Annotated in this window: 45 protein-coding genes, 3 tRNA genes, 1 other RNA gene and 1 pseudogene; 23 read left to right on the top strand and 27 right to left on the bottom strand. The window is 72.7% G+C overall.

The genetic code is table 11. The features are described from left to right. Positions 1-65 precede the first annotated feature (65 nt). A pseudogene (locus tag NR072_RS06430) lies at positions 66-497 on the top strand (OsmC family protein); the annotation flags it as partial. Positions 498-665: 168 nt separating this feature from the next. After that, the gene (locus NR072_RS06425; RefSeq protein ID WP_167754995.1) at positions 666-1,139 is read left to right on the top strand and encodes a globin; all 474 of its coding nucleotides are present in this window, start codon (positions 666-668) and stop codon (positions 1,137-1,139) included. Positions 1,140-1,179: 40 nt separating this feature from the next. Here NR072_RS06425 and NR072_RS06420 read toward each other — a convergent pair whose 3' ends face one another. After that, complete coding sequence (locus NR072_RS06420; RefSeq protein ID WP_036341633.1) at positions 1,180-1,890, bottom strand: hypothetical protein; 711 nt, start codon at positions 1,888-1,890, stop codon at positions 1,180-1,182. A gap of 78 nt (positions 1,891-1,968) precedes the next feature. On the opposite strand from NR072_RS06420, the gene NR072_RS06415 reads away from it, so the two are divergent. Next, on the top strand, positions 1,969-2,988 hold the full coding sequence (locus tag NR072_RS06415; protein ID WP_036341631.1) for an acyl-CoA thioesterase II: 1,020 nt from the start codon (positions 1,969-1,971) through the stop codon (positions 2,986-2,988). A 186-nt stretch (positions 2,989-3,174) separates the two neighbouring features. Here the strand turns inward: NR072_RS06415 and ettA are convergent, their stop codons facing one another. Both ettA and NR072_RS06405 read right to left on the bottom strand, forming a co-directional pair. Further along, positions 3,175-4,857 carry an energy-dependent translational throttle protein EttA gene (gene ettA / locus NR072_RS06410; RefSeq protein WP_036341629.1) on the bottom strand — a complete coding sequence of 561 codons (1,683 nt, stop codon included), beginning with the start codon at positions 4,855-4,857 and terminating at the stop codon, positions 3,175-3,177. Between the two features lie 98 nt (positions 4,858-4,955). Beyond that, the gene (locus NR072_RS06405) at positions 4,956-5,507 is read right to left on the bottom strand and encodes a single-stranded DNA-binding protein (protein WP_036381125.1); all 552 of its coding nucleotides are present in this window, start codon (positions 5,505-5,507) and stop codon (positions 4,956-4,958) included. A gap of 198 nt (positions 5,508-5,705) precedes the next feature. Here NR072_RS06405 and NR072_RS06400 point away from each other — a divergent pair. Both NR072_RS06400 and NR072_RS06395 read left to right on the top strand, forming a co-directional pair. Further along, positions 5,706-5,779: transfer RNA gene (locus tag NR072_RS06400), tRNA-Arg, on the top strand. Between the two features lie 115 nt (positions 5,780-5,894). Then, positions 5,895-7,340 carry a DUF2079 domain-containing protein gene (locus NR072_RS06395; protein WP_061867776.1) on the top strand — a complete coding sequence of 482 codons (1,446 nt, stop codon included), beginning with the start codon at positions 5,895-5,897 and terminating at the stop codon, positions 7,338-7,340. Positions 7,341-7,376: 36 nt separating this feature from the next. Here the strand turns inward: NR072_RS06395 and NR072_RS06390 are convergent, their stop codons facing one another. The 3 genes from NR072_RS06390 to mptB (NR072_RS06380) are packed head-to-tail and all read right to left on the bottom strand — an operon-like array spanning position 7,377 to position 12,138. Further along, a complete protein-coding gene (locus NR072_RS06390) occupies positions 7,377-8,762 on the bottom strand; it encodes a glycosyltransferase family 87 protein (protein WP_036316843.1) in 1,386 nt (461 codons plus the stop codon). After that, on the bottom strand, positions 8,759-10,432 hold the full coding sequence (mptB, locus tag NR072_RS06385; RefSeq protein WP_230297487.1) for a polyprenol phosphomannose-dependent alpha 1,6 mannosyltransferase MptB: 1,674 nt from the start codon (positions 10,430-10,432) through the stop codon (positions 8,759-8,761). Before mptB (NR072_RS06385) ends, NR072_RS06390 begins: the two co-directional genes overlap by 4 nt. A 50-nt stretch (positions 10,433-10,482) precedes the next feature. After that, complete coding sequence (gene mptB / locus NR072_RS06380) at positions 10,483-12,138, bottom strand: polyprenol phosphomannose-dependent alpha 1,6 mannosyltransferase MptB (protein WP_250161888.1); 1,656 nt, start codon at positions 12,136-12,138, stop codon at positions 10,483-10,485. Between the two features lie 90 nt (positions 12,139-12,228). On the opposite strand from mptB (NR072_RS06380), the gene orn reads away from it, so the two are divergent. From orn to NR072_RS06365, 3 genes are all read left to right on the top strand, one after another. Next, positions 12,229-12,855 carry an oligoribonuclease gene (gene orn / locus NR072_RS06375; RefSeq protein WP_002857127.1) on the top strand — a complete coding sequence of 209 codons (627 nt, stop codon included), beginning with the start codon at positions 12,229-12,231 and terminating at the stop codon, positions 12,853-12,855. A 102-nt stretch (positions 12,856-12,957) separates the two neighbouring features. Then, a tRNA-His gene (locus tag NR072_RS06370) sits at positions 12,958-13,033 on the top strand. 119 nt (positions 13,034-13,152) lie between these two features. Next, positions 13,153-14,343 carry a site-specific integrase gene (locus NR072_RS06365; RefSeq protein ID WP_010078872.1) on the top strand — a complete coding sequence of 397 codons (1,191 nt, stop codon included), beginning with the start codon at positions 13,153-13,155 and terminating at the stop codon, positions 14,341-14,343. Between the two features lie 99 nt (positions 14,344-14,442). Here NR072_RS06365 and NR072_RS06360 read toward each other — a convergent pair whose 3' ends face one another. The 3 genes from NR072_RS06360 to NR072_RS06350 form a co-directional block, all read right to left on the bottom strand. Beyond that, on the bottom strand, positions 14,443-14,715 hold the full coding sequence (locus NR072_RS06360; protein WP_010078873.1) for a DUF3263 domain-containing protein: 273 nt from the start codon (positions 14,713-14,715) through the stop codon (positions 14,443-14,445). A gap of 40 nt (positions 14,716-14,755) precedes the next feature. Further along, positions 14,756-15,331, bottom strand: a complete 576-nt coding sequence (locus tag NR072_RS06355) for a hypothetical protein (protein WP_095346850.1) — start codon at positions 15,329-15,331, stop codon at positions 14,756-14,758. Between the two features lie 80 nt (positions 15,332-15,411). Next, positions 15,412-15,819, bottom strand: a complete 408-nt coding sequence (locus tag NR072_RS06350; protein WP_134417058.1) for an ImmA/IrrE family metallo-endopeptidase — start codon at positions 15,817-15,819, stop codon at positions 15,412-15,414. Positions 15,820-15,956: 137 nt separating this feature from the next. Here NR072_RS06350 and NR072_RS06345 point away from each other — a divergent pair, with 137 nt between their 5' ends. Then, entirely contained in the window at positions 15,957-16,712 is a 756-nt protein-coding gene (locus tag NR072_RS06345) for a DUF5131 family protein (protein WP_010078876.1), read from the top strand. On the opposite strand, the gene tcmP is transcribed toward NR072_RS06345, so the two are convergent. Then, positions 16,684-17,892 carry a three-Cys-motif partner protein TcmP gene (gene tcmP / locus NR072_RS06340; protein WP_095346851.1) on the bottom strand — a complete coding sequence of 403 codons (1,209 nt, stop codon included), beginning with the start codon at positions 17,890-17,892 and terminating at the stop codon, positions 16,684-16,686. The two genes, NR072_RS06345 and tcmP, sit on opposite strands and share 29 nt — an antisense overlap. After that, positions 17,889-18,734 (bottom strand): hypothetical protein, encoded by an 846-nt coding sequence (locus NR072_RS11565; protein ID WP_371263963.1) that lies wholly within the window; start codon positions 18,732-18,734, stop codon positions 17,889-17,891. Before NR072_RS11565 ends, tcmP begins: the two co-directional genes overlap by 4 nt. Positions 18,735-18,950: 216 nt before the next feature. Between NR072_RS11565 and NR072_RS06330 the strand changes: the two genes are divergently transcribed. Beyond that, positions 18,951-19,256 (top strand): antibiotic biosynthesis monooxygenase, encoded by a 306-nt coding sequence (locus tag NR072_RS06330; protein ID WP_010078879.1) that lies wholly within the window; start codon positions 18,951-18,953, stop codon positions 19,254-19,256. Here NR072_RS06330 and NR072_RS06325 read toward each other — a convergent pair. Together NR072_RS06325 and NR072_RS06320 are read right to left on the bottom strand one after the other, a co-directional pair. Beyond that, positions 19,172-21,166 (bottom strand): cation-translocating P-type ATPase, encoded by a 1,995-nt coding sequence (locus NR072_RS06325; protein WP_243733614.1) that lies wholly within the window; start codon positions 21,164-21,166, stop codon positions 19,172-19,174. The genes NR072_RS06330 and NR072_RS06325 overlap by 85 nt on opposite strands. Before the next feature lie 32 nt (positions 21,167-21,198). Further along, on the bottom strand, positions 21,199-21,426 hold the full coding sequence (locus tag NR072_RS06320; RefSeq protein WP_010078881.1) for a heavy-metal-associated domain-containing protein: 228 nt from the start codon (positions 21,424-21,426) through the stop codon (positions 21,199-21,201). 168 nt (positions 21,427-21,594) lie between these two features. On the opposite strand from NR072_RS06320, the gene NR072_RS06315 reads away from it, so the two are divergent. Together NR072_RS06315 and def are read left to right on the top strand one after the other, a co-directional pair. Then, the gene (locus NR072_RS06315) at positions 21,595-22,290 is read left to right on the top strand and encodes a Crp/Fnr family transcriptional regulator (RefSeq protein WP_061867780.1); all 696 of its coding nucleotides are present in this window, start codon (positions 21,595-21,597) and stop codon (positions 22,288-22,290) included. A 94-nt stretch (positions 22,291-22,384) separates the two neighbouring features. Continuing rightward, positions 22,385-23,026, top strand: coding sequence for a peptide deformylase (gene def, locus NR072_RS06310; protein WP_044659107.1), 642 nt, complete (start codon positions 22,385-22,387; stop codon positions 23,024-23,026). Positions 23,027-23,108: 82 nt separating this feature from the next. Here def and NR072_RS06305 read toward each other — a convergent pair whose 3' ends face one another. Beyond that, on the bottom strand, positions 23,109-24,554 hold the full coding sequence (locus tag NR072_RS06305; protein ID WP_061873100.1) for a glyceraldehyde-3-phosphate dehydrogenase: 1,446 nt from the start codon (positions 24,552-24,554) through the stop codon (positions 23,109-23,111). Between the two features lie 144 nt (positions 24,555-24,698). Between NR072_RS06305 and rnpB the strand changes: the two genes are divergently transcribed. Next, positions 24,699-25,077, top strand: an RNA gene (rnpB, locus tag NR072_RS06300) — RNase P RNA component class A. 21 nt (positions 25,078-25,098) lie between these two features. Here rnpB and NR072_RS06295 read toward each other — a convergent pair. Next, positions 25,099-25,413, bottom strand: a complete 315-nt coding sequence (locus NR072_RS06295; protein WP_061867832.1) for a hypothetical protein — start codon at positions 25,411-25,413, stop codon at positions 25,099-25,101. Between the two features lie 120 nt (positions 25,414-25,533). On the opposite strand from NR072_RS06295, the gene NR072_RS06290 reads away from it, so the two are divergent. Continuing rightward, positions 25,534-26,331 carry a YaaA family protein gene (locus NR072_RS06290; protein WP_061873166.1) on the top strand — a complete coding sequence of 266 codons (798 nt, stop codon included), beginning with the start codon at positions 25,534-25,536 and terminating at the stop codon, positions 26,329-26,331. Between the two features lie 34 nt (positions 26,332-26,365). Here NR072_RS06290 and NR072_RS06285 read toward each other — a convergent pair whose 3' ends face one another. From NR072_RS06285 to NR072_RS06270, 4 genes are all read right to left on the bottom strand, one after another. Further along, positions 26,366-27,355 carry a reverse transcriptase-like protein gene (locus tag NR072_RS06285; RefSeq protein ID WP_063190227.1) on the bottom strand — a complete coding sequence of 330 codons (990 nt, stop codon included), beginning with the start codon at positions 27,353-27,355 and terminating at the stop codon, positions 26,366-26,368. Positions 27,356-27,437: 82 nt separating this feature from the next. Continuing rightward, on the bottom strand, positions 27,438-27,869 hold the full coding sequence (locus tag NR072_RS06280) for a hypothetical protein (RefSeq protein WP_225348430.1): 432 nt from the start codon (positions 27,867-27,869) through the stop codon (positions 27,438-27,440). A 33-nt stretch (positions 27,870-27,902) separates the two neighbouring features. Further along, positions 27,903-28,172 carry a hypothetical protein gene (locus tag NR072_RS06275; protein WP_225348429.1) on the bottom strand — a complete coding sequence of 90 codons (270 nt, stop codon included), beginning with the start codon at positions 28,170-28,172 and terminating at the stop codon, positions 27,903-27,905. Continuing rightward, a complete protein-coding gene (locus tag NR072_RS06270) occupies positions 28,169-29,098 on the bottom strand; it encodes a Nif3-like dinuclear metal center hexameric protein (protein WP_144868787.1) in 930 nt (309 codons plus the stop codon). Before NR072_RS06270 ends, NR072_RS06275 begins: the two co-directional genes overlap by 4 nt. Before the next feature lie 113 nt (positions 29,099-29,211). Between NR072_RS06270 and msrA the strand changes: the two genes are divergently transcribed. The 3 genes from msrA (at position 29,212) to epsC (ending at position 31,449) form a co-directional block, all read left to right on the top strand. Continuing rightward, complete coding sequence (msrA, locus tag NR072_RS06265; protein ID WP_012750832.1) at positions 29,212-29,793, top strand: peptide-methionine (S)-S-oxide reductase MsrA; 582 nt, start codon at positions 29,212-29,214, stop codon at positions 29,791-29,793. A gap of 89 nt (positions 29,794-29,882) precedes the next feature. After that, positions 29,883-30,818, top strand: coding sequence for a cysteine synthase A (cysK, locus tag NR072_RS06260; RefSeq protein ID WP_010078892.1), 936 nt, complete (start codon positions 29,883-29,885; stop codon positions 30,816-30,818). 43 nt (positions 30,819-30,861) lie between these two features. Continuing rightward, positions 30,862-31,449 (top strand): serine O-acetyltransferase EpsC, encoded by a 588-nt coding sequence (gene epsC / locus NR072_RS06255; RefSeq protein WP_036340179.1) that lies wholly within the window; start codon positions 30,862-30,864, stop codon positions 31,447-31,449. A gap of 19 nt (positions 31,450-31,468) precedes the next feature. Here the strand turns inward: epsC and gndA are convergent, their stop codons facing one another. From gndA to NR072_RS06240, 3 genes are all read right to left on the bottom strand, one after another. Then, on the bottom strand, positions 31,469-33,031 hold the full coding sequence (gndA, locus tag NR072_RS06250; RefSeq protein ID WP_144868784.1) for an NADP-dependent phosphogluconate dehydrogenase: 1,563 nt from the start codon (positions 33,029-33,031) through the stop codon (positions 31,469-31,471). 79 nt (positions 33,032-33,110) lie between these two features. Then, positions 33,111-34,025 carry a polyphosphate kinase 2 gene (ppk2, locus tag NR072_RS06245; RefSeq protein ID WP_036340172.1) on the bottom strand — a complete coding sequence of 305 codons (915 nt, stop codon included), beginning with the start codon at positions 34,023-34,025 and terminating at the stop codon, positions 33,111-33,113. A gap of 204 nt (positions 34,026-34,229) precedes the next feature. Continuing rightward, positions 34,230-34,730, bottom strand: coding sequence for a hypothetical protein (locus NR072_RS06240; protein ID WP_036312781.1), 501 nt, complete (start codon positions 34,728-34,730; stop codon positions 34,230-34,232). A 138-nt stretch (positions 34,731-34,868) separates the two neighbouring features. On the opposite strand from NR072_RS06240, the gene NR072_RS06235 reads away from it, so the two are divergent. Next, positions 34,869-35,453 carry a hypothetical protein gene (locus NR072_RS06235; RefSeq protein ID WP_036381286.1) on the top strand — a complete coding sequence of 195 codons (585 nt, stop codon included), beginning with the start codon at positions 34,869-34,871 and terminating at the stop codon, positions 35,451-35,453. Here NR072_RS06235 and NR072_RS06230 read toward each other — a convergent pair. The 5 genes from NR072_RS06230 to NR072_RS06210 all read right to left on the bottom strand — a co-directional run bounded on the left by NR072_RS06230 (position 35,440) and on the right by NR072_RS06210 (position 37,715). Next, the gene (locus tag NR072_RS06230; protein WP_010078898.1) at positions 35,440-35,784 is read right to left on the bottom strand and encodes an AzlD domain-containing protein; all 345 of its coding nucleotides are present in this window, start codon (positions 35,782-35,784) and stop codon (positions 35,440-35,442) included. The genes NR072_RS06235 and NR072_RS06230 overlap by 14 nt on opposite strands. Continuing rightward, positions 35,781-36,620, bottom strand: coding sequence for an AzlC family ABC transporter permease (locus NR072_RS06225; protein ID WP_225348428.1), 840 nt, complete (start codon positions 36,618-36,620; stop codon positions 35,781-35,783). Before NR072_RS06225 ends, NR072_RS06230 begins: the two co-directional genes overlap by 4 nt. A 75-nt stretch (positions 36,621-36,695) precedes the next feature. After that, positions 36,696-36,769 (bottom strand) — tRNA-Val (locus NR072_RS06220). 15 nt (positions 36,770-36,784) lie between these two features. Next, positions 36,785-37,291, bottom strand: a complete 507-nt coding sequence (locus NR072_RS06215) for a redoxin domain-containing protein (RefSeq protein ID WP_145950772.1) — start codon at positions 37,289-37,291, stop codon at positions 36,785-36,787. Continuing rightward, complete coding sequence (locus NR072_RS06210) at positions 37,284-37,715, bottom strand: DUF3052 domain-containing protein (protein ID WP_036340159.1); 432 nt, start codon at positions 37,713-37,715, stop codon at positions 37,284-37,286. The genes NR072_RS06215 and NR072_RS06210 overlap by 8 nt, the downstream gene beginning before the upstream one ends. Before the next feature lie 254 nt (positions 37,716-37,969). Here NR072_RS06210 and aceE point away from each other — a divergent pair, with 254 nt between their 5' ends. From aceE to NR072_RS06185, 5 genes are all read left to right on the top strand, one after another. Continuing rightward, the gene (gene aceE / locus NR072_RS06205) at positions 37,970-40,720 is read left to right on the top strand and encodes a pyruvate dehydrogenase (acetyl-transferring), homodimeric type (protein ID WP_256836539.1); all 2,751 of its coding nucleotides are present in this window, start codon (positions 37,970-37,972) and stop codon (positions 40,718-40,720) included. A gap of 124 nt (positions 40,721-40,844) precedes the next feature. Then, a complete protein-coding gene (locus NR072_RS06200) occupies positions 40,845-42,047 on the top strand; it encodes a CdaR family transcriptional regulator (protein WP_060974030.1) in 1,203 nt (400 codons plus the stop codon). A gap of 104 nt (positions 42,048-42,151) precedes the next feature. Beyond that, positions 42,152-43,075, top strand: a complete 924-nt coding sequence (locus NR072_RS06195) for an ACP S-malonyltransferase (protein WP_036340154.1) — start codon at positions 42,152-42,154, stop codon at positions 43,073-43,075. A 32-nt stretch (positions 43,076-43,107) separates the two neighbouring features. Continuing rightward, positions 43,108-44,160, top strand: a complete 1,053-nt coding sequence (locus tag NR072_RS06190; RefSeq protein WP_060974029.1) for a beta-ketoacyl-ACP synthase III — start codon at positions 43,108-43,110, stop codon at positions 44,158-44,160. Positions 44,161-44,221: 61 nt separating this feature from the next. Next, positions 44,222-44,467 (top strand): acyl carrier protein, encoded by a 246-nt coding sequence (locus NR072_RS06185; RefSeq protein WP_010078906.1) that lies wholly within the window; start codon positions 44,222-44,224, stop codon positions 44,465-44,467. The last annotated feature ends 147 nt before the right edge of the window (positions 44,468-44,614 follow it).

The following is a 44,614-nucleotide window of genomic DNA, read 5'->3' as shown; positions in this document are numbered from 1 at the left end:
ACCGGCCTCGTTGGCCCCGGCCCGAGTCAACAACGTCATGACCTCTTACAGCTAGGCTGGAACCCATGAAGCACACCTTCTCCCTGCGCACCGAGTGGACGGGCGACCGCGGCTCGGGCACCTCCGGCGTCCGCGACTACGACCGCTCCGTGGTGATCCAGGACGCCGCTGTCGGCGAGATCCAGGCCTCGGCCGCCCGCCCCTTCCGCGGCGATGACTCGAAGTGGAACCCGGAGACCCTCCTGCTCGGCGCGCTCGCCGAGTGTCACGTGCTCTCGTACCTCCATGTCGCGGCGACCTCCGGGGTCGTGGTCACGGGGATGACGTGCGGGGTCGAGGGCGAGCTCGAGGTGGACGGCGACGGCGCCGGTCGGTTCACCGCGATCACGCTGCGGCCCGAGGTCACGCTGCAGGACGAGGCCGACCGGGAGCGGGCCGAGGCCCTCCACGCCGAGGCGCACCGGCTGTGCTTCATCGCGAACTCGCTCTCGGCCCCGGTCGCCGTCGAGCCGGCCCGCCCCGAGGCCCCGCCCACCGGCACGCCGACGCTGCCGGACCACTCCGCGCGCCTGGGCGCCCCCCTGGCGGTGCTGCGGCCGCGCGTCGCCAAGGGCCCGTCCCGTGTGACGGGCCTGGCGGAGCGGCCCACCGAGGTCGAGCCGGTGATGCACGAGGGCACCCCCGCCCCGGTGGACCAGGTGCGCGCCCGCGACGCCACGGCGGGCCCCGCCGGCGCGACCCCGGCAGCCCCGGCCGCGCCCGGTCAGGCCACCAGCTTCTACGACGCCGTCGGCGGCCGCCCGACGTTCGACCGGTTGACCGCCGAGTTCTACGCCCGCGTGCGTGAGGACGAGATCCTCGCCCCGATGTATCCGCAGGACGACTTCGAGGGCGCCCAGCGTCGGCTGCTCATGTTCCTGGAGCAGTACTGGGGCGGACCGCGGACGTACTCCGAGGAGCGCGGCCACCCCCGCCTGCGCATGCGCCACGCCCCGTACCGGATCGACCCGGCCGCGCGCGACGCATGGCTGCGGCACATGCGCGCCGCCGTCGACACGCTGGGCCTGTCCCCGCTGCACGAGGCCGAACTCTGGGACTATCTGGAGCGGGCCGCCCACTCCCTGCAGAACTCGGCCTGACCGGCCGCCCGGCTGCGATTTCGACGCGCCGGGCGCGGGCTCACACCGCCATGGCGGGGCGGCCCAGCACGAAGCCGCCGGGGGTGTCCAGGCGCGTCCACGGCCCCGCCGTGCTGAGCCGGGCGCGGCCGCCGGGCCGCAGGAAGCCCAGCGCGTGCGCGCCGAAGGCCATGCCGGCCGGGAACTGCAGCGCCTCGCCCCCGAGCAGGGGTCCCCACATCTGCGCCCGGACCCTGCGGACCAGCGCCTCCCCCGGGTTCTCGGGCAGGGCGTCCCGCACGGCGTCGGCGCCGCGCGTGGCCACCTCGGCCAGCTCCTCATCGGCGACCTCGGCCACGGGCGTCCAGCCGCCGCGGGGCGGGGTCAGCGCGGTCCAGGTGACGTGCTCGCGGCCCGGCGGCACGGCGAATGCCAGGTCGACGGGGTCCTGGCCGCGCATCCGCGCGGTGCGCTCGGTGACGGAGCCCAGGGCGACGACGGCGTCCAGGTCCGCCACGCCGTGGGCGGTCGCCAGGGGCACGGTGCGCAGCCCCAGGACGACGGGCACCCCGTCTCCGAGCCCGGCCGGCTGCAGCACGGAGACCCACTGGGCGAGCATCGGGGTGCGGGAGCGCCCCGCCTCAGGCACGACGTGCAAACGCATGCCCGTGTCGGCGACGCGCCGGGCGCGGCTGGCCAGCTGCTCGAGGTCCCGCACAGCGCGGTCGTCGACGAAGCGGAGGACGGGGGCGGCGGCGGGGTGCTCGGTCATGCAAGCATTGTCCCAGGTCCGTCGCGTCCCGGGCCGCCCCGCCGTCGCGGGTCCATCCATGTCGAAGGAGAGCCGTTCGTGCCGCAGCGCCATCCCCGTCCCCGCCCCGGTCACGCACCGGTCCGCCCGGCCTCGGCCCCGAAGGACCCCACCGAAACGCTGCGGGGGATCCTGGAGCTGACGCCGGCCGCGCCGGACCCGGTGACGGGTCAGGTCCGCTTCACGGGCACGACCCCCCGGCAGACGCACGGCCGGGTGTTCGGCGGCCAGGTGCTCGCCCAGGCGCTGGCGGCCGCCTCCCGCACGGTGCCGGCCGCCCGTTCCGCCCACTCGCTCCACGGCTACTTCATCCGCCCCGGGGACGCGCTGCAGCCCATCACGTTCACCGTCGAGACGCTGCGGGACGGCCGCTCCTTCTCCGTCCGCCGGGTGCTGGCCTCCCAGAACGAGAAGGCCATCCTCGCCCTGACCTGCTCCTTCCAGGAGCCCGCCGGCAGCGCGCTGGACCACCAGGTGGCCATGCCGGAGGGAGTGCCCCGGCCCGAGGACCTGCCCACGACGGCGGACGTGCTGGGCGCCATCAACCACCCCGTGGCCCAGGAGTGGGCCTGGTCCCGGCCGTTCGACATCCGCCATGTCACCCCGGCCATCTATGTGGAGCCGGCCGCGGAGACCGAGAACTGCAACATGGTGTGGATGAAGACCTTCACGCCCCTGGCGGACGACCCCGCGCTGCACCTGGCGGCGCTCACCTACGCCTCGGACTACACGCTCCTCGAGCCGATCCTGCGGCAGCACGGCGTCGCCTGGATCCAGCCCGGCATGTCCGTGGCCTCCCTCGACCACGCGATGTGGTTCCACCGGCCCGCCCGCGTCGACCAGTGGCTGCTCTACGTCCAGGACTCCCCCAGCGCCCAGGGCGCGCGCGGCCTCGGCACGGGCGCCGTGTTCACCGAGGACGGGACGCTCGTGGCCACGGTCGCCCAGGAGGGCATGATCCGCCTGCCCGAGGGGGCCGCCGCCCGGCGGGCACGGGCCCGGGGCGCGGCCCAGCGCATGGCCCTGCGGACGGTGCTGCGCCGCAGCTGGCGGCGCTGACCCGGCGGGTTCGCAGGGGGTGAGACTGCCGATCGGGCCCTGCCATGGGTGAGGCGGCTCGCCGTCCGCGCCGCGCGCACCGTTCGTCGTGGTCGACGTGGACCCCGCCCCGACACGACGACGGCCCGTCGCGATCACGTGATCGCGGCGGGCCGTCGTCGGCGCGGCGCCCGGGGGCGCGTCGGCTCAGTCGCGCGTGAGCTTGCGGTGCGTCATCCGGTGCGGGCGGGCGGCCTCGGGGCCGAGCCGATCGACCTTGTTGGCCTCGTAGGACTCGAAGTTGCCCTCGTACCAGTACCAGTTGGCCGGGTCCTCCGCGGTGCCCTCGTAGGCCAGCATGTGGGTGGCCACGCGGTCCAGGAACCAGCGGTCGTGCGAGACGACGACGGCGCAGCCCGGGAACTCGAGCAGCGCGTTCTCGAGGGAGGTCAGGGTCTCCACGTCGAGGTCGTTGGTGGGCTCGTCGAGGAGCAGCAGGTTGCCGCCCTCCTTGAGGGTCAGGGCCAGGTTCAGGCGGTTGCGCTCACCGCCGGAGAGCACGCCGGCCTTCTTCTGCTGGTCCGGGCCCTTGAAGCCGAACGCGGACACGTAGGCGCGCGAGGGCATCTCGACGTTGCCGACCTTGATGTAGTCCAGGCCGTCCGAGACGACCTCCCACAGCGACTTCTCGGGGTCGATGTTGGAGCGAGACTGGTCCACGTACGAGATCTTCACGGTCTCGCCGATCTTCAGCTCACCGCCGTCCAGGGGCTCGAGGCCGACGATGGTCTTGAACAGGGTGGTCTTGCCGACGCCGTTCGGGCCGATCACGCCGACGATGCCGTTGCGGGGCAGGGAGAAGGACAGGCCGTCGATGAGGACGCGGTCCCCGAAGCCCTTCTTCAGGTCCTTGGCCTCGATCACGACGGTGCCCAGCCGCGGGCCCGGCGGGATCTGGATCTCCTCGAAGTCCAGCTTGCGGGTCTTCTCGGCCTCGGCCGCCATCTCCTCGTAGCGGGCCAGGCGGGCCTTGGACTTCGCCTGACGGCCCTTCGTGTTGGAGCGGACCCAGTCGAGCTCCTCGGCCAGGCGCTTGGCGAGCTTGGCGTCCTTCTTGCCCTGCACCTCGAGGCGGGCACGCTTGGTCTCCAGGTAGGTGGAGTAGTTGCCCTCGTACGGGTAGAGGCGGCCGCGGTCGACCTCCGCGATCCACTCCGCGACGTGGTCGAGGAAGTACCGGTCGTGGGTGACGGCGATGACGGCGCCCGGGTAGGAGGCCAGGTGCTGCTCGAGCCACAGCACGGACTCGGCGTCCAGGTGGTTGGTGGGCTCGTCGAGCAGGAGCAGGTCGGGCTTCTCCAGCAGCAGCTTGCACAGTGCGACGCGCCGCTTCTCGCCGCCGGAGAGGTTCGTGACCGGCTCGTCCCCCGGGGGCGTGCGCAGGGCGTCCATCGCCTGCTCGAGCTGGGAGTCGATGTCCCACGCGTCCGCGGCGTCGATGGCGGACTGCAGCTCGCCCATCTCCTCCATGAGGGCGTCGAAGTCCGCGTCCGGGTTCGCCATCTCCTCGGAGATCTGGTTGTAGCGCTGGATCTTGCCGTAGATCTCGCCGACGCCCTCCTGGACGTTCTCGAGCACCGTCTTGGACTCGTCCAGCTTGGGCTCCTGCATCAGGATGCCCACCGAGTAGCCGGGAGAGAGCCGCGCCTCGCCGTTCGAGGGCTCGTCCAGCCCGGCCATGATCTTCAGGATCGTCGACTTGCCGGCGCCGTTGGGGCCGACCATGCCGATCTTCGCCCCGGGGTAGAACGACATGGTGACGTCGTCCAGGATCAGTTTGTCGCCCACCTTCTTGCGGGCCTTGACCATCGTGTAGATGAATTCCGCCATGCGGCCCAGGCTAGTCGGTGGCCGCGGGATTCCACTCATCGTGCCGATCCCGCGACCACCGAGCCCGCTCCCCCTCCGTGCTCCGTGCCGCCCCGTGGTCAGGCGACGCCGGCCGCCGCCGGCTCGCGCCCGGGGGCGCCCGCGTCCGACTCGTCCGGGCCGGGCGAGGCCGGGGCGTCGCCACCCTGGAACCCGTCCGGCAGGCCCGCGCTGAACCCGTCGCCGACCGCGCCGGCCCGCCCGCCCGACGCGTCGTCGTCGCGCGGGGCCGACTCGGGGCGCGGCACGGCCGCGCGCTGGCTGCGCTGGAACGCCGCCGAGCCGAAGCCCAGGTCCAGCCCGACGGCGTCCGCCACCACGTCCACGGACGTGCCGGAGCGCTCGCCCGAGGACCAGTCGCGGACCCGGAGTCGACCGGTGACGATCACGGGGTTGCCCTTCTTCACGGACTGGGCGGTGTTCGAGCCGAGCTGGCCGAACGCCGAGATGCTGTACCAGTTGGTGTGGGCGTCCACCCACTCAGCGGTCTCGCGGTCGAAGCGCCGCTCGGTGGTGGCCAGGCGGAAGCCGGTCACGGCGGCCCCCGATGCGGTGTGGCGGGTGGCGGGGTCCGTGGCCACGAAGCCGCGCACGGTGATGAGGTCCTGCATGGTGTGCCTCCTGGGCTGGGCCCCGGTGGGCGCCGGGGCGGGTCGTCGGCGCATCGGCTGATCCGCCATGGCCAGACAACCCCACCGCGGGGCACCCCGGCAGGATCGGGGCCGGTCTGGGGACGCGCGGAGGTCCCCGGGCGACTGTGCAGGAGCCGACGGCGCCGCGGCCGGCGGCCGTTAGACTGACACGGCCCAGCCCCAGTAGCTCAGCTGGACAGAGCAGCGGCCTTCTAATCCGCCGGTCGGGGGTTCGAATCCCTCCTGGGGCACCCAGACCAGGGGCGGAGCCGTCCGAGCACGCCCGACGACCGCCCGAAGGAGACCGTCCTGGACCGTCTGCGCTCCTGGCTCCGCGCCCCGCGACCCGCCGTCCCCGAGGTCCGTGTGACCCGTCGCGAGGGCGTCCAGCTGGCCGCCCTGCTCGTCGCGGCCGCGGCCCTGTACGTGACGCACTCCTTCCTCCGGTACGCCACCTACGAGGCCAAGGGCTACGACCTGGGCATCTTCGACCAGGTGGTGCGGCAGTACGCGCTGTTCAACGCCCCCCTCAGCTCCGTCAAGGGCGTGGACTTCCACATCCTCGGCGACCACTTCCACCCGATCCTCGCGCTGCTGGCGCCCTTCTACTGGGTATGGCCGGACCCCCGCATGCTCGGCGTGGTCATGGCGCTGGCCCTCGCCGCGTCCGCCGTGCCGGTGTACCTGTTCGCCCGTCGTCGCGCGGGACACGGGGTGGCCCTGGCCGCCGTCGCCGCCCTGCTGCTCTCCTGGCCCTTCCAGGCGATGGTGAACTGGGACTTCCACGAGGTCACCCTCGGCGTGCCGATCCTCGCCTGGCTCGTGTGGGCCCTGGACGGGCAGCGGGCGTGGCTCGCCACCGGCCTGGCGGCGCTGCTGCTCACGGTCCGAGAGGACATGGGCGTGACCCTGCTGGCCGTGGCCCTGGTGATGGCGATCCGTCGCTTCTGGCCGCAGGCCGCGGTCACCGCCGTGCTGGGCGTGCTCGGCTACTGGTTCGCCACGTCCGTGGTGATCCCCCACTACTCCCCCACCGGCGCGTTCGGCTACTGGCAGTTCACCGCCCTGGGCCCGGACATGCGCAGTTCGGTCCTGTTCCTGCTGACCCAGCCGTGGAACGCCGTCGCGGTGCTGTTCGACCACCCGCTGAAGGTGGCCCTCTGGCTCCTGCACTTCGTCCCGCTGCTGTTCCTGCCGGTCCTGAGCCCGCTCACGCTGATGGCCCTGCCGATCCTGCTCTCGCGGCTGTTCAACGACCGCCTCAACGTGTGGGCCCCCGTGTACCAGTACGACGCGATCCTCGCCCCGCTGCTGCTCATGGCCGCGCTCGAGGCGGCCCACCGGCTGGCCGGACGCCGGGACACGCTGCGCCGGCTGCCCGCCGTCCTCGTCTCCGCGGCACTGGCCGCCGGTCTGATCGGCACCGCGTTCTTCCCGCAGGTGTACCCGCTGCACCGCACGATCGCCGGCGACATGACGATGACGCAGCACGCCCGCGACCTCGACCACGCGGTCGGGCTGATCCCGGACGGGGTGTGCGTCGAGGCCGCCGACAACGCCGTGCCGCACCTGACGGCCCGCACCCACGTCGGGCTGCACGGGGACATCGGCGACGAGCTGGCCACGTGGATGATCGTGGACACCTCGGTGCCCGAGCTCGGCGGCTGGGACCCCCTCACCCCGGAGCAGGCGCTGGCCCGCGCCGAGCGGCTCGGCTTCGAGCGGGTCTGGTCCGCGGGCGACGTCGTCGTCCTGCACCACCCGGACCGCGCGGTCTCGCCCACCTGCACGACGTACCTCGAGCACCGCTGAGCGGAACCCCACGGCGCCGGCGGACCCGCTCCGCCGTCAGCGGCCCGCGGACTCGCCGAGTGGCTGCAGGCCGAGTCCGGCCGGGGGCAGGAGCAGTCGGTCACGGGCACCGGTGAAGACGCCGGCGTGCGGGTCCTCGGCCACCCCCGGGGCGATCTCGGGGGCCCCCTGGTCGAGTGCGGTGCGGCGCACCGGGTCGCGGACGGGGTCCAGGATGTCCTTGACCACCGTGGTCATGAGCCACACGAGGGCGACGATGTGCGCCACGATCCCCGAGGCATACCAGGCGGTGATCCACCAGGCGCCGCCGGCGAACGCCCCGTCGGAGGTGATGCGCGCCGACTCCATCCACACCCCGCCCCAGTGGTAGACCTCCACGGCCTGCCAGATCCAGAACGCGCGCCACCGCGGCGTCGCGAGGACCACGAGCGGGATCAGCCACATCACGAACTGCGGCGAGTACACCTTCCCCCACAGGATGAAGGACGCCACGATCAGGAAGCACAGCTGGGCCATGCGCGGACGGTGCCGCGCCGCGAGGGCGAGGTAGGCGATCCCCACGCAGCACACCAGGAACAGGCCGTTCTGAAGCGTCGTGAACGTCTCCCCGGACCATCCTGTCCAGGCCAGCGCCAGCCAGGTCGAGGAGAAGGAGACCGCGCGGTCCCCCGAGAACGTGTAGAAGCGCGACCACTGGTCGAACGCCGTCAGCATGAACGGGAGGTTCACCGCGAGCCAGGCCGCGGCCCCGGCCAGGGCCGCCTTCACGAACCCGGCCCAGCGGCCCGTGCGCAGCGCCAGCACGAAGATCGCGCCGAAGAAGAACAGCGGGTAGAGCTTCGTGGCGGTGCCGAGCCCGATGAGCAGGCCGGCGAGGGTCGGACGGCCCGCCGTCCACGCCCACAGGGCCAGGGCGGCCAGCATCACGGCCCACAGGTCCCAGTTGAGCATCGAGGTCAGGATGATCCCCGGGGCCAGGGCCACGAGCAGGGCGTCCCGGGAGCGACCGCGCGCGGTGTACGCGGTCGCGACGACCAGCACGATCCAGCACAGCACCACGCCGATCGCGTTCACGTCGAAGTAGGTCACGGTGCGCTCGTGCAGGTCGCCGGAGGCGGGCACGAGCCACATGGTCACACCCGCGACCACGGCCAGCAACGCCGGGTACTCCATCCACTGCTCGGGCGGCAGCGGCGTGTAGAAGGGGAAGTGGCCGTCCGAGAGGCCCCGCGTGGGGAACAGCTGGGCGAAGTCCGAATAGCACATGTGCGCGTGCACGCCGGGGGCCGCCCAGCCGTTCACGCGGCACCACTGCTTGGTCAGCACGCCGACGGCGGCGGCCACCACGGTCAGGCCGACGAGCAGGCCGACCCAGCGGCCGCTCGGACGGGACGGGGCGGGACTGCGGGGGTGGGAGGTCACGGTCTCTCCTGGGGGATGCGGGTGGACGAGGAGGCGGGGTGCGCGGCGGTCGACGGCGGCCCGTCGGGCGGCGCGTCCGGCGGCACGCCCGCCTCCGGAGGCGTCGGCGACGCCGCCGCGGCCCGCGGCTCGACCACCTCCAGGGGAGGACGCCGCCGCCCGGGGAACAGGGGCGCGGTGACGGGATCGCGGTGGATGATCCATCCGATCCCCGCGAGCATCAGGACCAGGGTGAACACGCGGACGGCCAGGACCGGCAGCCACTGCGCCACGGAGAGCTGGTCCACCACGCCGACGCCGGTGAGCAACAGGACCGCGAGCGCGGTGACCCACCCGAGCCAGCGGGGATGGTCGGCGCCCCACGGCAGCGGGCGGAGGGCGCACGCCAGCAGCGGCAGGACCCAGAGCAGGTACCACGGCTGGACGATCGGGGCGGTGGCGACGGCCACCACGAGCACGGCCGCCGCGCTGAACACCGGGTCCAGGGGCCGGCGGCGCAGGGCCAGCCAGGCCGTGAAGCCGAGGGCCGACACCGTCATCGCGGTGTAGAAGGCCGCGGCCACGTCGCGCGCCCCCAGGGGCGTCACGGCTTCGACGACCGCGCCGAGCAGCAGGCCGAGCAGGCCCACGGGGGCATACGGGAACGCCGCGTCCCCGCTCGTGAGCATGGCCGGGACCCAGCCGAACCAGAGGCCGGAGCCGGCGCCGAGGATCGTGAGGACGGCCAGGGAGATCACCGCCGTCGTGAACCACGGGCCGAGCCGGTCCCGCCGGCGCAGGCGCGGATCGGCCGCGCGGAACCGGGCCCAGCCGGTGGGCAGGAGCAGGGCCACGAAGGGCAGCACCAAAGCTGTCAGGGGCTTGATCGCAACGGACAGGGCGATCAGCACGATCCCCCACAGCGCATGCACGCGGCGGCGGGGCGGGCGGACCATGAGCAGGATGCCCGCGAGCATCAGCCCCGACATCAGCGCGTCGTTGTGGGCGCCGGCGATCATGTAGAGCAGGAACAGTGGGTTCGCCACGGCCACCCACGTGGCCCACACCCCGCATCGGCCCGCGACGGCGGCCAGCCGCGGCACCGCCCACAGGCACAGCGCCAGGCCCGCGAGCGCCAGGAGCCGGAACGCCGTGACGGAGAGCTCGATGTTGCCGCCCGTGGCCCGCCACGTCGTCTCGGCGAACAGCAGGAACAGCGGCCCGTAGGGGGACGGGGACTCGGCCCAGATGGAGTCCGCTCCCTGCATGAACCAGCCGGGCAGGGCGGACACGCCCTGGGAATACGGGTCGAGACCCGACGCGAGGAGCCGGCCCTGCTGGAGGTAGGAGAACACATCGCGGGAGAAGATCGGCAGCGCGAGCATCAGCGGGGCGGACCACCACCAGGCGGCCCGGGCCACCAGGCGGCCGTGCTCCTCCCAGCGGCCCCGCAGCGCGCGCCCCAGCTCGAGCCAGGATCGGACGAGGAGCAGCGAGCCGGCGGCCAGCAGCACGGTGCTGAGCAGCACGCCGGGAAGGTAGACCCGCAGCGGGTTGAGCAGGGTGGTGCCGGAGAACACCGAGTCGGGCGTCATCGGCAGCCACCCCACGCCCCAGGAGCCCACCGTGATGAGCACGGACGCCCACGTGCCCCGGCGGACGGCCGCCTCCGGCTCGGGCTGCGCCGTCACGCGGCTCGGACGGGGCCCTCGGGCGCCGGTCGTCGCGGAGGCGGCGGGCCTCACTCCGCCGGCTCCGCGGGTCGAGGGGCGCCACGGAGCCGGGCCAGGCCGGCGCGTACGGCGGGGCGCACGTGCCAGTGGTCCTTCACGAACCGGCTGGTGCGGCGGTCCACGACGAGGATCCACAGCAGACACACGGCGGAGACGATCAGGGACACGGCCTTGACCTGGTCCGCGATGTCCAGGAACTGCCAGGTGAAGAGCTGGTCCGCGGCGCCGAACGCCAGGAAGTAGCCGACCGTGAACACGACCCACTTGATCTGCCAGTTGTCCCGGATGCCGAGCACGGCGAAGAACGGCAGCAGCCACAGCAGGTACCAGGGCTGGATGATGGGCGAGAGGATCACCAGCGCGGTGAACGCCCAGGTCATGCGCGTCATCACGCGGTCCTGGCGGCCGAGGAATATCAGGGCCAGCACGATGAGCACCGAGAGCGCGCGTCCGGCGGTCTTGTACACGCCCTCGACGGCCTGCACGTCCGCCCCCTGTCCGAAGAGCTCGCTCGCCCCCACCGTGATGAGGGACAGCATGCCGATCGGCCCCCACGGCACGGTGCCCGTGCCCGTGCCGACCATGACGGCCACCCAGCCGAAGCCGAAGCCGTTGAGCACCCCCACCAGGGCCATGAGGCCGAAGGAGATCCCGGCGGTGAGGGCCCAGAAGGCGAACCGGCGCGGCCATCGGGCCGTCGGGCCGGCCCACAGCAGGCCGATGAACGGGAGCAGCACGAGCGTGATGGGCTTGATGCCCAGGGACAGGGTGACCAGCACGACGCCGGCCACCCCCCACGCGACGGACTGCCCGGGCCGCTGGGGGCGGAGCGGATGCCCGGCGCGCAGCGCGCACCACGTGCCGGCCAGGGCGAGGCCGACCATGAGGGCGTCGTTGTGCCCGGACGCGACGAAGCTGATGGTGAAGAGCGGGTTGGCGACGCTGATCCACTGCGCCCACGCACCGTTGACGCCCAGCCGGCGGGCCAGCAACGGCACGAAGACCATGATCAGCGCGACGCCGGCCACCGCCACCAGGCGGAACAGGAAGATCGCCAGGTCCGGGTTCATGTCCCCCGAGATCGCGACGACGGCCTGCTCGATCCAGAGGAAGATCGGACCGTACGGGGTCTCGGAGTCCGCCCAGGTGGCGTCCGCTCCGAGCTGGAACCAGTTGGACAGCGAGGAGATCGTGTCCACGTAGGGGTCCTGCCCCGCCTCCATGAGACGGCCCTGTCCCACGTAGGCGAAGATGTCCCGGCTGAAGATCGGCAGGGCCACGACCTGGGGCAGGCACCACAGGACGGTGGCGAGGTTGACCGTGCGCAGGGCGCCGCGACCGAAGGGGCGGATCGTCTGGCCCAGGCGCAGCCAGGCCCAGAACATCACCCAGCAGCCGAGGGTGAGGAGCGCTGTGCCGGCGAGCACGCCGGTCTCCTGGGTGCGCCACGGGATCAGCCACTGCCAGCGGTTGATCGGGGAGGCCGAGGCCAGCCAGCCGACGGAGTACGAGCCCACCACCAGGAGGAGGGAGCCGAGGGTCCCCACCAGGATGGGCCACCAGTCCGCGCCGGCGACCTGGGGGTCCGCGCGGAGGCCGCCGACGCCGACGTACTCCGGCCGGTGGGCCGTGGACCCGGACGGACGCGGGGTCGACACGCTCATGCGACGGGTCCTTCCGTGCGGTCCTGCGAGGGCGCGCGAGGGCGCGGCTCGCTCGAATCTACCATCGTGACACGCGAGTAGCCTGGGGGCATGAGCGAGACGAGCACCCCCGCGCCGGAGAGCGCCCCCCTGGTCTGGATCGACTGCGAGATGACCGGCCTGCACCCCCAGGTCGACGAGCTCGTCGAGGTGGCGGTGCTCATCACGGACGCCGAGCTGAACATCCTGGACGAGGGCATCGACCTGGTGATCCGTCCCTCCGCGGCGGCCCTCGAGCAGATGGACCCGTTCGTCCGGGACATGCACACCACCTCCGGCCTGCTGCCGGAGCTGGCGGAGGGCCTCGAGCTCGACGACGCCGCAGCGCGCGTCCTCGAGTACATCGCGGCCCGCGTGCCGGCCGGCAAGGGCCTGCTGGCCGGCAACACGGTGGGCCAGGACAAGCTGTTCCTCGCCCGCTACATGCCCGCCGTCGTCGACCATCTGCACTACCGGATCGTGGACGTGTCCACCGTGAAGGAGCTGGCCCGGCGCTGGTACCCGCGCGCCTACTACCAGGCCCCCGCCAAGACCGGGGGCCACCGCGCTCTCGGGGACATCAAGGACTCCATCACCGAGCTGCGCTACTACCGGGCCGCCGTCATGGCCCCCGCCCCCGGCCCCACCACGGAGGAGGCCCGCGCCATTGCGGAGGTGGTGTCCGGGGCGCAGGCCTGAGCCGGCACCCCGGCCTCGCCGCCCCGATTCGGCGCTGCGCGGGATCTCGTGTACTGTGGACCCCGCTGCGCCGCGCGGATCCGTCCGTGTGGAGCAGGCATGGTGGGCGTAGCTCAGTCGGCAGAGCGTCTGGTTGTGGTCCAGAAGGTCGCGGGTTCAATCCCCGTCGCTCACCCCACCGTAAGGCCCGGAATCATGCGGATGATTCCGGGCCTTATCTCGTCTTGGTAGTGCTGTTGGGTAGTGCTCGGTCCCCACGGGGTACGCACATCATCGGAGAGCACCAGGAGAGATGCGTTGGCTACCATCCAGACGCGCACGAACAAGGCCGGCCGGACCACGTACCGGGTCGGCTTCTACGAGGCCGGCCGGTTCCAGTGGCTGCCGGCCCTCGCCCGCGAGGCCGGCGCCCAGCGCGTCAAGGCGATCGTGGAGGACCCGCGGCAGGGGCCCACGGTGGCCCGCCGGATCCTCGAGGCCCAGGTGGACAGTGCCCCGGGCATGCCCACGCTCGCCGAGTTCTTCCCGCGGTACATCGAGCACCGCGGGCTCCGCTGCACCCCGGGCACCCTGGCCGGGTACGAGGCAGAGGCCGCGCGCACGTTCCTGCCCCGCCTCGGCGAGCTGCCCGTGGACATGATCGACCGCCGCACGGTGGCCGAGTGGATCCGGTGGCAGCTGCAGCAGCCCACGGCCCGCTGGCGCGCGGCCGCCGCCCGCGCCGCGGCCGCCACTCCCCCGCGGCCCGAGCCGCCGCTGGCCACGGTGTCTCCGAAGACGGTCCGCAACGCGCACGCCCTGCTCTCCGCGGTCCTCGGCCTCGCCGTCCAGGAGGGCATCCTGCCAGCCAACCCCGCGCGCGGCGCCGACCTGCCCGACGACGACGTCGAGGAGGAGCGCGGCATCTTCAGCCGAGCCGAGTGGGCGCGCTTCTACGCAGCCATATCCGAGTCGTACCAGCCGCTGCTGATCGTCCTGCTCGTCACCGGCGCCCGCTGGGGCGAGGCCACCGCCCTGCAGGTCCGCGACCTCGACGTCGCAGCCAGCGTCATCCACGTGCGCCGCGCCTGGAAGAAGGGCAAGGAGGGCGCCGTCCTCGGCGTCCCCAAGACCGCCCGCGGCCGCCGCACGATCATGCTCCCCGACTGGGCCGTCGAAACACTCGAGCCATTGGCCGCCGGCCGTGCCGCCGACGAGTTCCTCCTGACCGCCCCCGGCGGCGGCGTCATCCACCGCACGAACTTCGTCGAGCGCCACTGGAAGCCGGCGCTCGCGGCCGCCGGGATCGCCAAGCACCTGACCCCGCACAGCCTGCGGCACACGTTCGCCTCGTGGGCCCTCATGGATGGGGTCCCCGCACAGGTCGTCCAGCACCGCCTCGGTCACGAGTCGCTGCAGACCACCTCCCGCGTGTACGCGCACCTGCTGCTGGACGCCCAGCGTGCCGCGGTCGACGCGATCGGCTGGGAGCCTCCCCCCGGCGCCTGACCCCTGGCGCAGCGAGAGGCCCCGTCCAGCTGGCTGCTGGACGGGGCCTCTCTTGCGCTTCCCTTCGCGGCCTCCACGCTCCCCGAGGGGGCGGACACGTTAAGCAGCTGGCACCCGTACCGCGCGCTCGCGGGTCTGCCGAGCCTCCCGGGCCCGCCGCGTGATCACCGGGTAGGCGGCGATCGCCACCGGGTCCTCGGCGAGCGTGGCCACGCGCATCGCCAGCGCCGTGCCCTGCAACCCGACCAGATGCTCAGCGGCCCGGTCACGCGCGGCCCCGTGCCGCCACCGCCGCCCCCACAGCTGCAGCGCCATGTGGTCACGAACGGACAGGTGGCCGGCGCACGCGGGCGCCTGGGTGGTGGTGGTCATGTCGGGACGGTACGCCCGGGGGTGGACGTAGTACGTGGGATCAGCGGTCCGTGATGGTGGCCGTTCCGCGGTACTCGTCGTCGCCGGTAAAGGTCACCGAGCAGGAGTACCGGTGCCCAACCGTGCCGCCCAACGCGTTCTCCGCTTCGACCGCTCCGGTCACTGTCCATGCCTTCGGCCCCCCGGATGCCGTCTCGCGGGAGAACTTGGCGGTGCTGGGGGCGCGCAGCTTCTCCTTGACGAGGGTCTGGCAGGCAATCTTCGCGTCCCACTCCTCCGGCTCGTCAGGGCTGGCGTTGCTGAAGGCAGAGAAGATTGCCCACGCGAGCAGTGCCATCACGGCCACGAGGGGCCAGAGGCAGCCCGCGACGAGCGGGTTGCGCCCACGCTCCAGGGTGGCGGGCGTAGTGCCGCCGGCCCAGTCCTTGAGGGTGTAGCCCGCGGCGCGCAGCTTCGCGCGCACGTCCTCGTCGTTGTCCGCGGCCTTGAGCTCCCGTACGGTCTCGCCGCGCTGGTTCTTCACTGCGATGGTGCGTAGGCGTGCGATCGTCTTGCCGTCGAGCAGCTCGTCTCGCCCCTCTGACACTTCCGCCGTGTACTTGGTCGTCTTCGCCATGTCGCCCTCCTTGGTGGTGCGCCCTGCGCGGCGCGTTGCCTTGATTCTGACCTAGCCGATGGCCCCCGCCTAGCAGGCGCTCAGGCAGAGTGCTCGGTGGCCAACGCGGCGAGATGCTCCCGCTCGGTCCGGGTGAGGCCGGCCAGTCGGTCGGTAAGCACGAGCGGGGTCACCCACAGTTCGTCGGCGAGCTCGTCCAGGCTCATGGACCAAGGCAGGGCGTCGGCGAGCTGCTCGAGCGTAATCAGCTGCCGGGCCGCGGCCGCGCGTACGGCGTGCTCGACGGCCGGCGGCTGGCAGCCGCGGTGGCCGTGCTCGAGGTGCACGAGCTCGTGGGTGAGCGCGCACCGCCGCTCGGCCTGCGTCATGCGGGGGTCGAGCCAGATCACCGTCGCGCCATCGGTCGCGGCTGGCGCCGTCGGGTGTGGGCGGGCCCAGACCACGACGACGTACGTCAGCGTGCGCAGCGCCCGCCAGGGGTGGAACATGCGACCATCGTCGTTGTGGGGACGGACACGGTATGGGTGAGCACGAGCTGGACTGTGGTGGACTGAGCGCGCCTGCGTGACAAAGGGTCGAACATCTGTTCGACTGGAGCAGGTCTTCCAGGGAAGGAGCGATCGCGATGGCGAACACCTCAGCGATTGAGTGGACCGAGGTGACGTGGAACCCCGTGACCGGTTGCGACCGCGTGGCGGCCGGCTGCGACAACTGCTACGCGCTGACCTTAGCCAAGCGGCTCAAGGCGATGGGTGCTGAGAAGTACCAGAACGATGGGAACCCGGTGACGTCCGGCCCCGGGTTTGGCGTCACCCTCCATCCGAAGGCCCTGGGCCAGCCCCGCTCGTGGAAGGCCCCGCGCGTGGTGTTCGTGAACTCCATGAGCGATCTCTTCCACGCCAAAGTTCCGTTGGGGTTCATCCGGGACATCTTCGACGTCATGCGCGAGACGCCGCAGCACACATATCAGGCGCTGACGAAGCGCTCACTGCGGATGGCCCGTCTAGCCGATCGCCTCGACTGGCCGGCCAACTTGTGGATGGGCGTCTCCGTGGAGGACGAGACTGTGACGGGCCGCATCGACCATCTCCGCGAGGTGCCGGCAGCGGTCCGGTTCCTCTCCTGCGAGCCCCTCATCGGACCCCTGCGGGATCTGGATTTGGCCGGCATCGACTGGGTCATCGCGGGCGGCGAGTCTGGTGCGAACCATCGCCCCATGGACCAGGCCTGGGTGGAGGACATCCGCGACCAATGCGTGTCTGCCGACGTGGCGTTCTTCTTCAAGCAGTGGGGTGGGCGGACGCCTAAGGCCAACGGGCGGCTCTTGGAGGGGCGCACCTGGGACGAGATGCCTACCTCCCGCGCCGCGCTGGCAGGATGACCGCGCGCCCATCCACCATGTCTTTGGTGTAGCCCTGGGTGATCCCGGCCTTCTGGAGATTCTTGATGGCCTGCCGTACCTCTGAGGCGCCTGCCGTGCCGAGGTGTTCGCCTAGCCAGTGGGGCACGTCGTCGCAGATCCGCACCGCCTGGCCTTGACCGAGGTGAGACGAGAGCCTCGTCTGGATAGCGGCGATGGCCCGGTTTCTGACGTCGGTCTGCTCTGCGACCACCTGCTGGTCGAACGTCTCCTGCAGGTCGAAGAGCGACCCCTGGGTGTCGTCGAGCAGTCCCTGGTAGTAGTTCTCGGAGTTGACCTGCCGCCACTTCCTGTGAGCCCGAGCCGCGGCGTCAGCGAAGAGCATGGGCGCAGCGAAGTGCTGGTAGAAGAGCATCAGCGTGAAGATCGGCCCCTCAGACGGGGTCCGGCGGATTGGGACGGAGATGACGTTGTGGGCGGTCTCTCCGGTCATGCGCTGCATGTACTCGCGCGCCACGTAGGAGGCGGCTGTAGCGGCGGAGGAGCTGTCGCCACTCACGTCAGCCTGCCGCCGAGCCTCAGCGAAGACCTCCCGCCACCACGGCCCACCAAGAAAACGGTCACCGCGGAGGAGGGTGACGGTCTCGCCACTTGAGGCGGAGGCTCCCTTCCGGACGATCCCTCCGATGCGCCACACGGTGGAGAGACTGAAGTTCAAGAGGACCTCGGTCGACCGCGCTGGCCGCAGGAGCAGCTTCGAGGCGACGACGTCGTACGGCAGGGCCGTGCCGAACGGGTCGAGAAAGAACAGAGCTGGGCGGGTGCCGATGTCGTTGAGGATCGCGTCGATCTGCTCCTCCACGGCGCCGTGGTGCAGATAGACGGGACCGGCCCCCTGCCCCTGCGCGGCGACCGCGTGCCGGAGGGTCTCCGCATGAGCCCTATCTCGCTCCACGAGGTGGATGTGCATGATGCGGTTCTGCGCTGCAAGCTTGCGTGCGATGTCCACCGCGTAGAGCGGCGACCCCTTGTGCGCGTCGTCGTACTGCCCCGCGCCGGCGTAGCCATCGACATAGGCCACCTCCCGAGGGGCCTTGCTAGCAACCTTCATGGCCCACGGTGTGAGGTAGTCCTCCAGCACCTTGAGCTTGAAGACCGCGGCGGGCTGCTGCGACGTGAAGAAGTTCGTGTTGGCGCTCATGCGCCGGCCTCGTCGCCGGGGTCCTGGTTCTCCTCGCCGACGTCGCCCCACTCCCGGGCCTGCCGGTCGCGGGTCAGCTCGAAGTCGGGGTGTGCTGCCAGATCGAAGTCGGCCGGCGCGTCGGCCGCCGCGGTCTTTTGTTCAGCGCCAGCGTCACCGCCGCGCGCTCCCCCGCGCTCGGCCGTGCCGCGCTCGCGGTCCTGATCCTGGTCTGCGTGGTCGCGCTCGTCATGGTGGTCCGTCCTACGTCGGTCGAGCATGACCCGCAGGACTGCAGCGAGCAGCTCCTGGTCATACGTCGATAGGTCAGGGGATTCCTGAACGACGTCGAGGACCGACGGGTGAAGAGCCGAGTCGAGCTCCACTCCTATGGACTCCAGCGCTGCGGTGACCACGTGGGCCACGGGCACCCTCAGCACGAGCGCGAGCATCGTGATGTTCTCGCCCTTGATCGAGGTGACCGGGGTGGACTTGAGCCGCGCGAAGCTGGCGTGGCTCATGTCGTACCCCGCGCGGTCGGCGCGGGCGGCGAGGTCGCTGAGGGACCAGCCGTTCCGCTCCTGGGCTGGGGCGATCAGTCGGCCCAGCGAGTGCATGTCGTTCATGGCGACCAATCTGCGGTGCGATGCCAAGGGGAGCAACCGACCTCGGACACCCGCTGTTGCGTGGAAGTGGACACCGAAACGGTAGCAACAAAGGGGGTGTTGTGCCGCAGGGCGGCGCGGATACGGGGCGATCAGCGCGGACCCGGTGAGGAAGAGCCGCTTGCGACCCCATCGGTCCGCGAGGTTGCCGGTGGAGAGCAACAGGGCGGCCAGCAGCACGGCATAGAGGCTGTTCACTCACTGCGCGTCAGTGAGGTCCAAGTGCAGGTCGCCGATGATGGCGAGCGGGACCGCCCGAGGTCCCACGGCGGCCGGTTCCACGGCTCAGCGTCGCAGGGGCGACGCCGCCGGGCATCAACCGTTCGACGGACTCCTCATCCGCTGCCGGGCGTAGAGTCGGCCGGTGAGGGCGTCGACCCGACGCCGCACCCGCACCGGCGAGGAGGCCTGCCCATGTCCGTCGTGAAGATCAACGCCATCAGCGTCCCCGAGGGCGCCGGCCCGGAGCTCGAGAAGCGGTTCGCCGCCCGCAAGCACGCGGTGGACCAGGAGCCGGGCTTCGAGGGCTTCCAGCTGCTCCGGCCCACCGCGGGCGAGGACCGCTACTTCGTGGTCACGACGTGGGCGTCGGAGGAGGACTTCCAGCGCTGGCGGGACGGGCGCATGCCCGCCGCTCACGCCGCCGAGCAGGGCGGCCGCCCGGCGCCGGTCGCCACGGGCGCCGACCTGCTCGAGTTCGAGGTCGTGGACCTGGGCTGACCCGGGCGCCGCAGCAGGCGCATCGCGTTCACGATGACCAGCAGCACAGACGCCTCGTGCACGAGCATGCCGACGGCCATCGTGACGCCGCCGGCGAAGACGCCGGCCAGCAGGGCCGCGACGGTGACGAGGGAGATCGCGATGTTCTGCCGCATCACCCGCACCGTGCGCCGGGCCAGATCGAGCGCCTGCGGCAGCCGCTCGAGCCGGTCGCCCATCAGGGCGATGTCCGCGGTCTCGATGGCCACGCCGGAGCCGGCCGCGCCCATGGCCACGCCGATGTCCGCCGTCGCCAAGGCCGGGGCGTCGTTGATGCCGTCACCGACCATCGCGACGACGCGGCCCTCGGCCTGCAGGGCCTCGATCGCCTCGAGCTTGTCCTGGGGCAGCAGGCCCGCCCGCACGTCGTCGACGCCCACCTGCCGGGCCACGGCCTGCGCGACGCCGGGCTGGTCGCCGGTCAGCATCACGACCTCGCGGACGCCGATCCCGTGCAGCGCCCGGATCATGCCCGCGGCCTCGGGCCGGAGGGTGTCTGCGATGGCGAGGACGCCGAGCGGGATGCCGTCGACGACGACCGCCGCCGGGGTCCGGCCCGCCTCCGCGAGCTCGGCCGCGACGGTCTCGACCCGGTCGGTCGCGGCCGGATCCACGCCGCGCTCGCGCAGCATCGCCACGTTGCCCACGGCGACGACACGGCCGTCCACCTCTCCGGTGAGCCCACGGCCGAGGACGACGTCCACATCGGTGGCCAGCGGGCCGTCCAGCAGGCCGCGGTCCCGGCCCGCCGCGACGACCGGCGCGGCCAACGGGTGGTCCGAGGCCGCCTCGAGCCGTGCGGCCCAGCGCAGCACCTCGTCCTCGGCCCCGGGCTCAAACGCGACGACGTCTGTCAGCTCGGGGGTGCCCGAGGTGAGTGTGCCGGTCTTGTCGACGGCGACGGCGTCGACCTTCGCGGAGCGCTCGAGGAACTCCCCTCCCTTGATGAGCACGCCGTCCTTGGCGCCGCGGCCGATCCCCGCCACGATCGCGACCGGGATGGAGATCACGAGGGCGCCCGGGCAGCCGATGACCAGCAGGGTCAGGGCCAGGGGGACGTCCCGCGTGATCAGACCGGTCGCGAAGGCCAGCACCATGATCGCCGGGGTGTACCAGCGGGAGAAGCGGTCCATGAACCGCTGGGTCCGCGCACGGGCCTCCTGCGCCGCCTCGACGCGGTGGATGATGCGCGCCAGCGTGGTGTCGGCGCCCACGCCCCGGGCCTGCACCTGCAGCAGGCCGGCCGTGGCCACGGTGCCCGCGTACACGGCGTCACCGTCGGTCTTCTCCGCCGGGATGGACTCGCCCGTGATGGATGCCTCGTCCACGGCGCCGACCCCGGTGAGCACCACGCCGTCCACCGGCACCCGAGCGCCGGCCTTGACGAGGACGGTCGCGCCGGGGGCCACCTCGTGGGCAGGCACGGTGCGCTGGGTCCCGTCTGCGTCCACGACGACGGCGGTCTCGGGCGCCGTGGACACGAGGTCCGCGAGCGCCGAGCGAGTCTGAGACAGGGTCGCGTCCTCGAGGGCGTGGCCGAGGGCGAAGAGGAAGGTCACGGCGGCGGCCTCCCAGAAATTGCCGAGCAGGGACGCGCCGATCGCGGCGGTGGCGACGAGCAGGTCGATGCCGACGGTCTTCACCCGCAGGGCGGCGATCGCGTCGCGCGCGATCGGCAGGCCGGCCACGACGGCGGCGGCGAGCATCAGGCCCGCCGCCACGAGGTGTCCGGTCCCGTGGGCCAGCTGCTCGGGCGCCAGCACGAGCGAGACGGCGATCAGCAGGCCGGCCACCACGGGGCGCCGCCAGCGGCGGGACAACGCGAACCGGGCACGAGGGCGGCCCGGACGTGTGACGGCGGGGGTGGACATGGCGGACTCCGTTCGTCGGGGGCGGGGCGGTGTCAGAAGGCCGACGGCCGGGCGGTGTAGCCGACCTTGGCGACGGCCTCGACGAGGTCCTGGGCAGTGGTGGTCTGCGGGTCGTGGTCGACCTCGATGCGCTGGGTCTCGAAGTGGACCTGCGCGCCGGTCACGCCGGGCAGGGCGTCGAGGGCCTTCTCGATCTTCCGGACGCACGAGGGGCAGCTGAAGCCCTCGGCGCGGAGCAGGGTGTGCGTGGTGGCGGTCATGGTCACTCCTGTGGGTCGTCACCGGCGCGGCCGCCGATGAGGCTGAGCGGACGGGCGGGTGCCCGGTCCGATCCCCGGCCTCCGGGGATGTCACTGACGCTACGAAGGGGACGGCGGGCCCGCCTTGACCGCGGTCAAGCCGCCGTGTGGGAGGCTGATGGCGTGCGTATGGACCTGCCCCTCGCCCCCATGGACGAACCAGAGCCGTGCGCGGCCCGGGTCCCGCTGTTCACCGGGCTGGATCTGGAGCAGCTGCGCCGGGTCTCCGCCCTGGCGCGGCCGCTCGTGCTCGAGGCCGGCGATGCCCTGCACCTGGCCGGTGACCGCACGGACCGCCTGTGCGTCGTGCACAGCGGCCGCCTGGCGCTGACGCTCGGCTCAGCGACCGGCCGGGAACGCGTGGTGCGGATGGTCGAGCCCGGGGACTCCGTGGGCGAGCACGAGTTCCTCACGGGCGAGCCGGCCCGGCACGGGGCGCGCGCCGTGGCCGCGACCCGCCTGTGCACCTTCTCCCACGCCGAGGTCGCCCGACTCCTGGCCCAGCATCCGGGCATCGGGGGACGCGTGATGCGGACGCTGGCCGTCCGCCTGGCCGAGGCGGAACAACGGCTGGCCCGGGAGCATCAGCCTGTCACCGCACGGATCGCCGGACATCTGCTCGGCCTGCCGGCCCTCCGGGACGAGGCCGACCTCGTCGTGGTGCTGGCCGCGCCGAAGAAGGACGTCGCCTCGCTGCTGGGCACCACCCCCGAGGCGTTCAGCCGCGGGCTGCGCCGCCTCGCCGACGACGGCCTGATCGCCATGGCGGGCCCGCGGGTGACGCTGCTGGACCCGGATGCGCTGGAGGCCCTCGCCGCGGAATGACGGCCGTCGTCGTGGTGTCCCCGGCGGTAGGCTGGGGACTCCCCCGTCCCCCCACCCACGCAGGCCCGCAGCCCGGGCCGGGAAGCGCAGTGCCATGGCCTCCATCCGTCCCATCACCGTCTACGGCGAGCCCGTGCTGCACCGGCGCGCGGCCGAGGTGGAGGTGATCGACGACGAGATCCGCGAGCTGATCGAGGACATGTACGTCACGCAGGACGCCGCGCACGGCGTGGGCCTGGCCGCCCCGCAGGTCGGGGTCGGGCTGCGGATCTTCACGTGGACGTTCCCGGACTCCGGCGACGCGCCGAACGTGGGCCACGTGATCAACCCGGTGCTGACGCACCTGGACAAGGCGCCGCGGGAGGAGCCTCACCCGGACGAGCACACCGAGGGCTGCCTCTCGGTGCCCGGGCTCGGCTTCCCCCTGCAGCGCCCGACCCGCGTGCGCCTGTCCGGCCAGCGCGTGGACGGCGAGATGTTCGAGTTCGAGGCCGAGGGCTGGTTCGCGCGCATCATGCAGCACGAGTACGACCACCTCAACGGCACCCTCTACGTGAACCGGCTCGAGGGCAAATGGCAGCGGCGCTGGAAGCGCGCGCAGCGGGCCGAGCGTCTGAACGTGCCCGGTGTGACGTGGCTGCCCGGCACGGACGAGGACCCCTTCGGCCACGACGCCGACGACCACGAAGACCACGAGCACGGCCCCGACGGCGACCACGGGGACGACGAGGCCTGAGCCTCGGCTCCACGTCCGACCCGGTCGGCACACGACGACGGCCCGTCCCCTCCGCGGGGACGGGCCATCGGTCATCGGCGGGTCAGGCCTGCGGGAAGGCGGGGACCTGCTGGCCCGCCATCTTCTCCACCACGCGGATCACCTGGTGCGAGTAGCCGTACTCGTTGTCGTACCAGACGTAGAGGATCGCGTTCTTGCCGTCGTTGTTCACGAGGGTCGCCAGGCCGTCCACGACGCCGGCGCGGTCCGAGCCGACGAAGTCGGTGGACACGACCTCCGGGGAGTCCACGTAGCCGACCTGGCCGCGCAGGGGGCCGGTGAGGGACTCCTGCTTCAGGCGGGCGTTCAGCTCCTCCACCGAGGTGGGCTTGGTCAGCTCGAGATTCAGGATGGCCATGGACACGTCCGGGGTGGGGACGCGGATGGCGTTGCCGGAGAGCTTGCCCTTGAGCTCGGGCAGGGCCTTGGCCACGGCCTTGGCGGCACCGGTCTCGGTGAGCACCATGTTCATGCCGGCGGCACGGCCACGACGGGCGCCCTTGTGGAAGTTGTCCACGAGGTTCTGGTCATTGGTGTAGGCGTGCACGGTCTCCACGTGGCCGTGGTCGATGCCGTAGTCGTCCTGGATGACCTTGAGCACCGGGGTGATCCCGTTGGTGGTGCAGGAGGCCGCCGAGATGATGGTGTCCTGGGGCGTGATGTCGTCCGAGTTCACGCCGTACACGATGTTCTTCATCTCGCCCTTGCCCGGGGCGGTCAGCAGGACCTTCGCGGCGCCCTTGGCCTGCAGGTGCTGGGACAGACCCTCGTCGTCGCGCCAGCGTCCGGTGTTGTCGACGACCAGCGCGTCCTTGATGCCGTAGGAGGTGTAGTCCACCGTGGTCGGGTCGTTCGAGTAGATGACCTGGATCTCAGTGCCGTTGGCGGTGATCACGTCGCGGTCCTCGTCCACCACGATCGTCCCGTCGAACGGGCCGTGGATCGAGTCGCGGCGCAGCAGGGAGGCGCGCTTGATCAGGTCGTCCTCCGAGTTCTTGCGCACGACGACGGCACGCAGGCGCAGCTTGGAGCCACCGCCGGCGTGGTCGAGGAGGATGCGGGCCAGCAGGCGGCCGATGCGACCGAAGCCGTAGAGCACGACGTCCTGGGTCTCGCCCAGGCCCTCACCGGCCTTGCCCTTGACCTCGGCGAGCTCGGCGTCCAGGAAGGCCTGGACGTCCTGGCCCGAGGCCTTCTGCTTGGCGGCCAGCTCGGCCAGGTCGATGGTGGCGGCGCCCAGGTCCATCGCAGCCATGGCCTCGACCAGCGGGTAGGTGGACTCGACGCTCAGCGGAGCCTGCTGCACGCGGCGGGCGTAGCGGTGGGCCTTGATGATGTCGATCACGCCGCGGTTCACGAGGGAGCGCCCGTAGATCGAGGTGACCACGTTGTGCTCGCGGTACAGGGTGCCCAGCAGGGGGACCATCTTCTCCGCGAGCTTCTGCTGCGTGTTCCACTCGGGGGTCTGGGTCGAGGCGGTGTCTGCCACGGGAGTCCTTCCTTGAAACCTGGCGGGGCCGTCCTGGGCAGGCCCCATCCCCCGACCTCGTTGTCGGCGGGCGCCTCCATTCTAGGCGAGGACGCGTCCGCAGCGGCCCCGCGGCCTCGGCGGGGCGTAGACTGGTCGGTCGGGACGGATCGGCGGACGGCCGCGTGCCCCTGCGGGGGTGCGAGGAAAGTCCGGGCACCGCAGAGCAGGATGGTGGACAACATCCACCCGGGGCGACCCGCGGGCCAGTGCCACAGAGAGAAGACCGCCTCCGCGCCGTGTGCGCGGCGGTAAGGGTGAAAGGGTGGTGTAAGAGACCACCAGCGGCCCCGGTGACGGGGCCGGCTCGGTAAACCCCATCCGGTGCAAGGCCGAACAGGACGCGTCACGAGGGCTGCTCGCCCCAGCGTCCGGGTTGGCCGCTCGAGCCCGTCAGCGATGGCGGGCCCAGATGGATGGCCGTCACCTCGCGCGGGGCAACGCGCGCGAGGCACAGAACCCGGCTTACAGCCGGTCCGTCCCGCCTCACGGCCCCCGGCTGGGGTCAGAACCCCTCGTCGTCGAGGATCCGCTCGAACTCGAGCTCCACCACGTGCTCGCGCTCCCGCTTGTCCAGCAGCCGGTACCCGTACGACTCGCCGATCGAGACGACCTTCGCCAGGCTCGGGTGTCGCCGGTCCCGGGGCCATTCGAGCGTCACGCGGTCCTGCCCCGTGAAGGTGCGCTCCCGCAGGCGGTGCTCCAGAGCGGAGGCGTGCGTGCGCTCCCGCCCGCTGGAGCGGACCCCGAGCCACACGGCGGCCGCGATCACGAGCAGGACGAACGGGTACACCACGCCGAACACGTTCATGGCGGTCATCGGGCGACTCCTGGGATGCGGGGCGGCTGTGCGGACCCCACCACTGTGCCAGGTCCGGACGACGACGTCGGCCCGGCCCGTCCGCGCGTCGGTCCGGGGGCGCCTGGCTAGGCTGGCCCGGTGCTGATCCTGCTGCCGCCCTCCGAGGGCAAGACCGCACCCCGCTCCGGGGCCCCGCTCGACCTCGACTCCCTCGCCCTGGCCGACGACGCCGCGGTGACGGGCGCCCGCGCGGACCTGCTCACGCGGCTCGCCGCGGTCTCGGCCGCCCCGGATGCCCTGACGACCCTCGGCGTCGGAGCGTCGCTCGCCGGCGAGGTCGAGGCGAACACGCGCCTGGCCGTCGCCCCCGCCGCGCCCGGTCACCGGGTGTTCACGGGCGTGCTCTTCGACGCGCTCGACCACGCCTCGCTGTCGGCGGCGGCGAAGCGCCGCGCCCGCTTGTCCGTGCTGGTCTTCTCCGCGCTGTTCGGCGCCACCGCGCTGGCGGACCGGATCCCCGCCTTCCGGCTGCCCGTCAGCGCGAAGCTGCCCGGGCTGCCCGGGCTGGCCGCGCACTGGCGCCCCGTCCTGACCCCCGCCCTCGACGCGCTCGCCGCACGGGACGGCGGGCCCGTCGTCGACTGCCGCTCCGGAGGCTACGCGGCCCAGTGGCGGGCACCGGCGGAGCGGACCCTCGCGGTCGACGTGTTCCAGCTGCGCGACGGCGAGCGGACCGTCGTCTCGCACTTCGCCAAGCACACCCGCGGCCTCGTGGCCCGCGCGCTCCTGGAGGCGGGGGCGCGGGAGACCTCGACGCTGGACCGCGTGGCGGACGTGGTCGCGCGGGCCGGGGACGGCCCCGGCTGGGAGGTCGAGCTGGCCCGGCCGTCCGGCGGCAAGCCCGGCGCGCTGCGGGTGATCCTGCCCGAGGGATGATCCCGGACGAGGCGCGGTCCGCCCGGACGCGGCCTCAGTCCTCGACGGCCACCAGCTCCACCTCGAAGCCGTCCGCGGTCTCGAGGTAGGCGGCGTAGTGGTCCGCTCCCCCGGCGTGCGGGTGGCGGTCCTCGAAGAGCAGGCGGAACCCCCGGCCGCGCGCGGCGGCGGTGAGCTCGTCCACGCGGGAGCGTGATCCGGCCCGGAAGGCCAGGTGGTTCAGTCCCGGGCGGGTGCGCTCGTGGGCGCCCGCGGCGACGTCGGGCCCGGCCTCGAGCACGAGGTACTCCCCCGCCCCCTGGTACGTCCGGCCCTCAGCCCACCCCTCGCCCGGCACGTAGCCGAGCTCGCCGAACAGCCAGCCGAGGCTCGCCTCGGCCGCCGCGAGGTCGGCGACCCAGATCTCCACGTGGTGCAGCCGGCCCGTGGGCGCGGGCGCCGGGGTCGCATCCTCCGGCGAGGCGACGGCGTCGGGCCCGTCCGCCTCCACGGCCCGGACGTCCGCGTCGGCCTCGAGGCCGGACTCGGCCACCGCCGACGCGGAGGTCGTGGACGCCTTCGCGGGAGCCGCAACGGGCACCTCTGAGGCGCCGGCGTCCCACTGCCCGCCCCGCGCGCCGGCGTCCATGGCCTCGTTGGAGAGGCGGTCGGCGTCCTTGTTCCGGTTGCGCGGGATCCACTCGTAGCTGACGCGCTCGGGGGGCAGCACGGACCGGGCCTCGGCCGCGAGGCGCCGCATGTCGTCGTGCTTGATCTTCCACCGCCCGGACATCTGCTCCACCACGAGCTTGGAGTCCATCAGCACGTGCACCCGGGCCTCCGGGTCGAGGTCCCGGGCCATCCGCAGCCCGGCCACGAGCCCGGAGTACTCGGCCACGTTGTTGGACGCCTTCCCCAGCGGGGCGGCGTCGGTCCGGAGGATCTCGCCTGTGGCCGGGTCGCGCACCAGGGCGCCGTAGCCGGCGACGCCGGGGTTGCCCCGCGACCCGCCGTCGGCCTCCACCTGCAGGACTCGTCCGCTCACCGTGCGCCTCCTCGTGTCCGTGGTCGCGCCGTCCGACGCGGCCCCCCCACTCTACTGATCGCGCCGGGGGCGGGGCCCGGGGTCAGTCCCGGATGAGGATGGCGCCGGACTCGGGGCAGCGGGCGACGGCGGCCGGCGGGAGGGCCCGGATGCGCGCGACCTCCGCGGGCGACAGCTCCGTGCCCGCGGCCGCGGACCGGTTCCCGACGAGCCGGGCCGCGCCGATGCCGCCGTTGCGCTCCCGCGCCTGCTCGTACAGGGCCAGCAACGACGCGGGGAACTCCGCGGCCAACGCCGCCCGGCGCTGGGTGAGGTCCCGGCCACGCTGGGTCACGGCCTGCCCCTCGCGGCGCACCTCCGCCGCGCGGGCCTCGACCTCGGCCCGCGCCCGCTCCAGGGCGGCGTGGCCCTTCGCGAGCCGGGACTCGGCGGCGTCGGCGGCCTCCATGGCCTCGAGGGCCGCGGCCTCGTGGTCGTCGAGCAGTGCGGTGAGCGTGTCGTCCTCGTGCTGCATGGCCTGCAGCTCCTTGGGCCCGCCCTGGGCCGTTTAAAGCCGCTCCCGGGTCCGGTCCCGACGGGCGCGGGTGGCGGCGGCCTTCTCGGTGGCCTCGGCTCCCGCCCGGTCGGCGGTGCGGGCGGCGTCCTGCAGACCGGGCAGCGCCTCCTCGAACTCCTGCGCGCGGGCGCGCAGCCGGGCGTGCTCCGGGTCCGCCTTGAGCCGACGGACGGCGGCGCGGGCCTGGTCCAGGGCCGTGTCGAGCTCCTGGAGCTCCAGCAGCCGGGCCTGGACGGCCGGCGGTGCGGTGACCTCACTCATGCGTGACTCCCCTCGTCGGCCCGCTCTCCCCCGACCAGGAAGTCCCAGGGGTCGCTGCGGTGATCTGAGAACAGGGTGGTGACGCCCAGTCCCCGCTCCGCCAGGGCGGCCTCCAGGGCGCGGGCGCCGTGCTCGAGCCATAGGGACTCGCTCGCCCAGTGCGAGACGTCCACGAGCGCGGGACGTCCATCCCCCGGCGCGGCCGTCTCCCGGGCCTCCGAGGCCGGGTGGTGGCGCAGATCGGCGGTCACGTAGACGTCCGCGCCGGACGCGCGGACCGCGTCGAAGAGGCTGTCTCCGGCGCCGCCGCACACGGCGACGCGGCGGATGCGCTGGGCGGGGTCGCCCGCCACGCGCACGCCGCCGGCCGTGGCGGGCAGCGCCGCATGCACGGCCCGGGCGAAGGCGGCCAGGTCGGTCTCCTCGGGCAGGTCGCCCACCCGGCCGATGCCTTCGGCCCCGGTGCCGGCGGCGGAGGTCGTCAGGGGCGAGAGCGCTCCGGTGACGCCGACGGCACGGGCCAACACGTCCGAGACGCCGCCCACGACGGCGTCGGCGTTGGTGTGCGCGGCGAGCAGGGCGATGCGGTGCTCGATCAGGGTGTGCAGCAGGCGTCCCTTGGCGGCGGCGGCATGCCCGACGGCGGCGACGGACGAGGTCCCGCGCAGCAGGAGCGGGTGGTGGGTGACCACGAGGTCGGCCCCACGGGCGACGGCCTCGTCGGCCACGGCCTGCACGGGGTCCAGCGCCCACAGGACGGTCCGCACCGGCGCCTCCGGGCGCCCGGCCACCGGCCCGACGGCGTCCCACGGCTCCGCCAGCTCCCGCGGCCACAGCCCCTGGACGACCTCGAGGACGTGCCCGAGCGTCGGTGGGGCCAGGGCGTGCTCCGGCGAGGCGGGGACGGCGGGACGGGACACGGTCATACCGGCCATGATGGCCCACCTGGCCCGGGCACGCACGACCCGGCGGCCCTGGGTGACGGCACGGGGCGGCCTCGTCGGGAATGAAAAGCGCGGGCAGCGTTGCTGTGCCTGCCATGACCGACTCCCCCCGTACCGAGCCCCTCGGCGCCTCCGGCGCGCCCGCCGACGTCCGCGAGCTGACGCTCGCCGGCGGCTGCTTCTGGTGCCTCGACGCCGTCTACCGTCGCGTGCGGGGCGTGCTCGCCGTCGAGTCCGGCTACACCGGAGGCGACGACCCCGCCCCGAGCTACGAGTCCGTGTGCACCGGGACCACCGGCCACGCCGAAGCGGTCCGTGTGCGCTTCGACGCCGCCGTCGTGCCGCCCGAGGTGATCATGGACCTGTTCTTCACCGGCCACGACCCCACGTCGTTGAACCGCCAGGGGGCCGACGTCGGCACCCAGTACCGCTCGGCCGTCTTCGCCCACGACGAGGCCGAGGCCCGGTTCTTCGCGGACGAGATCGCCCGGGCGCAGGCGAACTATGACAGCCCCATCGTCACACGCGTCGAGCCGGCGTCCGCGTGGCACCCGGCCGAGGACATCCACCAGGACTTCTATGCGCGGCGCCGTTCCAATGGATACTGCCGTGTGGTCATCGATCCGAAGCTCGCGAAGGTGCGCCGGAACTACTCCGCGTGGCTCGTGGACGCCTGAGCGGCGCCGCGGCTCGATAGCCTGACGCAGGAACACCCACTAGATCGCCCGCGCCCCGAGGCGCACCACCACCCCCCGGAGGTACCACCATGGCCCGCATCCTTGACGACATCACCCAGGCGGTCGGCGGCACGCCCCTGGTCCGGCTGAACCGCCTCGCGAAGGACCTGCCCGGCGACGTCGCCGTGAAGGTCGAGTTCTACAACCCGGCCAACTCGGTGAAGGACCGCATCGGCACCGCCATCGTCGACGCCGCGGAGGCGGCCGGCGAGCTGACCCCCGGCGGCACCATCGTGGAGGGCACCTCGGGCAACACCGGCATCGCCCTGGCCATGGTCGGCGCGGCGCGCGGCTACCGCGTGATCCTGACCATGCCCGAGACCATGTCCACCGAACGCCGCGTGATGCTCAAGGCGTTCGGCGCCGAGATCGTGCTGACCCCCGGTGCAGACGGCATGCGCGGGGCCCTCGAGCGCGCCCAGGAGATCGTCCGCAGCACCCCGAACTCCATCTGGGCCCAGCAGTTCGCGAACCAGGCCAACATCCAGGCCCACTACACGGGCACCGGCCCGGAGATCTGGGACGCGTCCGAGGGTGCCGTGGACGTGTTCATCGCCGGCGTCGGCACCGGCGGCACCATCACGGGCGCGGGCCGGTACCTGCGCGAGCAGAAGCCGGACGTGAAGCTCATCGCCGTCGAGCCGGCCGACTCCCCCATCCTCTCCGGCGGCCAGGCCGGCCCGCACAAGATCCAGGGCATCGGCGCGAACTTCGTGCCGGAGATCCTGGACACCGACCTCTACGACGAGGTCTACCCGGCCACCTTCGAGGAGTCCATCGAGACCGCCCGTCGGCTCGGGACCGAGGAGGGCATCCTGGGCGGCATCTCCACCGGCGCGATCATCTCGGCCGCCCTCAAGGAGGCCGCCAAGCCCGAGTCCGAGGGCAAGCTGATCGTCGCCATCGTGTGTGACTTCGGCGAGCGCTACATCTCCACCGCCCTCTTCGAGGACATCCGCGGCTGACCGCCGCCCGCTCACCGACCGCACCGACCCGAAGGGGCCGCCCGTGGGACTGTTCTCCCGCATCAAGGAAGACATCGCGACCGTCCGCAGCCATGACCCAGCGGCGCGCGGTGACCTCGAGGTGGCCCTCGTCTACTCGGGTCTGCACGCCGTGTGGGCGCACCGCGTCGCGCACCGGATGTGGCGGCATGACCGGCTGAAGATGCCCGCCCGCGTGCTCTCGCAGGTCACGCGGGCGGCCACGGGCATCGAGATCCACCCCGGCGCGTCGATCGGTCGTCGGTTCTTCATCGACCACGGCATGGGTGTCGTGATCGGCGAGACCGCGGAGATCGGCGACGACGTGATGCTGTACCACGGGGTCACCCTCGGCGGCCGCTCCCTGGCCAAGGTGAAGCGGCACCCCACGCTGCGCGACGGCGTCGTGGTGGGGGCCGGCGCCAAGATCCTCGGACCCGTCGAGATCGGGGAGGGAACGGCGGTGGGCGCCAACGCCGTCGTCGTGAAGGACACCCCCGCCGACGCGATCGCCACCGGCGTGCCGGCCACCGTCCGACCGCGCAAGGGCCCGTCCGAGGGCAAGCCGCTCGTGGACCCCGCGGAGTACGTGGACCCGGCCCTCTGGATCTGAGGGCCGGGTCCACGCCGGGTCAGTCCTGCGTGGGGTCGCCCTCGGTCGGCTGCGGCATGACCACGAGCACGCCCTCGCCGTCGACCTCGGTGCGGTCGCCGGACCACAGCGTGTGGAACGAGCCCTCGCGGTCCACGCGCAGGTAGGTGTGGGCGCCGAAGTAGTCGCGCTGGCCCTGCACGAGGGCGGCCGGCAAGCGGTCGGCCCGCAGGCCGTCGTAGTACGCCAGGGCCGAGGAGAACACCGGGACCGGCACGCCCGCGGCGACGGCGGTGCCGACGACGCGGCGCCAGGCCGGCAGGGCCTCGGCGATCGCCTGGGCGAACTCGGGGGCGAAGAGCAGGTTGAGCGGCTGGCCGGGGGCGCGGGTGCCCGGCGCCGGATGGCGGGAGGTGTCGCGGCCGCCGAAGGCCTGCATGATCACGTCGAGCAGGTCGGCGCGGATGATGCAGCCGTCCCGCCACAGCGAGGCGATGGTGCCCAGGTCCAGCGACCAGCCGTACTCCTCGGCGGCGGCCGCGAGCATGTCCATGCCCTGCGCGTAGGCCACGAGCTTGGAGGCGAACAGCGCCTGGCGCACGTCCTCCACGAACGCGTCCGTGTCCTGCGGGGCGCGCTGCGCCTCCTCGTCGACGCCGGCCGCGAGGGTCTCACGGGCGACCTCGCGCACCGCGCGCTGAGAGGACAGCGAGCGGGCGAAGACGGACTCGGCGATCGCGGCCACCGGGGAGCCGACGTCGAGACCCGAGATCGCGGTCCAGCGGCCGGTGCCCTTCTGCCCGGCCTCGTCCACGATCACGTCCACGAGCGGGCGGCCCGTGGCCGCGTCCACCTGCGCGAGCACCTCGGCCGTGATCTCGATGAGGTAGGAGGCCAGGTCGGTCTGGTTCCACGCCGTGAACACCTCGGCCTGCTCGGCGGGCTCGAGGCCGCCCACACGGCGCAGCAGGTCGTAGGCCTCGCCGATGACCTGCATGTCCGCGTACTCGATGCCGTTGTGGACCATCTTCACGTAGTGGCCGGCGCCGTCCGTGCCGACCCAGGCGCAGCACGGCTCCCCCTCAAACTGCGCGGCGATCTTCTCGAGCATCGGGCCGAGGGCCTCGTAGGACTTCTCCGGACCGCCGGGCATGATCGCCGGACCGTGCAGGGCACCCTCCTCGCCGCCGGAGACACCGACGCCCACGAAGTGCAGGCCCTTCTCGGCGAGGGCCGCCTCGCGGCGGCGGGTGTCCTCGAAATGGGAGTTGCCGGCGTCGATGACGATGTCGCCCTCGTCCAGCAGGGGGACGAGTTGGTCGATGACGGCGTCCACGGGGGCGCCCGCCTTGACCATGATGAGCACCCGGCGCGGCACGGCGAGGGACTGCACGAGCTCGGCGAGCGTCTCCGTCGCCACGAACGCGCCCTCGTCACCGTGCTCGGCCACGAGCTGGTCCGTGCGGGCCCGGCTGCGGTTGTGCAGGGCCACCGTGTAGCCGTGGCGGGCGAAGTTGCGCGCGAGGTTCGCGCCCATCACCGCCAGGCCCGTGACGCCGATGTCGGCGGCGCCGACGGGGACGGTGGTGGTCTGCTCGGTCATCGCGGGGGCCTCCTGTGGCTCGGACGGTGGGACGGGCCGTGCCGGACACGGACCCGCCCCCAGCCTACGTCGACCGCGGTCAGTCCCCCACGGCGTCGCGGCCGCGGCGCACGATCAGCGGGTCCGGGGTGCCGACGACCTCGTGGTCCTTGCCCTCGTACTCGAACTGGGACAGGAAGTAGCGCATCGCGTTGAGGCGGGCCCGCTTCTTGTCGTTGGAGCGGATGGAGATCCACGGGGCGTGGTCCGTGTCCGTGTGGAGGAACATGGCCTCCTTGGCCTCCGTGTACGCCTCCCAGCGGTCCAGGGACTCGAGGTCCATGGGCGAGAGCTTCCACTGGCGGACCGGGTCGATCTGGCGGATCGCGAAGCGCGTGCGCTGCTCGGTCTGTGTCACGGAGAACCAGAACTTGGTGAGGTGGATGCCGTCGTCCACGAGCATCTTCTCGAACAGCGGCACCTGGTTCATGAAGCGGCGGTACTGCTCGTCCGTGGCGAAGCCCATCACGCGCTCGACGCCGGCGCGGTTGTACCACGAGCGGTCGAACAGCACGATCTCGCCCGCCGTGGGGAAGTGCTGGATGTAGCGCTGGAAGTACCACTGGCCGAGCTCGCGGTCCGAGGGCTTGTTGAGGGCCACGACGCGGGCGGTGCGGGGGTTCATGTGCTCGGTGAAGCGCTTGATGGTGCCGCCCTTGCCGGCGGCGTCGCGGCCCTCGAAGACGATGATGTGGCGCTGGCCGGTGTCCTCGCCCCAGTACTGCAGCTTGAGCAGTTCGATCTGCAGGCGGTACTTCTCCAGCTCGTACTCCTCGCGCGTCATGCGCGTCTCGTACGGGTAGTCCTCTTTCCACGTCTCCACGGCACGGCCCTGCGGATCGATCAGGTCGGGATCGTTGGTGTGGCCGTCCGAGACGGTGTAGCCGCCGTCGCGCAGCTTGTCGATGAACTCGCGCAGGTTCTCGCGGGGGGCGTCGGGCTGCAGCAGCTCCATGGACCGTCTCCTTCACTGGGTGCGTCACCGTGCCCGCCCGTCCCCTCCTCGGTACGACGGAGGCGGGCCGCGGCCTGTGCTCTTCACACCATTATGGGTGGGCGGCGGACGAGGAAGCCGGGCCCGGCAGCGCAGCCGGGTGAACAGCAGGTGAACCCTGGGAGGCGAACGGTCACGACCCCGGGCCGACGAACGCCGGCCGGCTCAGCCGCGCGGGCCGACGCCCAGGAGCTCGTCGATCGCCGCGACGGCGGCACGCGCCGCGTCGACGTCGGCGAACTGGGCGACGGCGTCGTCGTACCGGCGGTGCCCGGGAAGCTTGAGGCCGACGGAGGCGCCGTCCGTGGCGGGGAGGATCCAGATCCGGCCGCGCGGCTCGACGTCGCGCTGCTCGGCCACGTCGGCCTCCTCGAACTCGCGGTCGTAGCCGGCCCACTCGATACCGGGCCGCGGGGTGTCGGCACCGTCGAGGACGTCACGGCCGCCCATGCGCAGACAGGTGACGGACTGCAGGAGCGCGTCCAGGGTGCGGGCGGCGGCCTTGCCGGCCAGCTCGTCCTGGAAGAGGGCGAGGATGGACCATTGCCCGTCCTGGAGGAAGAGCATGGTCTGCTGCGCCTCGCCCCCGGTGATGACGGCGAGGTGACGGGCGGCGCCGTCGGGACGTGCGGGCAGCTTCCAGAAGCCGAGGGGGGTCGCGGACATGCGCTCCACCCTAGTGCGCCCCGGACGCCGACGACGCGCCGCCGCCCGGCCCCTGCCCCGCATCCCGGGTTGAGTTGTCGCGGGTGCGCGGGCCCGTCACCCGCGACAACTCAACCCGGGATGCGGGAGGGTGGGCCGATGGGCCTGCTCCGCGACCTCCTCACCCGCCGCTCCGCCCGCGACCGCTCCTCCGACCCGACGGCGACGCTCGGCCGACACCTCGACAACGCCGCGGCGATCGTGGCCGCCGCACGCCGGGCGGACGTTCCGCTCGCGGTGGCGGCGGCCCTGGCCGAGCTCGAGTCCGGCGGCCGGAACGTCTTCGGGCACGACGCCGGCGGCGTGCACAGCGCCCCGCGCGGGACGGACGTCCCCGTAACCCGGGAGCGCTACGAGGAGCTCGTGGCCCGGGTGGCGCAGGGTGAGAAGTCCAACGGCGTGGGGCCCGCGCAGATCACGTGGCCGCCGTACTTCGCGCAGGCGGCGGAGCACGGCCTCCACCTGTGGGAGCCGGAGGACAACCTGGCCTTGGGGCTGGAGATCCTGCGCGGTCACCTGCGCGGCGACCTCTCCGCGGAGGGGATCGCCCGGGCGGGGACGCTCTACAACGCCGGGACGCTGTCAGACGGGGTCACCGCCTACGGCCGGCGCCTCGCCGCGGCGACCCGCGCATGGGCCGAACGCCTGGGCGAGCCCGCCCCGCCGCCGGTCAGGCCAGGTTGACCAACAGCACGTACGCCAGCGTGCCGGCGGCGATCGAGACCAGGGTCCGCCGCCCGGCCAGCAGATGCACGACGACTGTCACCGCCGCCGCGATCAGCGCGTGGGCCACCCGCGTCCCGTCCACGGGCTCTCCAGGGGCCAGCGCCGCGGCGTCGAGCAGCATCACGAGGGCCAGGATGGTCAGCACGCCGGCAGGCATCCACACCGCCAGCCGCGCGGCGAGCACGGACTCCCGCAGCGGCTGCAGCAGTGCGAACGGCAACGCGCGCAGGCAGAAGGTCACGAGGCCCGCGACGACGGCCGCGGCCACCAGGTACGCGGCGCCGGTCATCGGGGGTCCTCCTCGACGCCGGGCTCGGCATCCGTGACGGCCCGCTCCCCCGCCGCGGCGACGACGGGCACCGGCCCGGTGACGGGCACGGGCTCAGGCAGCGGCAGGGCGGTCCCGCGCGCGGCGAGCACGTGGAACGCGATCAGCACCGCGGCGTAGAGGGCGAAGGCGACGACGAGCACCTGTGCCGGTGCCATCAGCAGGGCCACCCCGACGGCGACCGCGGCCGCCAGCACGAGGGGCAGCTGGGCGCGTGTGCGGGCGGCGTCCATGGCGAGCACGATGAAGAGGGCGACGAGCGCGAACTCCAGGCCCTCCACCGGCCCGGGCAGCAGCCAGGCCACGGCCACCCCGGCGAGGCCCCCGAGCACCCAGTACGCCTGCAAAGCGACCTGCATGGCCACCAGTCGGGGGCCGGTCCAGCCGCGGGGCCGGGCGGCGGCGATGGCGTAGGCCTCGTCGATCAGGGCACCCATCGAGTAGATCCGCGCGAGGCGCCCCCGGACCACGCGCAGCGGGAAGCTGAACGCATAGAACACGTGGCGGAAGTTCACGAGGAACACCGTCACGGCGATCGTGAGCAGCGGCGTGCCCGCCACCACCAGCGGGACGAGCAGCAGCTCGACGGACCCGGCGAACACGACCACGGAGAACAGGGGTGCGACCCACGCGGGCAGCCCGGCCTGGACCACGAGCATCCCGAAGGCCACGCCCAGGGGGAACAGGCCGAGGCCGGCGCCCAGCGTCACGGCGACGCCGGAGCGCACCTCGGCCCACCGCGAGGGCGGAGCGGAGGCGCGCGAGGACGCTGACGAGGAGCCCATGATGGTGAGCATGCTCTCATAGGCGCCTGACGGGCGGTCGGCATGACGGAGCCGCGGCGTCACGCCGTGTCATGGCCCCGCGATCGGTGCACCCGGAGGGACTCGAACCCCCGACCCTCTCGGTGTAAACGAGATGCTCTGACCGACTGAGCTACAGGTGCCGGTGTCCGTCCAGGCTACCGGTGAGCGAGCAGGTCGCGCGTCGCCGCCTCGTGCTCGCTCCGGGTGCGTGCCTGTCCCGGGGCGGCGACCACGCGCGCGGCCTCGACCCCGTCCGCGTCGAGCAGCACGGAGACGCGGCGGGGCCGCCCGGTCTCCACGTCGAAGACGTCGAGGGCACGGCAGGCCGCGCCGTGGGGCCAGAAATCGGAGAGCAGGGTGAGCGGCTCCGGCAGTGCCAGCTCCTCGCGGACGCGGCGCAGCACGGGGGCGGCATCACACGAGACCACGCGGACAGCCACATCGTCGACCGCCACGTCCTCGGCGAGCGCCCCGATCCAGCCGAGCTCGTCCGTGCACACCGGCGTGAACGCCCCGGGCAGGAAGACGAGCCACGTGCCCCGCGGCCCGGCGGCGTCCTGGGGCCCGCGCGTCGGCGGCCACGGCCACGTCTGGCCGTGGTCGTCGCGCAGCGCGGGGACGACGTCGGCGCCCCGCGTCCCGCCGGACGGGGGCTCAGCCACCGCGCTTCTGGACGAGCTTCTGAGCGGCCCAGTCCTCGGAGGCACCGGCCCCGGTGGTGGCGTGCAGGCCCGCGGTGGAGGCGGCCTCGGCGACGTCCGCCGGGCTGACGTGGCCGGGGCGCCCCTTGCGGGGGGTCATGATCCAGACGGGGCCGGCATCGAGGGAGCGCTGGGCGTCCACGAGGGCGTCCGCGAGATCCATGACGTCGCCGTCGTCCGCGCGCCACCAGAAGAGGACCGCGTCCGCCGGCTCCTGGTCGTCCTCGGTCAGCAGCTCCTCGCCGAGCGCGTCCTCGAGCGCGTCGCGGAAGGTGACGTCGACGTCGTCGTCGTACCCCCACTCCTGCACCAGGTCGCCCCTCGAGAGGGCGAGCTCCGCCAGCAGGGCGCTGTCCGTCGAGGTCGGCGTCGACCCAGCCTGCATAGTGTCCGGTCCTCCTTGATGGTGGCGGGCACTGCGGCCCGCGCCGTCGAGCGGGTGATGATGACCACCATACGCCGTGGACGCCGCCGTTCCGGGGCCTCCGGCCGGGCGGACGCGGCGGCTCCGGTCTACTCTGGGGAGGAACAGACGCACTCTCCGGGCGACGCGCCCGGCTCGGCGTCGCGGGCCCGGACCGGATCGTCTGCCCGCAGCCCACCGCGGAGCACCCCTCCGCACGAGAACCAGGAGGCACCGTGAGCGCAGCCGAAGAGAGCTCGCAGATCCGCAGCGGTCTGACCGACCAGCTCCCGGACAAGGATCCCCAGGAGACGTCGGAGTGGATCGAGTCCCTCGACGGACTCATCGAGGAGCGCGGCACGGAGCGGGCGCAGTACATCATGCGCTCCCTCATGCAGCGCGCGAGCGCCCAGTCCGTCGCCCTGCCCTACGTGACCACCACGGACTACGTGAACACGATCCCGGCGGACCAGGAGCCGGAGTACCCGGGCGACGAGGAGCTCGAGCGCCGCTACCGCAACTACCTGCGGTGGAACGCCATGGCCCTCGTGCAGCGCGCCCAGCGCGACGGCGTCGGCGTCGGCGGTCACATCTCCTCCTACGCAGGCCAGGCGACCCTCTACGAGGTGGGCCTGAACCACTTCTTCCGCGGCCAGGACCACCCGGGCGGCGGCGACCACATCTTCTTCCAGGGCCACTCCTCGCCGGGCAACTACGCCCGCGCGTTCCTCGAGGGCCGCCTGACCGAGGAGGACCTCGACGGCTTCCGCCAGGAGAAGTCCCGCCAGGGCCACGGCCTGCCCTCCTACCCGCACCCGCGGATGATGCCGCACTTCTGGCAGTACCCCACCGTGTCCATGGGCCTGGGGCCGATGAACGCCATCTTCCAGGCGCAGACCAACCGGTACCTGCACAACAACGGCATCAAGGACACCTCCGACCAGCACGTGTGGGCCTTCCTCGGCGACGGCGAGATGGACGAACCGGAGTCGCGCGGCCAGCTGCACATCGCGGCCAACGACAAGCTCGACAACCTCACCTTCGTCATCAACTGCAACCTGCAGCGTCTCGACGGGCCGGTGCGCGGCAACGGCAAGATCGTCCAGGAGCTGGAGTCCTACTTCCGGGGCGCCGGCTGGAACGTCATCAAGGTCCTGTGGGGCCGCGAGTGGGATCCGCTGCTCGAGGCCGACGACGAGGGCGAGCTCGTGCGCATCATGAACGAGACGCTCGACGGCGACTACCAGACCTACAAGGCCGAGTCCGGCGGCTTCGTGCGCGACCACTTCTTCGGCCGGTCCTCCGTCACCAAGGAGATGGTGGCGGACATGACCGACGACGAGATCTGGGGCCTCAAGCGTGGCGGCCACGACTACAAGAAGGTGTACGCCGCCTACAAGGCCGCCATGGAGCACAAGGGCCAGCCCACCGTGATCCTGGCCCACACCATCAAGGGCTACGGCCTGGGCAAGTCCTTCGAGGGTCGCAACGCCACGCACCAGATGAAGAAGCTGACGGTGGACGACCTCAAGGTGTTCCGGGACCGCCACCGCATCCCGATCTCGGACGAGCAGATCGAGAAGGACCCGTACAACATCCCGTACTACCACCCGGGCGCCGACGCCCCGGAGATCACGTACATGATGGAGCGGCGCAAGGAGCTGGGCGGCTTCGTGCCGGAGCGGCGCAGCGACTACCACGCGATCCCGCTGCCCCCGGAGTCCGCGTACAAGCAGGCCCGCAAGGGATCGGGCAAGCAGCAGGCCGCCACGACCATGGCGTTCGTGCGCCTGCTCAAGGACCTGATGCGGGACAAGAACATGGGACCGCGCTTCGTGCCGATCATCCCGGACGAGGCCCGCACCTTCGGCATGGACTCGTTCTTCCCGACCGCGAAGATCTACAACCCCAAGGGCCAGAACTACCTGTCCGTGGACCGGGACCTGTTCCTGTCCTACAAGGAGTCCCCGCAGGGGAAGATCTACCACGTCGGCATCAACGAGGACGGCGCCACCGCGGCGTTCAACGCGATCGGCACGGCGTACTCCACGCACGGCGAGCCGATGATCCCGGTGTACATCTTCTACTCGATGTTCGGCTTCCAGCGGACCGCGGACAACATCTGGGCCGCAGGCGACCAGCTCGCGCGCGGCTTCATGATCGGCGCCACCGCCGGGCGCACCACCCTCGCCGGCGAGGGCACCCAGCACATGGACGGTCACTCCCCCGTCCTGGCGTCCACGAACCCGGCCGTGAAGCACTACGACCCGGCGTACTCGTACGAGATCGCCCACATCGTGCGCCAGGGCCTGGAGGACATGTACGGCGACCACGACCGCGGGGACGACGTCCGCAACGTCATCTACTACCTCACGGTGTACAACGAGCCGATCACCCACATCGAGGAGCCCGAGGGCCTCGACGTGGAGGGCCTGCTCAAGGGCATTTACCGTCTCTCCGAGGGCCAGGGCGACGGCCCGAAGGTCCAGCTCCTGGGCTCCGGCGTCTCCGTGCCGTGGGCGCTCGACGCCCAGCGGATCCTCTCCGAGGAGTGGGGCGTGAACGCCTCCGTGTGGTCGGTAACCTCCTACAACGAGCTGTACCGCGACGCCGTCGCGGCGGAGAAGGACGCCCTGAAGGACCCGTCCGCCACCCCGCGCGTGCCCTACGTGACGCAGGCGCTGCAGGGGGCCGAGGGCCCGATCGTGGCCACCTCGGACTACTCCACCTCGTGGACGAACCAGATCCGCCCGTTCGTGCCGAACCGCTTCTCGGCGCTCGGCGCCGACGAGTTCGGCTTCGCGGACACCCGCGCCGCCGCCCGTCGGTACTTCCTCATCGACACTCACTCGATGGTGGTCCGCGCGCTGCAGCTCATCGAGGAGGAGGGCGAGGTCGAGCGGGGCACGGCCGCGAAGGCGCACGAGAAGTACCGCCTGGACGACGTCAACGCCGGCACCACCGGCATCGCGGGCGGCGACGCCTGACCCGCATGCCGCGGGGAGGCCGACGCCCTCCCGTCCCGACGCCGGCCGCTCGCCTCCGCCAGGGAGGCGAGCGGCCGGCGTCGTCGCTGTAGGAACCCCACAACACGCGCCTAGGATGAAGCGCATGCCCGAGCCCCGCCCCGCCGCCCCTCGCCCCGTGAGCACCGACGGGCTGGCCCGCCTCAGGAGCCACCTGGGGGCCCTGAACACGGCGGTGCTGCAGCGGCTGGACGCCACCCTGCCCTGGTACCGCCGACTCACCCCGGACGAGCGCAGCGCCCTCGGGCTCGTGGCCCAGCGCGCCCTGCAGGGCTTCCTCACGTGGTTCGAGCGGCCCACCTCCACGGGCCACGTCCTGCAGGACGTCTTCGGGCCCGCGCCCACCGATCTCACCCGGGCGATCTCGCTGCAGCGGGCCCTCCAGCTCATCCGGACGATGGTGGACGTCGTCGAGACGCGGGTGCCGGAGCTGCTGGCCGAGCGCGACCAGGCGCCCGTCCGCGAGCACATCCTCCACTACTCGCGCGAGGTCGCGTTCGCGCTCGCAGACGTGTACGCCCGGGCCGCGGAGATGCGCGGAGCGATGGACTCGCGGCTCGAGTCGGTCCTGCTGGACGCGGTGCTGCGCGGGCAGGACCCGGACGAGATCCGGCACCGGGCCACCGCGCTGGGCTGGCGTGGGGACCACGACGTGATGGTCATGGCGGGTCTCGCCCCGGGGCAGGACAAGCCCGCGTTCATCCCGGACCTGCGGCGGGCCGCGGCGAGGCTCGACTGCGACCTGCTCGTGGGCGTGCAGTCCGAACGGCTCGTCCTCGTGGTCGGCTCGGTGCGGGACGCGCGGGCGGTGGGCGAGGCGCTCGCGCCCTGGTTCGCGCCGGGACCGGTGATCGTGGGACCCGTCGTGGACTCGCTGGTCTCGGCGCACGTCTCGGCGCGGCACACCCTCGCCGGGCTCAGCGCCGCGGCCGCCCACCCCCGGGCGAGCCGGCCCACCCCGGCGGAGGACCTGCTGCCCGAGCGGGCGCTGCTGGGCGACCCCACGGCCCGGGAGGCCCTCGTGGACGGGGTGTTCACGCCCCTGGCCGACGCCGGCACCTCCCTGCTGGAGACCGTGGACGCGTACGGCGCGCTGGGCCACTCGCTCGAGGGCACGGCCCGCGAGCTGTTCGTCCACGCGAACACCGTGCGGTACCGCCTCAAGCGGGTGGCCGAGGTGACCGGCTGGGACCCGCTGGTCCCTCGCGACGCGTACGTCCTGCAGACCGCGATCACCCTGGGCCGGCTCGCGGGGGCGCGGCCGACGACCGGGACAGGCTCGGACTGAGCCGGGGCGGCGCCCCCCCACTTGTAGAAACCCTCCAAACCCACTCGCCGTGCTTCGTGGCGCGATCTGCCCGGGCTGGCGGCCGATCCTGACACGATGGAGCAATGCTTGCCATCGTGTGCCCCGGACAGGGGTCCCAGACGCCCGGCTTCCTCGCCCCCTGGCTCGAGCTGGACGGGACCCGCGACCTGCTCGCATCCCTCTCCGACGCCGCGGGCGTGGACCTGATCCGCCACGGCACTGAGTCGGACGAGGAGACCATCAAGGACACCGCCGTCGCCCAGCCGCTGATCGTGGCGGCCGGCCTCGTGGCCGCCGCGGCCCTCGAGGCGGATGCCGCCGCACCGGAGTCGACCGTCGTGGCCGGCCACTCCGTGGGCGAGATCACCGCGGCCGCCGTCACCGGCGTGCTGTCCCCCGCCGAGGCCCTCTCCCTGGTGCGCGTGCGCGCCACCGGCATGGCCCGGGCCGCCGCGGCCACGCCCACGGGCATGGCCGCCGTCGTGGGCGGGGACCAGGACGAGGTCCTCGCGGCCATCGAGGCGGCGGGCCTGACGCCCGCCAATGTCAACGGCGCCGGCCAGATCGTCGCCGCCGGCCCAGCGGAGGCCCTCGGCGCGCTCGCCGGGTCCGCCCCCGCCCGCGCCCGCGTGATCCCGCTCAAGGTGGCCGGTGCGTTCCACACGGAGCACATGCGCCCCGCCGTGGACGACCTCGCGACCCACGTCGCCGGCCTCTCCCCCTCGGACCCGCGCCTGCCCCTGCTGTCCAACCGGGACGGCGAGACCGTCGAGTCCGGCACGGACGTGCTCGCCCGGATCGTGGACCAGGTCACCCGCCCGGTCCGCTGGGACCTGTGCATGGCGACCATGGCCGCGCGGCAGGTCACGGGGGTCCTGGAGCTGCTGCCCGGTGGCACACTGACCGGACTGGCCAAGCGCGGCCTCAAGGGCACAGCGCAGCTCGCCGTGAAGACCCCCGAGGACCTGGACGCCGCGCGGGCGTTCCTGGCCGAGCACTCGGCCTGAACCCCGCGCACCGCCCGGCAGAGAGAGGCACCATGACCGTCACCCTGAAGCAGCACGAGCGCCCCGCGGCCAGCCGCATCGTGGCCGTGGGCGCCTACCACCCGGCGAACCTGGTCCCGAACGAGGACCTCATCGGCCCCATCGACTCGTCGGACGAGTGGATCCGCCAGCGCACCGGCATCGTCACGCGCCAGCGCGCCACGGCGGAGGAGACCGTGCCCGTCATGGCCGTGGGCGCCGCCCGGGAGGCCCTCGAGCGGGCCGGCCTGCAGGGCTCGGACCTGGACGCCGTGATCGTCTCGACCGTCACCTTCCCGCACGCCACCCCCTCGGCCGCGGCCCTCGTGGCGCACGAGATCGGCGCCACCCCGGCGCCCGCCTACGACGTCTCCGCCGCGTGCGCCGGCTACTGCTACGGCGTGGCCCAGGCCGACGCGCTCGTGCGCTCCGGCACCGCGCGGCACGTGCTCGTGGTCGGCGTCGAGCGCCTCTCCGACGTCGTGGATCCCACGGACCGTTCCATCTCCTTCCTGCTGGGCGACGGCGCGGGCGCCGTGATCGTGTCGGCCGCGGACGAGCCGGGCATCTCCCCCTCGGTGTGGGGTTCGGACGGGGAGCGCTGGTCCACGATCTCCATGACGCACTCGCAGCTGGAGCTGCGCGATGCCGTGGAGCACGCCCGCACCACGGGCGACGCCTCGGCGATCACCGGCGCGGAGGGGATGCTCTGGCCCACGCTGCGCCAGGACGGGCCCTCCGTCTTCCGCTGGGCCGTGTGGTCGATGGCGAAGGTGGCCCGCGAGGCCCTCGACGCCGCGGGCGTGGAGCCCGAGGACCTCGCCGCGTTCATCCCGCACCAGGCCAACATGCGGATCATCGACGAGTTCGCCAAGCAGCTGAAGCTGCCGGAGTCCGTCGTCGTGGCCCGGGACATCGCGGACGCCGGCAACACGTCGGCCGCGTCCATCCCGCTGGCCATGCACCGTCTGCTGGAGGAGAACCCCGAGCTCTCCGGCGGCCTGGCCCTGCAGATCGGTTTCGGCGCCGGGCTGGTCTACGGCGCCCAGGTGGTCCGTCTCCCCTGAGGCGGCGCCGTCTGATTCACTGTCCACGTACACCCCACACCCCTACCGAAGGAGACGCCCCATGGCTTCCAAGGAAGAGATCCTCGCCGGCCTCGCCGAGATCGTGAACGAGGAGACCGGCCTCGACACCGCCGAGGTGCAGCCGGAGAAGTCCTTCACGGACGATCTGGACATCGACTCGATCTCGATGATGACCATCGTGGTCAACGCCGAGGACAAGTTCGGCGTGAAGATCCCGGACGAGGAGGTCAAGAACCTCAAGACCGTCCAGGACGCCGTCGACTTCATCGACGGCGCCCAGGCCTGATCGGCCCACGACGGCGGCGGGCCCGGCCCGCCCCGTCCCCTCGGTGAGCGCCGGGGGCGTGTGAGCGCCCCCGGCGCCCGACACCCTCGACTTCCGGCACCCCGGCGCGCGCCGCGCGTCGTGCCGACGACACCCCTCCGCCCGATC

Source organism: Micrococcus sp. Mcc89 (genome assembly GCF_024519795.1).
Taxonomy (GTDB): domain Bacteria; phylum Actinomycetota; class Actinomycetes; order Actinomycetales; family Micrococcaceae; genus Micrococcus; species Micrococcus luteus.
This window is presented reverse-complemented; position numbering and strand designations above follow the sequence as displayed.

Excerpts from the sequence above, each read along its gene's own strand:
- NR072_RS06425 (WP_167754995.1), top strand. The coding sequence starts at position 666 with ATGCACGAGGGCACCCCCGCCCCGGTGGACCAGGTGCGCGCCCGCGAC.
- NR072_RS06420 (WP_036341633.1), bottom strand. The coding sequence starts at position 1,890 with ATGACCGAGCACCCCGCCGCCGCCCCCGTCCTCCGCTTCGTCGACGAC.
- ettA (WP_036341629.1), bottom strand. The coding sequence starts at position 4,857 with ATGGCGGAATTCATCTACACGATGGTCAAGGCCCGCAAGAAGGTGGGC.
- NR072_RS06405 (WP_036381125.1), bottom strand. The coding sequence starts at position 5,507 with ATGCAGGACCTCATCACCGTGCGCGGCTTCGTGGCCACGGACCCCGCC.
- mptB (WP_250161888.1), bottom strand. The coding sequence starts at position 12,138 with ATGAGCGTGTCGACCCCGCGTCCGTCCGGGTCCACGGCCCACCGGCCG.
- orn (WP_002857127.1), top strand. The coding sequence starts at position 12,229 with ATGAGCGAGACGAGCACCCCCGCGCCGGAGAGCGCCCCCCTGGTCTGG.
- NR072_RS06360 (WP_010078873.1), bottom strand. The coding sequence starts at position 14,715 with ATGACCACCACCACCCAGGCGCCCGCGTGCGCCGGCCACCTGTCCGTT.
- NR072_RS06355 (WP_095346850.1), bottom strand. The coding sequence starts at position 15,331 with ATGGCGAAGACGACCAAGTACACGGCGGAAGTGTCAGAGGGGCGAGAC.
- NR072_RS06350 (WP_134417058.1), bottom strand. The coding sequence starts at position 15,819 with ATGTTCCACCCCTGGCGGGCGCTGCGCACGCTGACGTACGTCGTCGTG.
- NR072_RS06345 (WP_010078876.1), top strand. The coding sequence starts at position 15,957 with ATGGCGAACACCTCAGCGATTGAGTGGACCGAGGTGACGTGGAACCCC.
- tcmP (WP_095346851.1), bottom strand. The coding sequence starts at position 17,892 with ATGAGCGCCAACACGAACTTCTTCACGTCGCAGCAGCCCGCCGCGGTC.
- NR072_RS06330 (WP_010078879.1), top strand. The coding sequence starts at position 18,951 with ATGTCCGTCGTGAAGATCAACGCCATCAGCGTCCCCGAGGGCGCCGGC.
- NR072_RS06325 (WP_243733614.1), bottom strand. The coding sequence starts at position 21,166 with ATGTCCACCCCCGCCGTCACACGTCCGGGCCGCCCTCGTGCCCGGTTC.
- NR072_RS06320 (WP_010078881.1), bottom strand. The coding sequence starts at position 21,426 with ATGACCGCCACCACGCACACCCTGCTCCGCGCCGAGGGCTTCAGCTGC.
- NR072_RS06315 (WP_061867780.1), top strand. The coding sequence starts at position 21,595 with ATGGACCTGCCCCTCGCCCCCATGGACGAACCAGAGCCGTGCGCGGCC.
- def (WP_044659107.1), top strand. The coding sequence starts at position 22,385 with ATGGCCTCCATCCGTCCCATCACCGTCTACGGCGAGCCCGTGCTGCAC.
- NR072_RS06295 (WP_061867832.1), bottom strand. The coding sequence starts at position 25,413 with ATGACCGCCATGAACGTGTTCGGCGTGGTGTACCCGTTCGTCCTGCTC.
- NR072_RS06280 (WP_225348430.1), bottom strand. The coding sequence starts at position 27,869 with ATGCAGCACGAGGACGACACGCTCACCGCACTGCTCGACGACCACGAG.
- NR072_RS06275 (WP_225348429.1), bottom strand. The coding sequence starts at position 28,172 with ATGAGTGAGGTCACCGCACCGCCGGCCGTCCAGGCCCGGCTGCTGGAG.
- NR072_RS06270 (WP_144868787.1), bottom strand. The coding sequence starts at position 29,098 with ATGACCGTGTCCCGTCCCGCCGTCCCCGCCTCGCCGGAGCACGCCCTG.
- msrA (WP_012750832.1), top strand. The coding sequence starts at position 29,212 with ATGACCGACTCCCCCCGTACCGAGCCCCTCGGCGCCTCCGGCGCGCCC.
- cysK (WP_010078892.1), top strand. The coding sequence starts at position 29,883 with ATGGCCCGCATCCTTGACGACATCACCCAGGCGGTCGGCGGCACGCCC.
- gndA (WP_144868784.1), bottom strand. The coding sequence starts at position 33,031 with ATGACCGAGCAGACCACCACCGTCCCCGTCGGCGCCGCCGACATCGGC.
- ppk2 (WP_036340172.1), bottom strand. The coding sequence starts at position 34,025 with ATGGAGCTGCTGCAGCCCGACGCCCCCCGCGAGAACCTGCGCGAGTTC.
- NR072_RS06240 (WP_036312781.1), bottom strand. The coding sequence starts at position 34,730 with ATGTCCGCGACCCCCCTCGGCTTCTGGAAGCTGCCCGCACGTCCCGAC.
- NR072_RS06235 (WP_036381286.1), top strand. The coding sequence starts at position 34,869 with ATGGGCCTGCTCCGCGACCTCCTCACCCGCCGCTCCGCCCGCGACCGC.
- NR072_RS06230 (WP_010078898.1), bottom strand. The coding sequence starts at position 35,784 with ATGACCGGCGCCGCGTACCTGGTGGCCGCGGCCGTCGTCGCGGGCCTC.
- NR072_RS06225 (WP_225348428.1), bottom strand. The coding sequence starts at position 36,620 with ATGCTCACCATCATGGGCTCCTCGTCAGCGTCCTCGCGCGCCTCCGCT.
- NR072_RS06210 (WP_036340159.1), bottom strand. The coding sequence starts at position 37,715 with ATGCAGGCTGGGTCGACGCCGACCTCGACGGACAGCGCCCTGCTGGCG.
- NR072_RS06200 (WP_060974030.1), top strand. The coding sequence starts at position 40,845 with ATGCCCGAGCCCCGCCCCGCCGCCCCTCGCCCCGTGAGCACCGACGGG.
- NR072_RS06195 (WP_036340154.1), top strand. The coding sequence starts at position 42,152 with ATGCTTGCCATCGTGTGCCCCGGACAGGGGTCCCAGACGCCCGGCTTC.
- NR072_RS06190 (WP_060974029.1), top strand. The coding sequence starts at position 43,108 with ATGACCGTCACCCTGAAGCAGCACGAGCGCCCCGCGGCCAGCCGCATC.
- NR072_RS06185 (WP_010078906.1), top strand. The coding sequence starts at position 44,222 with ATGGCTTCCAAGGAAGAGATCCTCGCCGGCCTCGCCGAGATCGTGAAC.